Raw genomic sequence first — 57671 nt, forward strand, 5'->3', positions numbered from 1 at the left:
TAAATCTTGGATTAGAACAACCTATTCTTGGGTAAGCGAAAAAAACATTAATCGATACTTTGATGAGTTCTGCTACCGAATTAACCGCTCACAAAACAAAGACACAATATTCAATAATTTAATCAAAAGAATGGTAAAAGCAGATAATATTTGTCAAAAGGAGATCATATGTAACTAACTGCTTACCTCAATAAATAAATTTAAAAGGATTGAGTTTATTTTTAAAACTTCAATACTCTAATAGTCAAAACTACTTTAATTTTTTTATTTTACTATAATTTGATGGCTTTCAGATTTGTCATTTAGGAATAACTTCAAAATATAAATCCCTTTAATTAGTCCATTAACTGAAAACGATGCTTTGTTGTTTATTATTTCAATTTTTGATTTTGATTGTCCCATTAAATCGAAAAGTTCTCCTGAAATAGTCACTCCTTTTTCGGGTTGATTATTCTGGTCTCTCAAATCGATGTTGACAATATCCTCTGTTGGATTTGGATAGACTTTGAAAGTGATTGCTGTTGCAGTAGAATTATTTAATTCAGCAGTTGCTCCACATACATTAATCATATCTTCCATAAAGAAATCCGTTAATCCACAGCTATTAGTCCCTTTAACTTTAAATTCTAACAAACCTGTATAGTTCTTTGGGACATTAAATATAATTCTATTGTTAGCGGCAAAACTAGTTGTTATACCTGTTGTAAAAGTTTGTATTGTATAGGTTTCTGATGGCTGACTATTTCCAATCACATATTTTATATAATGATATTTTGTATCACAGGTTTCTTCTTGGGAACTAGCTCTTGAAATATTAAATGAAGGTTTTCCAATCCATATCTTTTTAGTGCTTGGATTTCCATCAATATTAGCAGTAATTGTTGCTACTCCATTATAAGTCGCATTAATGGGTTTAACCGTGATACTTGTATTATTTGAACTAACTAATAGTAGAGCGTTTGTAGATATGCTCCAATTTACGATAGAACCTGGTAGCAAGTTTGAAACGGTGTAAGTAGAATTTGTAGAAGAGCTGCATAGTACACTATCTCCGCTAATATCTACTAGTAGTGCAACACAATTATTATTGCCAACACCAACTGCATACCAAGATTGACAAGTAGTTGCTACTTCAACAGAATTTGCACCATACAAATCTTTTGCTGCTTGAATTGTCAAATCTCTTGCTTGTGAGTAATTTGTTGTAGAGGTAAAGTAAACACTTTCCGCTCTATATACTATTTTGGCTGCTTTATCTTTTCCAATTCCTGTAACACTATATGCATTTCCTATGTCATTAGTGTCGGTTTTTCCCTCAGATAAAATATAAAACCAATGATTCATTACTCCACTATTTCTATGAACACCACAATAATCGTTTAAATTATTTGGGGTGCAATTTTGGTCATACCAATATGTTCCCCCATATGTTTTAGGTTGATTATAAACATTAGGATTCGACATTGAACGTAAAGCACCACCGCCAATTTTTATTTCTTCTCCAATCAGGTAAGTTTGTTTAGTTGGGTCAGCATAATATTCAATCATTGCTCCCCAAATATCGCTTAATCCTTCATTGATCGCCCCGGATTCTTTTGAGTAAATCAAATTAGCAGTATTAGAACAAACTCCGTGACCTATTTCGTGACCAACAACATCTATAGAAGTTAATGGCGAAAAAGTATAGGTTCCGTCTCCATAAGTCATTCTTTGCCCATCCCAAAAAGCGTTATCATTTGATGGATACCCCATTGCTATTAAATTTGCATGTACATAATTTTTTAGCACAGCGCCACTATTATTGTAACTATTTCTATTGTGTTTTATGAAAAAATAATCATAAGTTTTTTCTGTACCCCAATGAGCATCCAATGCGGCATTATCTTTATTAGCATTATTATATTCCGATGATGTCCAATTATTATCATTATCTGTAAAATCAGTTGCTCCTGCATAATTTGCAGTATTATTCATATTATAAGTTTCAATTCCATTTCCTCTTGAATAGTCTCTTAATTTATATTGACTTCCATTTTGCTGTGTTTCAAAAGTTCTTTGACCACTGTATCTTGTAATTCCAGAACCTTGGATGTGTTTAATTATAGGATCTTTCAGTAACACTTCGCCATTATTTGCATCAATATAAATGTAATCTCTACTAATAGGATATGATGCGTAGATATTGAATTTATATGCTAATACAGGTATTGGATTTTCTCCAAATAAATCTTTTTCAATAATTACAAGCTCTGCTTTTGGGTAATAAGTCGCTTTTTCATTGTTCTCTTCTTTTTTAATAAAGTCTTCATTTTTTTATCTTCCCACATATAGCTTTTCGCTCCAATATTTGCCAGTGCAAAAGTTAAGGCTTGACTTTCCGACAATTTTGTAGTTGTATTAATATTTGATACATCAACGTATTTTCCAACTAATGTTTTTAAATTTCCTTTTTCAGAAACAATACTCTGAACAGCATATTCTACTTTGAGTCCTTTGTAAAATTGTTGGTATTTTTTTGATTCTAAATTGTTTTCGATTTGGGTATTTCTTGCATCCAATCTAAAATCATCATCATTTCTTGAGTCAAATTGTTTTCTTAAAAAATCTTTAACAGATTTGTCATCTGAATTAATTTTAGTTTGATTGAAATTAATATGTTCTGCTTTTCCTCTTAAATTTTTAGAAAAAACTTCACTTTCTTTCACTTGCGAGTAAGCTGAGCAAGTAACCATAAAAATAAGCGTAAGCAATAATTTGTTTTTTTTCATTTTTATAAAATTTTCACCTTTTCATTTTGCACTCGCTGGGCAGAAAAGGATTTATAGGCTTCCACTGTTGCAAAAGACTTACTTTTTAAACTGTTAAATATTCACGACTATTTTAGACGGTTCGTTCGGTAAAATCTCTTGCAACTTGTTTATATGTATCATAAAATCATACAAAGCCACCCAGATTAGGGTAGATAAGTATGACAAACTTCATATTTTTTAATTTATCAAATATACCAAAATATACTTACAAGCAATTCCATTAAATCAATTTTAGGAACGATTTATTGTGTTGATTACGAGTCTGCGTGAGGGATTGAAGTGGAAAGCCTTTTTTGTCCGCTGCGGCGGACAAAAAAGATTGTAACGTAAAGCCCGACCCGCAATCCCGACCTTTCGGGATTGCGGGTCACGCCCAAATACTTTTTATTTTACTTCTTTGATGTTGTTGCTTTGTAGCCAACCTTCGGTGCCATCTGTCAGCTGAATTTTTTTCCAGTTGGAAACGGTTTCTAAGACGTAGACTTTGGTTCCTTCGTGGAGTACGAGGGTGGTGGTGCTTGCTTTTTGTGGTTCGCTGTATACCTCCGCAATGTCGGCAAAAATGATGGCTGGTTTTTCGTTATCAAAATGACTTTTTTCGAATAATGCTGCCGCCACACTGACCACAACACAGAGTAAGAAAACAAACATTCCGTAGAAAAAGGCTCTTTTGGTAAGCGTTAATTGGGAGAAATAATAGCCCAAAAAGCACAACAAAAAGAAGAAGGCAAAGCTCACGCCCATCCATGCCCAGGTGTTGAAATGATAGATCCCTGTGAAATCACGCAGCAATTTGGCAAAACCTACTTTGGGAACGACTTTGATTTCGTCAATGGTTTTCTTTTGGGCAAATTTCAAGTTATTGGTAATATCGGCATCATCGGGATTGAGTACCAATGCTTTTTCGTAATTGTAAATTGCGGGTGCTACTTGGTTCAATTTGTAATAGCAATTTCCCAAGTTATAATACAGTTCTGCCGATTGTTGGTTGCCTTTTAAAACACTTTCATAAGCAGCAGCGGCTTCTTTGTACTTTCCTTTTTGGTACAAGTCATTGCCTTTGTCGAAATTACTTTGCGCAAAGAATAATTGACTGATGAATAAGAGGAATAGGGATAAATAATTTTTCATAGATAGAAGTTTAACCACTAAGACTACAAGGGAAGCACAAAGCTCACGACCTAGGTTCTATTCTTAGTTTTATATTTCAGTTGCTATTATTTTATAATTTGTTTAAAAACACTGTGCACTTAGTGCTTTCTTCGTGCATGTTGTGTTTAGACTTTTCTGCTCATTTGTTTTTCGAGGATTGAGATAATCATTACGGCCTTGTCAAAATCTTCCTGAATGGTAGCGCTTGATGCTGGTGCGTAGCGTGCAAACTCGCAGTTCTCGGTCAGGTTGATGAAGTCGGCTACAACGGTTGGTTCGGCACCTTTGTTCAACAACAGTTCTTGAATATTTTCTTTACTCATTTCGGAGGTTTCGATATGCAATTTGGCTTTCAAGAAATTATGCATGGCTTTTTCTAGCGCCACGTAAAATGGTTCTTTGTTTGCCAGTTGTTTTTTGGCTTCAGATAAATATTTCTTGGCTAGTTTGTTGTTGGCTTTGATTCGGTTTCCAAAAACGTCACTGTCAATGGCTTCTTTTTTCTTTTTGGCCAAGATAATGATTGGCAACAATAGGAATGGCGCAAATAAAAGACCGTAGAACAAATTAGATCCCAAGAAATTGTCTTCGTTTATTGCTGTCAACTCTGTTTTTGTTTTCACATACTTAAACTGACTTTGGGCAATTACCTTTTGTTTGTTGCCACCAATAGAATCTGCTCTAGTGTCTGTTGGACCTTCGAGGACGTCAATCATAATTTCGGGAGAACTGATTGTTTTGTAGCTTTTGGAGCCCAAATCAAAATAACTAAACTGAATGGGTTTAATTGGGTAGCTGCCTTTGTATTGTGGGACTATGCTGTAACTGTCGGACATTGATCCAGTCATTCCAGTCAATGGTGTTTCGATATTATCGGTATGAACAGCATCGTACATTTCGAGTGCATTGGGTACAACTGGTTTGGGTAGGGTGAACAATTTCATGTTTCCTTTTCCAGCTACACTAACCACCAAATCTAAGCTTTCGCCATTTTTTAAACTAGTTTTTGAAGGAGTTACAGTGAAGTTGAACTTCCCTACTGCACCTGTGAAATCTGCTGGTTTTCCTACTTCTGGTAATGCTTTTACAGTGATGGTTTTACTACCTGCAGAAACGCGTTTGTTCCCATTTGTAATTTGCATACGGCCATAGACATCACGACGATTGGATGGTAATTGTACATCCATATCTAGTGATAATGGTTCGATATCTAATTTGCCTGATTTTTGAGGATACAAAATAGTTTTTCGTAACACGACATAGCGGTATTTTTCGCCTTTGAATTGTCCTTCTTCGGCTACTAGTTGCTTGATGTCAATATTTTGACTCCAGAAATTGTTGTACTTTGGTTTGTTGAGTTCTTTCCAATTGGTGATACCAATATTATAACTAAAATATAATTTGTATACGACTGTTATGGGCTCGTTGATGTATGGATTGGTATTTGAAATGTCTGCAACGAGGTAGATGTTATTGTCTGCAGAGACGTTTACATCGTTTGGATCTCCATACTGTTGCTGTTGTTGCTGTTGCTGAACGGCATCGGTAACATTTATTTTTACGGGTGCTGTTTTATATAATTTACCATCATACTCGATTGTGGCCGATTTGATGACAATATTTCCCTTGTGGTTTGGAACCAAATAATAAGAATACATTTTTTCGAAAGAGCTTTTACCGTTGACCCACGATTGACTTACTTGTTGGCTAGGCCCTGCGATTACTTTAAAACCATCAAAATTAGGCTCGTTGAAGTTATCACCGTCAAAATTCATGTAAAAGTCAATGCGCAGTCTCTCGTTTATCCCAAGCGTGTTTTTACTCACTCTGGCTTCAAACTGAATTTGAGCCATGAGTGCTTGAGAAATTAAAAATACTACTAATACTAATCGTTTCATTATTTTATTTAATCGTTTATGCTTGTGGTATTTGATTATAGATACTGTTGAATGTATATGATCAACAAGTATTACTATTTGTTCTTGTTTTGACTATTACCAGTCTTTATCTGTGTCTACAGGTTTTCCTTTTGTTTTATTTGCATTGACTTTTCCTTGAATTTTCTTTTCTTCGTTATTTACGGCATCAAGCAAGTTCTCTAAACGCTGTTTGGAAATCCCACCAGGGTTTGGTTTAGGCTGACCATCGTCTTTTGGATTATCTCCCTTATTTGGGTCCTTTTTGTCTTTATCACCGTCTTTTTTATCCTTGTCTTTATCGCCTTTATCGTCCTTTTTATCTTTATCCTTATCTTTATCTTTATCTTTATTCTTGTCCTTATCCTTATCCTTATCCTTATCCTTATCCTTGTCTTTGTTTTTATCTTTATTATCGTTTTTAGGCGGGTTTTCTTTTAATAATTTTTTTGCCAAGGCATAGTTGTAACGGGTTTCATCATCTGATGGGTCGTTGCGTAAAGCATTTTTATATGCTTCTACTGCTTGAGTATAATCTTTCTCTTTCATGAAAACATTACCCAAATTATGAAATGCTTTGTGTTTTTGACTTCTGGTTTTGGCTTTTTCTATTGCTGCTGCGAAAGCAAATTTAGCTTCTCCAGGTTGATTTTGTTTATAGATCGCGTTTCCTAAATTGTAATTGGCTGCTGCTTTGTTATTGAATTTAGCATTCGAAATTCTATAATCTGCTTCTGCATCAACAAATTTATTGGCTGCATATTCTTCGTTTGCCTTTGGTAATACATCGTCCTTTTGTTGGGCAAAGCCCCCTAGCCCCCAAAGGGGGAACAGAACAAAGCATATTTTATAAACTATTTTCATTTTTTTAGTATTTTATTCCCCCTTTTGGGATTTATGGGGTTTCATTAAATAAATTCAACTTTTTGACCCAACTTGTTTTTCTTTCCAACAAGAAGATATCGGCAAAAAGTAGTACAAAAGCAAACCCTAAAAACCACTGAAATTGTGATTGAAAGTCGGCCATTTGTGTGGCTTCAAATTCGGTTTTCTGAATTTTGTCTAGTGTATTTTTAATATATTCAAGGACTTCTTTGGTATTTGTACCGTTTATATAGCCACCTTTCGTAGCCTTTGCAATGGTTTCAAGACTTACTGGATTTAGTTTAGTCACAACAACCTCGCCGTTTTTGTCTCTTTGGTAGCTTTCGATTACTCCATTACGTTTTAATGGTATAGGAGCTCCCTTCTCTGTTCCGACACCAATTGTGATAATGCGCATTCCTTGTTTGTTGGCTTCTTCAGCAGCAGCTAAGGCTCCATCGGAATGATCTTCACCATCTGAAATCAAGATTAACAATTTACTAGTTTTACTTTTGTCATCAAAATAAGTAGCAGATAATTTTATAGCGTCATCCAAGGATGTTCCTTTGGATGAAACCATATCGGGACTCATGCTTTGCAAAAACATCTTGGCAACACTGTAATCTGTCGTAATGGGTAACACAGGAAATGCGCTACCAGCGTAGGCTACAATTCCGATGCGGTCATTCCCTAATTGACTGATAATTTGGGAAACCAACTGCTTGCTTTTTTCCAAACGACTTGGAGCAATATCTTCGGCTAACATACTTTTGGAAACGTCCATTGCAAAAACGATATCGATTCCTTCTCGTTTTACAGTTTCCATTTTGGTTCCTATTTTTGGATTCACTAAACCCAGAATCAAACCTAGGAGTGCTAAAACCATTACAATCAGTTTCAAAATGGGTTTGAAAACTGATCGATCTGGACTCAGTTGATTAATAGCCTCAAGGGATCCAAATTCTTTCTGCTTTTTTCTTTTCCAATACATATTGAACAAGAAAAGTGCTACCAATAGTGGTAATAGGATAAGTAAGTATAAGTAGTTGCGTTCGTCTAATTCCATTTTGTTTAGTTATCAGTGTCGGTCTTAGTATTCAGTCTCAGTTAAAGTACTGGGGCAGTTAACTGAATAGTATGACTTATATAAAGCTTTTGTAAACCGTGTTTCTTAATCCAACTTCTATCAACAATAATAATCCGGCGAAGAGAACAAAAGCTCTAAATTTTTCGTCATAATCATAGAACTTAAGTTCTTCGATTTCGGTAGTTTCTAGTTTATTGATTTCATCATAGATCTCGGCAAGTTTGCTGTTGCTGGTTGCTCTAAAGTATTTCCCATCGGTCTTTTTGGCAATAGACTGCATTAATTTTTCGTCAATTTCTACCTTCATCATTTGGAATAAAATTTCGCCATTGGGTGCTTGAGCATATGGAAAATCTGCCATCCCATTGGTTCCAATTCCTATCGTGTAGACTTTGATACCGTATTGTTTGGCAATGTCTGCGGCAGTTTCCGGTTCTATAAATCCAGCATTATTGATACCATCCGTTAGCAAAATGATGACTTTACTTTTGGCTTTGCTGTCTTTCAAACGGTTAACGGCTGTTGCCAATCCCATTCCGATTCCAGTTCCGTCTTGGAGTACTTGATCGTATTTGATACTTTTAATCGCTTCGAGTACTACTGCTTTATCACTTGTTACTGGAGTTTTGGTATAGGCTTCAGAAGCATAAACGACAAGTCCTATTCGGTCGTTTGGTCTTTCGGAGGCGAAGTTGGCAGCTACTTCTTTCAAAGCTTCCATTCGGTTGGGTTTTAAATCTTTGGCTAGCATACTACCAGAAACATCGACTGCCATTACAATGTCAATTCCCTTTGTAGTTTTAGTTTTATTGCTAATGTCTACCGTTCTTGGACGTGCCAAAGCAATGATCAATGAGCACAAAGCTAAAATTCGTAATACACCCAAATAAGGTTTAAATTTCACCAACAAAGAGGTTGATCCAGTAAATCCTTTGGTAGAACTTATCTTTAAAGTTGGATTTTGGTGTTTTCTTTTCCAAAATAGCCATGCTATAGCAAATGGAATTAGAAGAAACAGCCAAAAAAATTGGGGGTTTAAAAAAGTTATCTTTTCCATTTGTTATTTGATTTGTTTTAATTCTACTGAGCTTAATACTCGGTCAACTATATCGTTGGCATAATGGTCGCCTTCTTCGTGTAAAATCATGATTTGTTGTAAGCCACCATCTTGACCAAATAAGAGTATTTCGTAAAACATTTTTTGACTTGTGTTTGTAATTCCATCTAGTTTTACAAACGTACCATAAGCTTTTACTCCTTTTACTCCTTCGGCAGTTTCAAAATCTTCTTGCTTGACAATCATATTTTGTGCACCTTGAGACTGAATGGATTCAACAGTAACTTCTACCGCTTTATCCAAATCTGTTTTGGTTTCTTCTTTGTATTTCATGGTAGAAACCATCAAATAAAAGTTATCAGCAAAACTACCATACGCAAAGGATTGCATTTCTTTTATAAGTGCTAATCCGTTTTTTGGTAATGATTTTTTCAAATCAATGCGTTTCAATACTTGAGGTGTTTCGATAAGTACAGGTGGATTTCCGTATTCACTTTTAATCCATTCTCCTTCAAGTAATTCTTTGGTTTCATGTCCAAGAATAGTGTCTTTAACATTTTCGAAACCTCTAGTAGCGATAAAGAAAGTTAGTATGGCTATAAGGATAAAAGCAACCGAAGCAATTGCAATTTGAATGCGTTTTTTGCGTTTTTTGGCAAGTTGTTGTTGAACTTGCTTTTGGCGTTGCATTTCGTTCAATAGCATTTCTTCCTCGTCAGGAACTTCTACCGGAATGGCACTATCTAATACTACAATTGCTTTTTGAATTTTATTACGGTCTTCTGTAATTTCAAACTCCATTGGTTTTGATTTGGCAAATTTCACCAAATCAGCTTGTTTTAATACTCTTTCTAAGTTGTCAATAGTTTCTTGAGACAGCTTCATTTTCTTTTTCAAAGAAGCTGCTTTCAGTCCAGAAATCAATTCAGAAGTCGTACTCTCCATTGCTGGAATATCAATAGCTTCCTCTATATAATTACGAGCGATATTTGTTAGTTCACTATAATATTCTTTGATTTCGCCCTTTTGCCAAAGTTCTTTTTGTTCCAATGAGTTCATTAAAAGTGTAGCCCTTTCAATAGGAGTTTTATAAACCTCTTCTTCGATCTTTTTCTTTTGGTATTTTTTAGTGAACCAATAAACGGCTGCACCTATGGCAGCTAATAGAATAATTCCCAAAAGCCATTTCCACCAATTTCCCATTGGACTTTTAACCGCTACAACATTTTTAATGTCATACATTTTTTGCTTTAAAGTATCGACTTGAACAGGAGCAACTTCAACAGCAATAGAATCTGTCAAGAAGGCCTTATTGTTGATTATCACTTTGATACTTGGAATTACATAGCGTCCTGAATCAAATTGTGTTAAGCCATACCTTTTGATTAACTCGTAACGGTCCTTGTTCTTTACGGTGTCAATAGGGTAGGAGCGAATAACCTCAAGAGCCCCAAAGTTCTTCAGATTTGGAAATTTTACTTTCGATAAGGTGTCAACAGAGGTTTTAAGGGTTAACTTAAACTCTGCTCCAATCTTATTTTTAGTAGTATCTATACTTGTTTCAACGCGTTTTTGTTGACCAAAAACGACGGCTGAAAAAAGGAGAAGGGATATGTAGAATGCGTTTTTCATTGTTTTTTTCAACTTTTATAAGTTTTGGCTCCTGCCTTTCGGGGTGGTTGGGAGGGGATATTACCTCGACTTAAAATATCCCAACAACTTCGTTACATAACTTTCGTCAACTCTAGTATTTACCACGCCCGAACCTGATTTTCTAAAAGTTTCTTTAAAGTAGTTTAATTGGTCACGATAGTGTTTTTCATAATTCATACGAACCATTTTTGAACTTGTGTCCACAATCATATTTTCACCTGTTTCTGCATCGGTCATTTCTACCATTCCTAGGTTTAGCATTTTTTCTTCTCGTACATCATACACACGAATTCCAGTAATATCGTGTTTTTTACCAGCTATTTTCAAGGTGTGTTCGTAGTCTGAAACCATAAAATCGGACATCAAGAAAACGATTGCTTTCTTTTTCTGTGTACTTGATAAGAATTTTAAAGCTTGTGCCAAATCTGTCTTTTGGCTTTTGGGTTGAAATTCGATTAATTCTCGAATGATGCGCAATACATGTGAACGTCCTTTTTTTGGTGGAATATATAATTCAATTTGGTCAGAGAACAATATTAATCCAATTTTATCGTTATTTTGAGTAGCAGAGAAAGCCATTGTTGCCGAAATCTCTGTGATAATATCTTTTTTGAATGCTTTAGTAGAACCAAAACCTTCCGAGCCAGATATATCGACCATCAACATCATGGTTAGTTCTCTTTCTTCTTCAAAAACTTTTACATGCGCTTCGTTGTAGCGTGCCGTAACGTTCCAGTCTATGGCTCGAATATCATCCCCATATTGGTACTGACGTACTTCACTAAAAGTCATTCCACGTCCTTTAAAAGACGTATGGTATTCGCCCGAAAAGATGTGATCACTCAATCTTCGGGTCTTTATCTCTATTTTCCGTACTTTCTTTAAAAGGTCTTTTGTATCCATCTTCTTTAGTTGTCAGTTTCAGGTTATCATTCTCAAGAACAGTAATATAAATACTGTAAACCGAGATTCTTTGCTGTAAACTAAATTTAAGGTACCTCTACTTCGTTTACAATTTTATTGATAATGTCCATTGATGATATGTTTTCTGCTTCCGCTTCATATGTAATTCCAATTCTGTGACGTAATACATCGTGTACTACGGCGCGAACATCTTCTGGAATTACATACCCACGACGTTTGATAAAAGCATAACATTTGGCTGCATTTGCCAAGTTGATACTTCCACGCGGAGAAGAACCAAAACTAATTAATGGTTTCAATTCAGCTAATTTGTATTTTTCTGGGTAACGAGTGGCGAAAACAATATCAAGAATGTATTTCTCTATTTTTTCGTCCATATAAACTTCTCGTACTGCTTCTTGTGCACGAATGATTTGTTCTACAGATACTACTGGGTTTACTTTTTCGTAAGTTCCTTTTAGATTTTGACGAATGATTAAACGCTCTTCATCCATTTTTGGATAATCAATCACTGTTTTTAACATAAAACGATCGACTTGAGCTTCAGGTAATTGGTATGTTCCTTCTTGTTCGACAGGGTTTTGAGTAGCTAAAACTAAGAAAGGTCTTTCTAGTTTGAAAGTAGTGTCACCAATGGTAACTTGTTTCTCTTGCATCGCCTCAAGCAAAGCAGATTGTACTTTGGCAGGTGCACGGTTAATCTCATCTGCAAGTACGAAATTAGCAAAAACAGGTCCTTTTTTTATAGAGAACTCATTGGACTTGATGTTGTAAATCATTGTTCCTACTACATCGGCTGGAAGTAAATCTGGAGTAAATTGGATTCTGCTAAAAGATCCTTGTATTGCTTGTGAGAGCGTATTAATTGCTAATGTTTTTGCTAATCCAGGTACTCCTTCTAGAAGGATATGTCCTTGTCCCAAAAGACCAATAAGCAAACGTTCTACCATGTGCTTTTGTCCTACAATTACTTTATTCATCTCCATTGTAAGAAGGTCTATGAAAGCACTTTCTCTTTCAATTTTTTCATTGATCGCTCTAATGTCTAAAGTCGCAGTATTTTCTTCCATTATCTTTTTATTTAAAACCTTGTGATTAATGCTTTCGTTTTGGTAGTGCAAATTGAATTTTTTTTTAGAGGAAAGATGTTAATAAATGGTTAAAACTTATAGTGAATAACTAAATTTAAGGTTCAATTGTGATACAATTTTTAAATTTTTAAGAACTTTAAATAAAATTCAAAAAAATTAATGATTCTTCCTTTTTTAAGTAACAAAATAACAAATGAATAAAACAGTTTTAATTACAGGAGCAACAAGTGGTATTGGTAAAGCAACAGCCTCATTGTTAGCGCAAAAACAGTACAATATTATTATTTGCGGCAGACGCATGGAAGCTTTGAATGAGCTATATCAAGAGTTGTCAGTGTTAACCACGGTACATATGCTTTGTTTTGACGTTAGTGACAAAGCAATGGTTTTTGAAAAAATAGAATCTTTGCCCTCTGAGTTTTCAACTATAGATGTATTAATTAATAATGCTGGCAATGCCCATGGATTAGATTCGATTCAAGATGGTAATACTGATGATTGGGATAAAATGATTGATAGTAACGTCAAAGGTTTGCTATACGTCTCCAAAGCAATTATTCCTCAAATGGTTGCAAGAAAATTGGGACATATTATACACATTGGCTCTACTGCAGGCAAAGAGGTATATCCTAATGGTAACGTGTATTGTGCGACAAAACATGCGGTTGACGCACTCAATCAAGCCATGCGAATGGATTTGAACCCATTCAATATTCGCGTAGGGGCAATTCACCCTGGCATGGTCGAAACCACCTTTAGCGCTGTGCGTTTTAAAGGAGATGAAGAAAGAGCAGCCAATGTTTATAAAGGGTTTGATGCCTTGCAAGCTGAAGATATTGCAGACATTATTCAATTTGTAATTTCAAGACCCTACCATGTGAACATTGCTGACTTGGTAGTAATGAGTACTGCACAAGCTAGTGCTACCATAGTCAATAGAGAATAATAATTTTAGATGTACAATTAACAACTTTTGTTTTGTTGAAGCGGTACAATCAAAAAACATATCATTTTCATATTGTTGAGTGGATTTGATACATAATTTATTTACGTAAATTTATCAGCATTAACTCGGATTGCAAATGATTAATAAAAGACTCTTGGTGAAAAATTTGCTGGCTCATAATGATGAGAGCAGTTTCTATGATAAAAAACGACAGTTGAATCTTCATACACGAGAGGGGAAGGCAAAGTTCTTAAAGCATATATGCGCACTTTCTAATTCTAATCCAGCCAATAATTCTTACATCGTGGTCGGAGTAGAAGATCAGGATAATGAAATTGTAGGTGATGATTTTTTTGATGACAGTAGAATTCAGAATTTGGTGAATGCTTACCTGGAGAATCCTCCTAAAATACAGTATGAGAATGTGCCTTTCCCTAATTTACCTAAAGACAAAGTAGTGGGTTTGGTTACTATCAAATCCAAAAAAAAGGTTTCCTCCTTCAAGAAAGGAATTTATACAATCGCAGTCGGCAGTGTTTTTATTCGTGTTGGGAGCAACACTACCCCAACAACAGATCCCGTGGAGAAAAATTTTCAAAATACGGAAACAGTTATCGGAATCGAAAATCAATCTCGAAATAATATTCAGCATACCTTAGATAGTGTATTCGATTTTATGGATTTTAGGCACAAGGACATTACACCCAAATACAAAGTATTCAAAGAGTTATTTGTTATCTGTTGGGCCGGAATTCCAAAAGTAGTCCGCAATGCCACCTATTTGTCACGCGTAGATATTGAGTTGATTAATGAGCAAGTCAAGCTTTTTTATTCTGCTCAGGATGTTGTAACAATTACTTACGATGAGGATTCTTTTACTATTATCGAATATGTTCCGTTGGGGTTGAACGATCAAACGAGTTATTATCCCTTAGAACAACAAAAAATCTATTTTTACGAAAATGGGTATTATAAAATCGAAAGTGAATTGTTGTTCCATCCTCCAGAATTCAATAAAAGAATGCTCTATCATATTTATAATTCGAATATCGCCCTGTTAAAAAAATTAGGCAAAAACACTTCGCTATCCAACAGAGAAGAAAAAGATTTAGAAAATATACCCTCTACTTTTATGATTTGTTATCTCAATGGATTTGAAGAGGCTAAAGATCGATTGATAGACGCTAAAGCTTTACTAAAACCTTTCCCTAAAATATACCTATCCTTTAAAGAAGCTTTGCGGGTTTTACGAAAAATGAAGTATAATGTGAAGTAGCTTTCTAAACTTACTACTGTATAGATTACTAGAAAGTACTATAGAAATAATTTTATATAGGTTGTAGTACTTTATGATGATGGTACATTTTGGGTGGTATTATTTTTGATTTTAATAGTTAAATTCAAAGCTCATTGACGTTTCGGAAAATGCATTAAGCAAAATAAAAGAGGAGTTCAATGGTGAAATTTGGTTTTAATCAATCACCATCTCTAGGATATCGCCTTCAATAATCAAAGTTGCTTCTGTAGAACCGATAATATGTTTAACTGAAACTCCTGGAGCTCGTTCTAATAATTTTATTCCGTTTGGAGTGATTTCCATTACGGCGAGTTCGGTTATTATTTTTTTGACACAGTTTACGCCAGTGAGCGGTAAGCTGCATTTTTTTAAAATTTTCGATTCCCCTTTTTTGTTTACGTGCATCATGGCAACGATAATATTTTCTGCCGAAGCCACTAAATCCATTGCTCCCCCCATGCCTTTGACCATTTTTCCTGGGATTTTCCAATTGGCAATATCGCCATTTTCGGACACTTCCATGGCGCCTAGTATAGTTAAGTCAACGTGTTTACCTCGTATCATAGAAAAACTCATGGCCGAATCAAAAAATGAGGCACCCGCTAAGGTAGTTATAGTTTGTTTTCCGGCATTGATGAGGTCTGCATCTTCCTCTCCTTCATATGGGAAAGGCCCCATTCCAAGAACGCCATTTTCACTTTGTATCTCGACGTTTATTCCTTTGGGTATATAATTTGCTACAAGAGTTGGTATCCCGATTCCTAAATTTACAAAATAACCGTCTTTGAGTTCTTGTGCTATTCTTTTTGCTATTCCTATTTTATCTAACATATACTTTTTTTTTAAACGCTATAAGGCAAATAAGTTTTTTTAATTTGAATGTTTATATTTTAAGTTAAAATATAAGCTGCTATCTACTGAATACTATTTGTTTCTTACAGTACGTTGTTCAATGCGTTTTTCATAGTGTTTTCCTTGAAAGATTCGTTGTATAAATATTCCTGGAATATGAATTTGATTAGGGTCTAATGTTCCTGCTTCTACAAGTTCTTCGACTTCAGCAATAGTGATTTTGGCAGCTCCAGCCATACATGGATTAAAATTACGTGCGGTTCCTTTGAATATAAGGTTTCCAGCTGTATCGCCTTTCCAAGCTTTTATAATTGAAAAATCGGCTTCAAAAGCATGTTCTAAAACGTGCATTTTTCCGTTAAAATCTCGAGTTTCTTTGCCTTCGGCGACTTCGGTTCCGTAACCTGCGGGAGTATAAAAAGCGGGAATTCCTGCTTGTGCGGCACGACAACGTTCGGCCAAGGTACCTTGTGGAATTAGTTCTACGTCGAGTTCTCCCGAAAGCATCTGACGCTCAAATTCGGCATTTTCGCCTACGTAAGATGAAATCATTTTTTTGATTTGTCTTTTTTGTAAGAGCAGGCCTAGTCCAAAATCATCGACACCAGCATTGTTGGAAACACAAGTGAGTTGACTAGTTTCTTTTTTAACTAATTCGGCAATAGAATTTTCTGGAATACCGCAAAGACCGAATCCTCCAAGGAGTAGGGTCATGCCATTTTCGATTCCTGCTAGTGCTTCTTGAACAGTATTTACTTTTTTGATAATCATAACGATTGAATTTCTTTGACTTCTTAAAATTAAGGCTTTATTTTTAGAAAGAAAAACAAAATATGTTTTCTTAGGGAAAACAGTTTTAAATAAAAATAGCCTCCTATAAAGTAGGAGGCTATTGAGTAATTTGAATCTTTGTTTTAAAATGAAAACTCGTCTGTATCTTGTATAGTTGCAGTAGAATCTTTTACTTTTTTGGGTACATAGCAATCTATCTTAATAGATAAATTTGGCGGACGATCAAAGTCTGATTTTGAAACTTTTAGTTCGGGATCATTGTAACATAATTTCATAAAATAACCCCATACAGGTAAGGCTGCAGTTGCTCCTTGCCCGTAGGTAATACTTTTGAAACGTGCGGAACGATCCTCGCAGCCTACCCAAACACCGGTTACAAGGTTGGGTACCATTCCCATAAACCAACCATCAGATTGGTTTTGAGTTGTTCCAGTCTTCCCAGCTATTGGATTTGTAAATGAATATGGATATCCTGTCCAACGGTTGGATCCGCCACCACCATATGTAGTTCTTAATCGAGAACCAGAACCCCCTTCGGTAACTCCTTCTAATAATTTAATTACAGCAAATGCAATGTCTTTGTTTAATACATCGTGAGATTCTGGAATTGGCTCATAGATGACAACCCCACTTTTATCTTCGATTCGACTTAAGAATTGTGGTTTATTGTACACCCCTTGGTTGGCGAAGGTACTATAGGCTGCTACCATATCTTCTACAGTAATCTCTACAGCTCCTAAAGCAATTGAAGGTTGTAATGGAATTTGAGATTTTACTCCCAATTTATGCGTTAATTCAACAACAGCCTCAGGACCTACTTTATCCATTAACTTAGCCGAAATGGTATTAATCGAGTTGGCCAACGCTTTTTTAAGCGTTATCATTCCTCTATATTTATTGTCTGAGTTTCTAGGTGTCCAAGATGCCGTCACATGATGGCGACCTACTGGAATAGTGAATGGGGCATCGATAATGGAGTCACAAGGAGACATATTCAACTGCTCGATCGCAGTAGCGTAAACAAAAGGTTTGAAAGTGGATCCTACTTGTCTTGCACCTTGTGCTACGTGATCGTATTGAAAGTACTTGTAGTTAATTCCACCAACCCATGCTTTAATGTTTCCAGTTTGTGGTTCCATTGCCATCAAGCCTGCTTGTAAAAAGTGTTTGTAGTAACGAATGGAATCGATAGGTTTCATGATAGTATCTCTTTCACCTTTCCAAGTGAAAATAGTCATTTTTGCATCTTGGTGAAATGAAGCTTCAATTTCTTCGTCTGTTTTGTCTAGCCCTTTCATTACACTCCAACGGTTGGAAGTCTTCATGGCTTGTTTCAAAATACGGTTAGTTTCAGCTTCAGTTATATTGACAAAAGGGGCATTTTTATTCTTTTTTGACTGAATAAAAAACTCTTCTTGAAGATTTGCCATGTGTGAGTTTACGGCTTCTTCTGCATGTTGTTGCATTCTAGAGTCAATAGTGGTATAGATTTTCAATCCATCTTTGTAGATGTCATAATCTGTTCCATCGGGTTTTTTGTTGTCTGCAACCCATTTCTTCATGTAATCACGAAGGTACTCTCTAAAATAGGTAGCCATACCTTCACGGTGACTTTCCAGTTTAAATTTTAATGTTATTGGAAGTGCTTGATATTTTATTTTTTGTTCTGTGGTAATCATTTTTGCTTTTTCCATCTGAGCCAAAACGACATTACGACGGTTTTTTACTCCTTGTGGATTGCGTACAGGGTTGTATAAGCCAGAATTTTTGAACATCCCTACCAAAATAGCAGATTCGTCTACGGTCAATTGTTTTGGAGACTTGGAGAAATAAGTTTGAGCTGCAGAACTTACACCAACAGAGTAATTTCCAAAATCATATACATTACAGTACATTGCAAGAATTTCATTCTTGGTGTATTGTCTTTCCAAACGGATAGCGATTATCCATTCTTTTGCTTTTTGAACAATTCTAAATGGTAAGAATTTTGATCCTTCTCCATGAAATAATTGTTTTGCCAATTGTTGTGTTAATGTACTTGCACCACCACTAGTACCTAGGCTAGCAATAGCTCTCAAGGTTCCCCTACCATCAATCCCTGAATGTTCATAAAAACGTTCATCTTCTGTAGCAACCAAAGCATCTACAAGATTTTTGGGTAAGTCAGAATATTTTAATTGAGATCTATTTTTTTGAAAATATTTCCCGAGAACAACTCCGTCTGAGGAGATGACCTCCGTTGCTAGGTTGGAATCTGGATTCTCTAAGTCTTCAAAAGAAGGCATTGAACCAAAAATTCCCCATGATGCAAACAGGAAAAATACGGCAATACTACCTAGTCCATAGAAGAAAATTTTCCAAAAAGTTTGAGTGTACTTTTTGAAATCTGTATTGGTGGAATTCTTTTTTTTTGTAGCCATAAATGTTACGATCTATTCTTTTTTTTCTATTCTTAAACCGATATCTGTGACGCCTTCTAGTTGGGTTACTCCTGGTACTTTTCCAGATTCTCTCACAGCTTGTTTAATATTAACTTTGTATTTTCCACGAAAGCGTACGCCTTCTTTGTAAAATAATTTACTCTCTTTGATATCTGTAAACCCATCTCCTAGTAAGCTTCCGTCTGGTGCTGCCATTTCATATTCCAAAGTATCTACTTTGGTATAACCATTCGGTTTTTCTAAGGTGACAATCAAAAATAAATTATTGTAAGGGTAACTATTGTTATCTCTTATATTTATAAATACATCATACTTTTTGGTTGAATCTAGTTCTGGTAAATCAAACGACACAATACTGTCTTTGTTCCATGCACTCCCTACCGATTTGTATTCGTCAAAAACTCTTTTTTTATCACAAGAAAAAAGAAGTATAGCCATTAGAAGCAATAAAAAACTATTTCTTATTCTCATTTTTGGTAATAATTATTGGTTTTCTAGGTTGTGGGTTAGCTTCCGCCTTAGGAGCCGGTTTGTTTGCGTTTGCATTTTTATTATTGTTAGGCTTTTTGTTATTATTTGGCCTAGCTTGTTTTTTCTCTGTTGCTTTAGCGCTTATAATCTTGCTTTCACTAGCTGGTCTTATGATATTTTCAGCAGCTACTTTTTCTCCTGCAGGTTTTGGTTTTCTGCTTGGTTTTTTCTTTTTCTTAGGTTGATCAAAACGAGTAAGACTCTCTTGCCCCATAGCATTGTTGAAGTTTTTTTCTATTTCTTCTACAATTTCGATAGCATAATCTTCCAAAGAAGAAACCTTGATTTTTTGCTTGTTATCTGCAATGATTTCACGCACTTTGTCAATTTTCAATACATGCCAGTTGGCATAATTGCTAGTGTAAGCAAACCACATTAACCCTTTGAAAATATCTTGTTTTTGACAAACAGCATCTCCTTTTTCAGTAACCAAACGGGTATCAAAGTCAGGAAAACCTTTTAAGGCATCCATGTAAGTGTCTAATTCGTAGTTTAAACAACATTTTAATTTACCGCATTGACCAGCCAACTTTTGTGGATTCAATGAAAGTTGTTGGTAACGCGCTGCCGAAGTATTGACACTTCTAAAGTCGGTCAACCAAGTAGAACAACATAATTCTCTTCCACAAGAACCAATTCCACCCAAACGAGCCGCTTCTTGACGGAAACCAACTTGCTTCATTTCGACTCTCGTACTAAATTCTTTTGCAAAATCCTTGATTAGTAATCTAAAGTCGACACGATCATTGGCAGTATAGTAAAAAGTAGCTTTTGATCCATCTCCTTGAAATTCAATATCAGAAATTTTCATTTCTAACTTATGAGAGATCGCTAGTTCACGAGCGCGAACCTTCATTGGCTCTTCTTTGTCTCTAGCGACAGACCAAATATCGATGTCTTTTTGAGATGCTTTTCTGTAAATCTTTGGAACCTCGTTACTAGTAGGACTCACACCTTTTTTCTTCATTTGAACACGAACCAATTCTCCGGTTAAAGTTACAATTCCAATGTCATGACCGGGTGAAGCAACTGTAGCGACAATATCACCAATGCTTAAAGTAAGCTTTTCAGTATTGCGATAAAATTCTTTTCGACCATTTTTAAAACGCACTTCAACACAATCAAACGGAGCTTCACCAGAAGGTAAACTCATGTTTGAAAGCCAATCAAATACCGTTAATTTATTGCAGCTGTCGGTGCCGCAAGTCCCATTATTTTTACAACCCTTTGGTGCACCACCATCAGAAGTTGAACAACTTGTACATGCCATAATTTTATATGTAGTGTTGTGAAAGACACAACTTAAGTTCTTAAAACGTTTAATTCGTAAAGATAGTATTTTTTAAGTGTAAGTTGCAATTGTTAGAATCAGCAATAATTCTTAATTTTTAGGTAAAATGATAAATAATTGCTATTTGATGGGTAAGATCCAAAACAATAAGAAGTTCCTTCCTCAGTAAACGGGAAAGAACTTCTTTTCTAAGTAATATGAAATTGGTTTTTAACCCTCCAAAACCTTATATAATTTATCCGATAAGCGAATTCTAAACGGTAATTGAAAAGTACAAATGTCTCCCGCAACCGCTTTATCAGCCTTCACATCGTTTACTTGCATTTCGGTAATCACTAGTTGTTGTTCTCCAGTCGTCATTCCTTTAATCAAAATGGTGTCACCCACTTTGATTTCGTTTTCTTCGATAGAAAACTGTCCAATACTTGGTTTTGGATAAAAATGCGTTCCGTTACCAATGTATTGTTTCTTAATTTTTGGTTGCTTTTTGGCCAACGCTTTCGATTTTGTTAAATCAGCCAAATTAGGAACTGCAGCCAAAGGATCATGATTTGCATCTCTATTTTTGAAAGTCAACACATCTGATTTTCCTTTTTTGAAAATCTTATTTCCGTTTTTCACCCCACGACGAATCGCTTTTTGCTCCTCTTCTGGCAAATGAATCACATCTACGCAGTCTTGTGAACAACAACCTTGCATGGCTTGCGCACATTCCTCACACTGAATAAATAACAAATGACAACCTTCGTTGATGCAATTGGTATGCACATCACAAGGTTTTCCGCATTGGTGGCATTGCGATACAATGTCATCTGTAATTCTTTCACCTAAACGGTGGTCAAACACAAAGTTTTTTCCAATGAATTTGCTTTCTAGGTTTTCTTCTTTTATTTGCTTGGCGTAATTGATAATTCCACCTTCAAGTTGGTATACATTTTTAAAACCTTGGTGCTTAAAGTAAGCCGAAGCTTTCTCACAACGAATTCCTCCGGTGCAATACATCACCAAGTTTTTGTCTTCCTTAAAATCTTGTAATTGCTCATTTATAATTGGCAACGATTCGCGGAAAGTATCAACATCTGGCGTAATTGCTCCTTTGAAATAGCCAATTTCACTCTCGTAATGATTCCTGAAATCAACTACAATCGTATTTGGATTATCCAATATTTCGTTGAATTCCTTCGCTTTCAAGTGAATTCCAATGTTGGTCACATCAAAAGTTTCGTCATTCAAACCATCGGCAACAATTTTGTCACGTACTTTAACTGTCAATTTCAAAAACGAGTGATCGTCCTGTTCCACCGCAACATTCAAACGCATTCCTTGCATAAAATCATACGCATCAAGAGTATCCTTGAAAGCATAAAAATTATCCGCAGGGAGCGATAACTGGGCATTTATTCCCTCTTTGGCCACATAAATACGACCAAGAACCACTAGCGGGTCCCAAGCACGGAATAAATCGTTACGAAATTGTGTTGGATCTTGAATTTGCGCATAAGCATAGAAAGACAAAGTAAGTCTTTGTTTTCCGGCATCATCAATCATGATGGCTCTTTCTTCTGCGCTTAAAGTGTTATACAGTTGCATGCTATAAACGGTTTAAGTGTGAAAAATTATTTGTGCAAAAGTATAAAAAAGTGACTAAGTGGCAAAGTTTCTAAGAGACTAAGTTTTTGATTTTTTTGGAGCTATTACCAGCTTTTCGCTATATCTCCTGTGTCCGCTATCGCTACCACAAGAGGATGCCGCTGCAATCTGGGCTATGGGATTTGGTATTTAACGAGGATTTGTTTAAAAATACAAAAGCTAGAATACAGTTCTCAGCTCTTGATGAAATCTATGTTTTAATTTACTTATTTATGATTGTTCACCACGTTTTCAGTCAATATGTTAGAGAGCTTTTTTAGTTTTTCTTGCTCGTACAAAGAGGACAAATCTTTTAAATCAGTTCCTACAGGAGCCTCATAATTAATGTAATCCTGAAAAGTGATGCCATCAATTACTCGAGTATTAAAAGCAGCTCTAAATCGGACTCCACCTTCGTTGACATGGTAATTATAAGCTAAATAATCAATTTTATGAGTGTTCTTGTTTATCCAGTACATGTATTCATCATCAAAATCTTTTCCGCCACCTTCTTGACCAAAAGTAACTTGGATTACATCGTATTTCTTGCTTTTGATGGTCTTTTGTTCAATATATTTTTTGTGCACTGATGCATCTTGCAATTTATAAGGTAGCGTAGCAAAATAAATAACCGAATTCAATGCTTCTGAATATCTATCAGCTTCTTCTTTACTTAAAGTTTGTAATTTGTTGTTTATTGTTCGATCAAATTTTCCTGAAGTCATTATGTCTTTAACCAAAGAATCTCCTTTTTGACTTTCAGACGAATAGGAGTACTGAGTTCCGTCATTTTCAAAGCGATATATTTTTTCTCTAAAATTAAAAGAAAAGTCAGCCTTATCAAACAATTTGCCGCCATGCGCCATTATGGCGCTGTTTACAATTGAGTCACCTTTTGAAAGTGGTTTTTCAATTGTAACGTTATCATTTAAGACTGTTGTTTCCTTAGTATTCTTTTTTTTATTGCAAGACAAGATAAATAATGCAGTAATACATAATAATATTATATTTTTTTTCATTCCTTAAAAATATCACTTTTTAAAATCAAGGAAGAATCTAGTACGTGTTTTATAACAATTTTAACTTAATCTTACTTCCAATCTTTCAATTACTGTTGCTTTTTTATGCTTTTTATCTATAAAAAGGGGTGTTGTTGTAAAGTTTATTAGTATCGAAAGGTGATTTAAAATGTCGAAAATAGCAAACGTAAGCTAGCATTAAGTTTATTTATCACTATAGCTTGTAACCTTAATTTGAATAAATTTAAGGTTACTTTGATTCGTCAACGATTAGTTTTAAAGAATTGATATAATCGGTGTCAAATTCAATTACCCTTATTTTATTAAGTTTTAAACTCATTTCTCCTTCAAATTCTCCTTCAGTACCCAAGAAATCAAGGAACAATTCGTGTTCATTCATTTCTATAAGTTTACCCAAATAGACTGCTTTTTCAGACTTTGTTGCTATTTGAAAAATCTTATATCTATTTGCTAAGAAATTAATGATTGTTGGTAAATCATTTAACGGAATTATTTCTGTAGCACTAGTTTTTAAGCCTTTTAACTTAATAACTCTTTCCGTAAATTCATGGTCTTTGTCTTGAATGATTGCTTTTACATTTTTATTTTTCAATATCGTAAAACCGTCAATGATAAAATCTACAGGATTGTTTTTGAGTAAAATCCAATTCTCAGTCCAATCAATTAGAAAACCACTAAAAACATCTTTTTTATCGTCAAATTCTAAGGTGATTAATTGTCTTAAATATTTATCCATTGTCTTGATTTAGTTTTAAAAGTAATATACTATCATAGCACTTCAAAGATAATACGTATCATTGTTTAGTTTGCCAAGTTTAATTTTTTTTAACAAAGTAGAATAGTATCATTCTACTTATTATTTTTAGGTCTGCTACTAAAGGTATAACAAAAACAATCACTTTCTTGTTATTCAAAGAAGAATCTTATCTTTTAAAAGGGTTTTTTACTACTATATCAAAAGCGAGATAATGTACTGGACTGGATGAAAATTTACCAATGATATTGTGCATATATCCTAGGTTTAATGTAACTTTTTGCACTGGCAATATTACGGAGTAATACAAGCAAAAGCGTGCTTCTTTATATTCAAATTTACTCCAATCATTTGTTCTACTAGTCGAGAATAATGCTTCTGCTGTAGCAATTATTTTATGTGTTTTTAAGGAATTAATGTTCACAGTTGTTTTGCCTCGAAAACGAGATCGAAACTGTGTATTTTCTGTGCTGGAACTAAAATTTGGATTGTAGAAAAATCGTAATTCAGGACGATAACTTATCGAATAATTTATTTTTTTGAATGTATTTATATAATCAAAACGGGTATATAGTCTAACCTCTTGACGGTACTTTGGGACATCCAATTCGTAAGGGCTGGTGGATTGATATTTACTTTGTGATCGATAACTTACTGCAACAGAATATTGCCAATTTTTTTTGAAATGATGAGAAACCTCTTCATTTAATACATAGAGGGATTGTTTTTGAACTAAATTGTATGTGTCAGGGTTACTGATGCGCCCTAAGCCAAAATAGGTTTCAGAATGAATAGTTCTTTCGTTATTAAGATCTTGTTGCACGCCAATTGCAAACCATGAGGCGGTATTTGCCTTACCCATTCCTGGAGGTGTGATTTGAGCATGACAATTGAAATAAAATACAGTTGTAAAAACACAGGTTATAATAATTCGTAACATAATTTTAAGGATTTCAATTAACGGTTATACTACCATTTTCTATTTCAATATTATTTAAAGTATTGTCCATTTTACATTGTAAATGAGTGGATTCAGGAATATTAAATCTATTAACGATTATTGAAGGAATTATACGTTGTGGTAGGTCTTGTGCTTGCGTTGTAGTAGTTATAGTAAACAGTGCAGTTGCCAATAAAATTTGTTTTCTCATTTTGTATTTTTTATTTACAAGACAAAGTAACTACCTGATTTGGGAAAGATTTGGGAAAAGATATTATTTTGTCGGAAACGAAATTTGAAAACTGTGTTCTGAATTCTCAAATGAATAGGAAACTCTAAAACCATACAGGTCCGAAATGGCTTTTACAATAGCTAATCCTAATCCAGTTCCAGTAGTTTGGTTATTTGGTTTATAAAAGCGAGTAAAAATTAATTTTTCATTCAGTTTTTGATCGCTGGCTGTATTGACAATTGTAATAGATTTTTCATCAATTTTCACTTTTACATTCCCATTGGAACGGGTATGAAAAATGGCATTTCGTAATAAATTAGAAAGGATTACATTGGCAAGCGCTGGGTCCATCCGAACCGATAATTCAGCAGTTGCATTTGTAATTGTTTTTACCTCTTTGAAAGTGGCTATTTCATCCAAATCACAAAGACTTTTACAAATTATTCCATTGATTGAAACCATTTGATTGTCTAGAAATTGTTTGCTTTCGATTTTAGTTAAAAGTAGTAAGGATTTGTTAAGTCGAACTAAACGTTCTAAAATCTGTAAAATTTTTGCAATAGAGTCTGCTTGTTCCTCCTGTAAATTTCCTTTTTCGATTAGTAACTCTAATTTGTTAATTGTAATTGCTAAAGGGGTTTGTAATTCGTGAGAGGCATTCCCTGTAAATTCTTTTTGTTGTTTGTAGGTTACTGTAGTATGGAGTAATAAAACATTAACGGCATTTTGCAGGTCCGCGAACTCCTTTGTTTTGGTTTTTACTTCTGGAAGTGCTTGGTTGTTGTCTAATCGGAATTTTTTTAATTTGTCTAAAAAATCATAAAAAGGTTCCCACAGTTTTTTTAGAACTAAATTATTAATTAAAACAATTCCAATAATTAGACTTATGTATAACCAAATGGAATCACTAAGAAGCTCTTTGATAAGATCATCTTCTTCTACCATTGAATTGGCAATTTTGAGTTCATAGTAATTGCCATCTAACTCAAAAACAGTGATAAGCATTCTTACTGGCTCAGGCTCAGGTGCTTCATCATCGGCATCTTGCATGTACAATATAGTGTCAATATAGCTGTCTTTTGCAGTAAGAGCACGCTTTTTATTGATCTTACGAATAGTAAAGAAATTCTCGTCAAACGATTCTTTGGTTAAAACAATAGAATCTTTTTCTGCATTACGTATAATTAAACGTTTGTGATTTTCTAATCCTTCGTCAACGCTACTTTTTATTTCATGAAGCATATTCATATAAAAAATCACTGCCCAAAAGGTAACGATAGCTAAGATTGAAAAGGATAAATATTTTATACTTTGATTGAGTAATTTCATGTTTCAATGAGTTTATACCCAATTCCATAAACAGATTCTATTTCTACTTCTGCGGCAGATAACGATAGTTTTTTTCGTAAGTTTTTTATTTGATAGTAAACAAAATCAAAGTTATCTGCATTGTCTGCATTATCTCCCCAAACGTGTTCTGCTAAGCCCGACTTTGTTATTAATCTGTTTTTATTGAGTAAAAAATAATTTAAGATGTCAAATTCTTTCCTGTTAAGCGGGACATCTATAGTATTTGACTTGAAGGTACGCTCTTTTAAATCTAAGATGATATTGGCAATTTCAATAGTATTTTTTCCTTCTAATATTTGTCGTCTTAGAACGGCTTTCACTCGCGCAGTAAGTTCTGCCAAATGAAAAGGTTTTGTAAGATAATCGTCTGCGCCAAGTTCTAAACCTTTTAATTTATCGTCTAATGATTCTTTTGCTGAAATGATTATTACATTTTCGCTTTTTCCTTCTTTTTTAAGTTTTTCCAAAATTGTAAGTCCATTTCCATCTGGCAACATGATATCTAATAAAATACAATCATAGTCATAAATAAACAATTTAGCTATAGCACAAGAATAATCTGAGGCAGTCTCTATCAAAAACTTTTCCTTTTCCAGAGATTCTTTAATGTTGCTAAGCAACTGAGGTTCGTCTTCGATTACTAAAATTTTCACAACACAAATATAATTTAAGATTTTGGAAAGAAATGGGAACTTTAGACTTCTACTTTTGTTTTAAGATAATGCTGCAAAATTTTTAGGCGTATATGTACGAAATTTATTGGCTAGGTTTTAATTAGTAGCTTGATGTATTTAATGTGTTTCTCTCGCAATACAAGAAGATTTCTTCCCATCTGGATTCTCAAAACTGGAGCAATAAAAAGTTTATATATCCAATATAGTGATTTCTGTCCCTTCTAGATCGGAGGTAATAAATAATTGACATGAAAGCCGAATATTTTTCTCATCATACCCCAGTTGTTCTAGCGTATTGGGTTCATTTCGCTCTTTGTTAGCAGAAATTCCTTTTATACCTATGGCGCGCACTACGCAAGTTGCACATCGACCCACGCCACCACATTCGCCAAAAGAATCCAATCCCATTTCTTCTTTCAATAAAAACATTAAATTAGGGTAACAACCACGCCTAACCTTGATTGGAAACCGTTGGTCATTATCAATAACAGTAAAGGAAATTAAGTGAGGTTCCTGATTCAAAATAGAGGTTTTATATAATGCTTTTTATAAATAGCAACAAGGTTCAAATTTAGGATACTTTGTAGCATTAGTAAACAAAATAGCTTTTAAACACAAAACGTACCACTAGTGCGGTACGTTTTGTATAGAATAAGAGAGGATTAACAGTACTCGTTGTAAGCATCTTGTAGGTTCTCAGCAATCATTTCAGCTGGACGACCTTCAATATGGTGACGCTCTAACATGTGTACCAATTCTCCGTTTTTGAATAATGCCATTGCTGGTGATGATGGAGGAAAAGGAAACATATGTTCTCTTACTGCATCAACTGCATCTTTATCAACTCCTGCAAAAACAGTGATTAAGTGGTCTGGTTTTTTAGCACCATCTAAACTCATTTTTGCTCCTGGACGTGCGTTTCTTGCTGCACAACCACAAACCGAATTTACAACTACAAGTGTTGTTCCTTCTGCTTTGATAGCATCATTTACTGCTGCTGCACTATGTAAATCTTGAAAACCTGCTACTGTTAATTCAGCTTGCATTGGTTTTACCATTTCTTCTGGATACATATCGTTATATTTTAAATATTAGTTTTGAATAGGCAAAGTTACGAAGTTTAAAAAGAACTCTATTGTTTGGTTTATAAAGTTTTGTTATAGTTCGATAGATTCTTTAATTAGTGAGGTGAAATAGCTGATTTATAAAGTAATGGTCATGGTTTAATACCTTTTTATATCCATTTCATGTCTTAAAATGAGTACTTTGTGTCATTGATTTGTAAAGAGTACTCTATTTTTCCGATTTTTGAGTTATAGAATGTTTTCTTTTACCAATCTTAAAAAAACAACAATATCATGAACATTGATTCAAATTATTATTACCACTTACAAACTATTTTGGGGAGTCAAAAAATGGTTGTAGATGTTTTTAATCGTGGTAGGTTTACTTATATGCCACATCTCGTTTTAGAATCTGAATTTTCAGGTCATGAATGGTTATTCGAAAAAATTGATAGCGATAACTATAAAATAAGTGCTCAAGTATTGGGTGTAAAAATGTGGTTGGATGTCATCGAAGGGGGCATATTTGAAGGTCTTTTGATTTATGCACCTGCAGTAAGTTATTCGAATCGTAGCTGGGCCATTGTCCCAAAAACAATCGAACAAAAGCAAGGTTATGCCTTGAGTACTTCAGTTCTCGGAGTTTCAAAATATTTGGATATTCATCAGGGTGGTGACTTTAATAACATGCCATTCATGGTTGATGAACAGAAATTTGTAGGGACTATTTGGAATTTCGAAAAAAGCCAACAAGTTGTTTTAAGTCATTAAAATATAATTCTTTCTAGTTTGCTTTCTTAGTTTGCAACAGAATATTATGTACTGTTTTGGCATTCAAGTAGGAACTTTTTTGAAATAGTATTGTTGCTTCATCTTCTAGAACAACAAGAGTCGGATAGGTAATTTGTCCGTCAATGGTGGCGATTGCAGCTGCAAGCTCATGTGTGCCTGTGTTGCGACCGCGCGGGACATACTTATACACATGATGGTTGATGGTGATGTTCTCTTTTGTCTCGCCATCAAATTTCACAAAATAAAAATCCTTATTCAAGGTTGCAATCAGTTCGGTATTCTTAAAGGTGCTGTTGTCCATCATCTTGCAATACTTACACCAATTGGTATGGACGAAAACCACTATCGGCTTCGGATTTTCTTTCGATGCTTCAAATGCTTCTTCAAAAGTATAGGTTTTCAATTGAGCAAAACTAGATGGAATAGTCCCCAAAAGCAGTAGCAATAAAATGGTGATCTTTTTCATCAGTTCAAAAATTGTAATTGTTAGTCAATGCTTTAGTTGTATTTTTCAGCTTATCGCATGGTGTATCGAAGACCAAAAAAAGTTCTTATTCCTTGATTGGGGCCATAAACATAGGTGGGGTCAAAAGTTAATGCATACGGATTATCTGCTGTGGCTTGCACATTGCCGCTTGCATCAAACTGTACATTTTTATCGAATGGGTCATTGGCTCTAGCTATAATAAACGGATTCCCTTTGTTAGGCGTCCAATTTAATAAATTTTTGACACCCGCATAGATTTCGATGTTTTTGATTTTATCGAATGTGAACTGGATGTTTTGTATGCTCCAAGTGGGTGAATATTCTTTTCTAGGGTCCAAAGCGCCCAAGAGCGGCAAACGCATAGGTCCATATACGTTTCCGGTATAATCAACGTCTAGAGATAATTTGTTTATTCGATACGAAATTGCCCAAGTCGCTGAGAATTTCTCCGTCAATATTTGTTGCGTTTTCTTTTGGTTCTCCGTTTTCGAAACATCCATGTACGTACCTCCCAAAATTACTTTCAAACCATTGGTGAAAACCATATCTACATTGGTACTAAAACCTTGTGTTACGGCATATCCATCAAGGTTTTTGTAAATAATTTGGTTTGGATTGGTGTCATAATCCGGAATTATAGAATTGCTAAAGCGAGTATACCAAGCCGATGCTTCGATTCCGATGAAGGTACCATTATTCGTGTAGATTTTTTTCAAGTAATTTAAATTGGCATTGATAGAACGTTCTGGTTTTAATGCCTCGGTTACAATTACCTCACGTGCACCTGTAAGCGCGGCATGCTCCTCTGTGAACAAATTCACGATTCTAAAACCTGTTCCGGTATTGAAACGGACGATATTGTTGTCGTTGATTTTCCATTTGTAAGCAAATCTCGGGGTAAAAATATTTCCGTGGTTGCTGTTATAATCGTAACGCGCTCCCAATAATATCTTGTGGTTGTCATTGAAGGCAATTTCGTCTTGAGCAAACAAACTCGGAATATAATTGACATCGGGTGCTACAGTTGCGGTGGTGTTGTCATTGTAATATTGATAGCGCAAGGCGGTACCAAAAAGCATGTCGTGTTTGTTGATTTTTTTGTCCCAAGTCAATTGTCCAAAACCAATACGTTGCTGCGCTAGGTAAGGGGTGTCTCCGTAAACCGAATTTTGGTCGTGGTTGGTCAACGAAAAAGTAAAGAGCATTTTTTCTTTAAAAGGCAATTCATAGGCTCCCAATAATTCCCGTCTTTTGGTATAAATGCTTTCGCCATACACTTGATCTCCGCCACGGAAGGACTTGTTCCATTGTAATTCGCCGCCCCAACGATCTTCGTAAAAATAACGTCCCGCTAAGGATAATAATTTATTGCTCTTTCGATTAAAATTCCATTTTTGAAAGATCGAAATACGGCTTTGTAATGTTACGTCAGTAAAATTATCGTTGTTGTTGTCAATTGGATTGCTGTAATTAAAGTAGTTAACGCCCGTCAAAACTGAGGCTGTTTTTCCAACATTGGCTTTGATACCCAAATCCAAATTCAGCTCACCCCAATCTGTCACAAAAGCATCTGCTGAAAACACAGGAGCATTCTTTGGGTTTTTGGTAATAATATTGATCAGTCCACCTACGGCTTCGCTCCCGTACAAAGAGGAGGCAGGTCCTTTAACAATTTCGATTCGTTCCAACAATGAATTCGGAATACCCGATAATCCATAAACGGTAGACAGTCCACTCACGATAGGCATACCGTCAATCAACACCAAAGTATACGGTCCTTCGAGCCCGTTGATGTGAATATCTCCAGTATTACAAATGTTACAATTCAATTGTGGTCGTACCCCGTTAACATTTTGCAAAGCATCAAAAACATTGGCTGTTGGGTTTTTTTTGAAGAATGTTGGCTTGTACACTTCTACAGGTACCGCACTTTCCATTCGGGTGACAGGTTTCAACGTTCCCGTAACCACCACTTCATCCAGCGAGTTGTTTTCTCTCAAATTAAAATCTTGCGTACTTTCGAGACTATCCTTCACCACAATTTTTTTCTTTTCGAATTGAAAGCCAGTGTAAGAGGCGAGTAGTACATAGTTGCCAGAAGGTACGCTTGCGAACACATAATTCCCGTCCTGATCGGTTACGGTAGTTTGTTTTGTTGGCGATAAAACAAGGTTGGCAAAGGGCAACGGACTATTTCCGCCCTTAACTACGCCAGAAATTTTTGATTGACCCAATGCCAGCAAACTGAAAAGTAGCGAATAGGTAATAAATAGGTTCTTCACAATTATATTTTAGGTTTGTTATCTAATTAATTTTAGACAAAACTAAAAAATATATTTGACTAACCAAATAAAAAAGCAAAAATCCTTATAAATAAACAACTTAGGTTTACTTATAAGGATTAATTGTGTAAAAAATAAAGCGTAGAAAGGTTTTAATAGGCCTTGTGAAGCTTCAAAATATTAATGACTTGCACTACTTTCATAACCAGATAAAAATAAGAGTTTGTGGAATTTATGTTTCATTTTTTTAGTTATAAAATTGGTGATTGATTATTGAACAGTGATAGCAAAAGTAACTTCGGCATCTGTAGAACCTCCTGCATTGGTAATATCACCTGTAGCAACGTTGGTTGCGCTTTTGTTTGGTTCATGTCTCAAAGTAATTGTCAAGTTTCCAGTTGCATCATTGGTAGTTGTAAAAACAGATTGCAATCCTACGGGTTTTCCGTTTGCATCAAAATTGCTAGTTGCAGTTCCGTAAGTAAATGCATTTAACGTTCCAGTTTTTTGATAAAACAATTGGTGATCAACACCTTCTTCAATAATTTCTAGCGTAATATCATCAACTGGATTGGCCAATTCATTTTTGAAAGTTACCGCTCCGTTATAGGTTGTGTTTTTTGCAAAAGGACCAGATACTGTAACTACAGGAGCATTAGCACCTTCACCATCAAGATCTTTGTATTGCAATGTAACTGCTGTTCCGCCACCAACTGGAGTGTAGGTTGCTATAACAGTCGTGATTAATTCTTCTTCGTTTACAGGAACCGGTTCATCATCGTTGCTACAAGACGAAATGGTTAGGGTTGCTATAACAGCTAGCGCTAGCGTTTTGAAATTTTTCATTGTCGATTTTTGAGAATTTTTCATTGTCGTTGTCATTGTTTGAGTGTTTAAATTGATTTTCATGGTATAATTGATTTAATAATTGAATTTGAGTTGTAATTGAATGCTTCGACCTACTTCATCGGCAAAAAAGCGCTGACGGTTTAAGTAATCACGATAGCTAGCATTAAACATGTTTTGTATCGAAAATGCCACTGTGGTCGTAGCTTTTTTAAAGGTCTTAAACTTCATTTCGGAATAAAAATGAAATAATTGATAACCTGTAGGAGGCGTACTTGTGTCTACTAAAACAGAAACAAGCTCATTGTCCTTTATAATTTGAGTATAAAAATTGTTGTCTGGAAATTGTGTTTGTCTAAAAACTAGTTCACTTTGAAGTTCTAGTCTCAGGGAATTCCATTCTTTTTTTGAAAAAGTAATTTTATTGTTAACCTGCAACGGAGGCATGTCGATCAACGGTTCGTTTGCTTGCTTGTCGCGCCCGCTTACGTAGGAGAGTCGCAAACTATGTGCCCATTGATTGTTGATTTCCCAAACAGTTTGAAGATCAACTCCTGCTAGTACAGCATTGGTTTGTTGGTATTCATAAACCGGAAATGCACCTCTTATGGTGGTTTCAAAACCAGTTGGTTTCAAAAATATGTAGTCTTTAATGCTATTGAGGTAAGGATTTAATTCGAAAGAGAATCGATTAAATTGTTTCTTTACGGTTACAGATAATTTGGTGGCTTGTTCTTTCTTTAAATTCAAATCACCCAATTCAATCACTCCAGTGGAATGATGTAAGCCATCGCTAAAGAATTCTGACGGATTTGGATTTCTAGAAGCAAAACTCAAGTTCGAGAACAATTCCCATTTTGCTGCTGTTGCTATATGTGTGCCTACGTTGGCAGAAACAGAATTAAAGGTAAACGATGGTTTGGTAAGCCACTGTGTACCAAAATCACCTGCTATAAAGTTATAAAATTGTGCGTCATACCCTCTTTCTTCCCAACGCGATTTGAGGTAAAATTTGGAAGCATCAATTTTGGTGTAGTCGTTTCGAACACCTCCATCGATACTAAAACGATCCGAAAACCGATAGCTTGCTATTCCATAAATTCCCAGATCCAATTTGTCATAATTTGGAATTAAAGGTCGAATACCGGTTGCAGGATTGGCATAATTGTTTTGAACTGCAGTTCTTACTCCTGTTTTTAGCTCCCAATCGTGGGTGTTTTTGGTGTAATCAATCGCTAGTGTATGGGTTTTTAGTTCCAAATCGAGTGCCGCAATGTCGTTGAAATCAGCACGGCGCACATCATACTCTAATCGATTATTCGATTGAAAATCATATTGCAAAGAAAGAAAAGAAGCATTATCGAAATAATAATTCGAATTAAATTTTATGATTTGATGTTTTACTTTTTGTTTAGGATTATTGATGTTATACGTAAAATCATTTATTACAGAAGGTATTTTGTTTGTAATCGAATTGTACAAATCATTCACATTACCTGTATGTGATGCGCTCAAGATCCCAATCGTAGCATTGTAGTAACTGTACAATAGCGAGCTGTAAAACTTTGCAGCACTATATTTTAAATCTCCCGAAAAATGGGCGTTGCGCGTACCTGTGTTGGATAAATTATAGTCTGGCGCCTGCTTGTCACCCAAGTACTTGTAGGTGCCTGTAGCATTCCAACTCAGTCCCAAATCATTCCCTTGGTGCAGACTCGTGGTTACAGATCCTCCTTTACCATTGCTATCATAATTGATAATGGTTCTTCCAAACAAAGTATCTTTTTTTACGGTCAAGGGTTCAATAATTATAAGTCCACCAATGGCATCACCACCATATTGTAAACCTGATGAACCTTTGATTACTGTAATTTTGTTTGCTGTATTGATGTCAATATTTGGATCGTGTTCCATTCCCCATTGTTGGTCCTCGAGTCTTACATTGTTATAAATCACAGGAACTCTACTGCCATATAGGCCGTTGATGATGGGTTTTACAATAGAATTACCGCTTTTGAGTGTTGCTACTCCTGCAATTTCTTTCAATGCATCGCCCAAGGTTTGGTTGCTGTATTTTTCAATAGTTGCCAACTTTAGCTGTTGTGCGACAACCGATGTAGTGGTATTTTTATTTTTTTGCTGAATCACCACTTCATCAAGCAAAGTAGTATTTGGCTTTAATTTAAAATCAATTTTCAGGTTAGATTCTAGCGCAATCACCGTGTCTATTGGCTGGTAGCCAGCATGAGATACAAAGATTTTTGTTGTGCCACTAGGTAAATCATTCGCTTGGAACTGACCAGACGAATTGCTACTTATGACTTTGTTATTAATATGAATGTGCGTGTTGGCGGAGTTAATTCGCTTTTCGGAAATGATTTTTCCGCTGATGTTATTTTGCGAATAGATGCTACTGCAAAACAAAATAAGGCAGAAAAAAACATAGATTTTCTTGGACATTATGGTTTTTTAAATGGTAAAATGAAGGAAAGCCAGCTAAATACAACAGTTATTTTAGGCCACGAATTACACATTCCGAAGCGTCGGGAGCACAAATTACTAAGAAGCTAAAAAAAATAATTACACCTATTTTTAGCAACTTGACGCTTCGAAATTGTGAAATTGCTTCGCCCTTTCGCTTTCGCTTTCGCTCGATTCGTGGTTGTAGTTTTTGTTTTCAAAACTCATGCGCTTAGCCTGATGCTAAAGAATTAGCATGCTTAGTTTGAATTTAATTTTTTAAAAAGAAGGAGGTGCTCGAAGCGAAAAAAAGCTTCCATTGAATACAGAAGGGAATAACTGATGATAAAAAGCTACTGAATAAACCGTTGTTGTAGCGGTAAAATATTCGATAGCACTAAAGTTGATCGCTGTAAAAGTGCTAAAGTGAAAATCGCAAAGACTACATTTTTCGACAAAATCATGACTATCGTTTATCGTTGACTTGCTGGTTGAAGTATTACTTTTTATTAATTGTACTGTGTTTTTCTGAAAATGATGCTCATAGGCATGTACGTTCTGAAGCACTATTGCGAACAATACTGCTAGAGATAAAAATACATGGATTATGGATGCTTTTTTTTTCATTTTCGAAAACGAAGATTATTTATGTTTGATTAACAAAGAAGAATTGATTTGCTTTCCGCTTTAATGCAATTATGTTGCGAATATACAAAACAATTCCTAATTACAACATTGTTGCGTTTGTGATTGATGATAAATTTTTGCATTTACGCTTAAATCTGGTGCTATTATGTTTAAATATAGTGACTTAATTAATTCTTTTCAATAGTTAAGTACTAGTTGTTTTCGACAAAAATCATTTTTGAAAATATAATTTCATTGACGGTACACAAATGTTTATTTATCATTTCAAAAATCTAGGTCGTTGAGTCAGTGATTTTTTACGTATTCCTATGTGCTTTGAAGTTTAAAAAATGACCAATGATCATTCCAAATCCACCGATAAAAAGTAGGGCCGAATGAATATTAAAGACTGCTTCAAGTACGACATTGGTAACAACGAGTAACATAGAGCCAGCTAAAATTATTTTGATCTGCTTGCTAGCATTACTCATCACTATTTTTGAAACAATTACTAATCCAATCATCGCGAATAGGACATCGATGATACAATTGTCTGACAATCCAATTGGGAGTATTGTAAGCAAAGGGAAAATCATGCAATGGATTAAACATAAAGTGGCTGTTGAGATACCTAAAATATCATAAGAGACGGTTGATTTTTTTGTAGCTGGATTTTTCATTTGTAAATTAGTGTTGAAGAAATAATAATTGTCTTTAGGGTAAATGGTGTTACTTTATTTAAAGGAAATCTTTAAAGCATTTTAAAAAAATCATTTCTTATGTGGTCGTCATTGAATTTTCCAGCATACTCCAAAGTGGTTGTTTTACTTGATTTGTCATTGACGCCACGGCTTGAGACACACAAATGTTCCGCTTCTACAACTACAATCACATCATCGGTTTGTAGCGCAGCTTTTAGTTCGTTAAAAATCTGAATAGTCATGCGCTCCTGTACCTGAGGACGCCTTCCGTAATATTCTACAATGCGATTCATTTTCGAAAGTCCAATAACTTTTCCGGATGAGATATACCCAATATGCGCCACGCCCACGATGGGTAAAAAATGATGCTCACAAGAAGAATTGAAAGTGATTTGACTTTCGACCAACATCTTGTTGTATTGGTATTTATTGTCAAATACCGAGATTTTGGGTTTATTTTTTGGATCCAATCCAGAAAATAATTCTTTTACATACATTTTACCTACTCGATAGGGTGTTCCGCTCAAACTATCATCGGTTAAATCGAGCCCTAATATCTCCATTATTTTATGGTAATGCTCGGCTATGGCTTCTATTTTTTGGGTATCGGGCATCAAGAAAGCATCGGCTCTTAATGGTGTTTCTGCTGAGGTACCGATATGATGATCGCCTAATTGTTCTTGATGTTGTTTGTTTAAATCTTCCATAATTGGTGTATAAATTTTGAGTGTTGCGGTATAGTGTAGTCTGATTATTTTATTAAAATTGGTTTAACTGAAACCTCATTGGTTTTTTAAAAATTGCAGTACGTACTAATCACTACATTTTTTTCGGCAGAAAATTGCTGTAACAAATGGTTTAAAAGCGTGGTTCTTCCGCAGCCTAGAAATCCGGTAATGATAAAAACGTTTATTTTACTAGACTTTGGCATTACTGTTTTTGTTTCGGTTGTATAAGATGTAGTTTCAGATTAGAATCTTGGTCAATTCTTTGTTTTCTTGTATATTTGTCTATTGCAATTTTGTTGCAAATATACTGGGTATTTATTTAAACGCAACAATGTTGCGTTATTATTTTTATAATTATGAAAACAACTCGTAATACAGCCTCAAAAACTGCTATTTTAGACTTATTAACGCAATCAAAAGTGGCGTTGTCACATAGTGAAATTCAAAAATTGACGGTCGATTTATGTGATAGAGTTACCATTTATAGAATTCTGGATCGTTTGGTCAATGAAGATGTGATTCATAAAATTGCTACCCCAGATGGTACGGTTAAGTACGCGAGTTGTCATCACACGCATGACCATCAGCATCACACACACAACCATGTTCACTTTAATTGTGAGAAATGCCAATCGGTTACTTGTTTGGATTCGGTGGAACCAAAATTTACAATACCCGAAAAATATTTGGTTAAGGAGGTTAATTTTACACTTACTGGCCTGTGTCCTAATTGCTCCTAAAAAAGCCATGCCTTTGCATAAATCAAAACAAAAAACCCGAAATCGATTGGTCGATTTCGGGTTTTCTATAAAAAGCGATAAGCTAAAGAACCTTTTTTAATATCCTTTTAAAAGGTTGAGTCTCATTTGAGCTTTTTCTCCATCAGTTTTTCTTTGATAATCATACAACGCATTTTCCCATTCACCATAATTACAGTTCGGTAGTACGATAAATTTGTCACCCCATTGCTTGCGGTCCAAATCGGTTTTGTCAAATCGGTCTTGAATGCTATTTTTTTCGAAAGCAGTACTGAAGTCGGTTAGGTTGTCACCCATTAACATCACGATTTTATAGTCTTTCTCAACTACATTTCTACGAACTTCTTTTGATGAGGTAGTCGATTTAAACAAACAATGTGCTTCATCTGCGTTAGGTAATCCTAGACGTTTCAGGTCTATCAAAGTGCTTTGTACAGCACTAGTTTCTCTGTTTGAAATATAAAAAATGGTTATTCCTTTTTTTGCTGCTTCTTTCAAAAACTCAACTGCTCCTGGTAGCGCCGTTGCTTTTGATGCTGCTGTCCATCGGTCCCATTCGGCACCGCTCATTTGCTTATTTTCTTTGATTAATTGAGCGCCAACATAACTATTGTCTAGAATGGTTTCGTCAAGATCGGTTACAATAGCAAGATTGCCTTTGCGCAATTGTCTTCTCGGAATATCATTTATTCTTAAACTAGCCAAATTAAAGGCTTGGTAACACAAAGCTCTATATTCTGCGGCTGTTTGTTGCCATAAGATAGAGTAGACTTTTACTTGGCTTTCGTCATTTTTTGGCGCAACCTCTTGTGCCATTACATTGGGGATACTAGCTGCTAAGAGCAATAGGCAAATTGATTTGCGTAGACAAAGTTTCATTTTCATAGGGAGTTGTATTTGTTTTTTCTAGCCTACTTCACTGTTTTGAGGCAGGTCGTATTGCTTTTTTTATTCGAGCAAAATTATTGTTTGATTTGTGTTTGCGCTGTCGATTACTAGTTTGTGTACTTTTACATACTTTTCAAAAGCAATTAAATTCGGTTGAGATGCATTCGAATACAGATTAATTTCTGCAAATATAGGATTGTTCTTTTGCTTATTGAAGCTAAGAATTGTTAATCTTGGGTCAATTTTTTTCTGTTAGCTCATTTATATTCTTCTTAGACTGCCGTTAATTTTTTAGCTTAGTCTAAATATATTTTTTGGCTGTAATACTTTATTGCATATATTTGTTGCAAACAGTTAGTAATGAGCAAGTCCTTAGAAGAAGTAAACGAATCGGTTTCGACAGAGAATAAAAAATCGGTTTTTAAAAAAATATTGGCCTTTTTTGGTCCCGCTTACCTGATTAGTGTGGGTTATATGGACCCCGGAAATTGGGCCACAGATATTGCCGGAGGTAGCCAATTTGGTTATTCGTTATTATGGGTACTATTAATGAGTAATATGATGGCTTTGTTGTTGCAAAGTCTTAGCGCTCGTTTGGGTATCGTTACGCAACGCGATCTTGCGCAGGCCTCACGTGAGACTTATTCGCCTTTCATCAATTATATTTTATACTTTTTGGCCGAAATTGCCATAGCAGCTTGTGATTTGGCCGAAGTGCTCGGAATGGCAATTGGTATCAATTTGTTATTTGATATTCCGTTGATTCAAGGGGTGATGATCACTGTTTTGGATACTTTTTTACTATTATTTTTGATTAACAAAGGGATTCGAAAAATGGAAGCCTTCATTATCGCTTTGGTAACTGTAATTGGGGTTTCGTTTATTTTCGAAATGATTTTTGCTCAACCCGAAATGGACAAAGTAATTTTAGGATTGATCCCGACCATGCCTAACGAAACTGCTTTGTACATCGCCATTGGTATTATTGGAGCTACCGTGATGCCTCACAATCTATATTTGCACTCCTCATTGGTGCAAACCCGAAAATTTGACCGATCGAAAGCAGGAATCAAGCAGGCTTTAAAATATAATTTTATTGATTCGACCATTGCTTTGAACCTTGCTTTTTTTGTCAATGCAGCCATTTTGATTTTGGCCGCCGCTACATTTTATAAAGTTGGTATGCATAACGTTGCCGAAATTCAAGATGCACACAAATTTTTACAACCGCTTTTGGGTACCAAATGGGCGCCAATTTTGTTCGCCGTTGCATTGATTGCCGCTGGACAAAGTTCGACCATTACCGGAACATTAGCGGGACAGATAATCATGGAAGGCTATCTGAATTTACGAATTCAGCCTTGGGTACGACGCATCATTACACGTTTGATTGCCATTGTTCCTGCTGTTGTAGTGATCACTATTTTTGGTGAAGGAGTAACGGGTAAATTGTTGATTTTTAGTCAAGTGGTTTTGAGTTTACAATTAGGATTTGCTATTATTCCGTTAATTCATTTTGTGAGTGATAAAACAAAAATGAAAGGTTTTCATATTAGCAGAGTAACACAAATTGCCTCTTGGATTGTGGCGAGCATTATTGTGATCTTGAATGGTAAATTGGTTTTTGACGAAATTAATGGTTGGCTTGAATCTGCTGAAAATCCTTTGATACTTTGGCTTACAGTCGTGCCTTTGGCATTTGCTTTTTTAATTTTACTGCTATATATCGTTTTTAAACCTTTTTTCGATAAATCAAATAGAACGATTCATAATCATTCTCCGCACCACTTGAAATTGCAATTTCCTAAAGGTCAAACCTATTCGAAAAAGAACATTGCCGTTACAGTTGATTTTACTACTGCTGATGAAGTGGCACTAAATAATGCCTTTGAGTTGGGTGGAAAAGAGGCCGAATATACCTTAATCCACGTGGTTGAAACGGTAGGCGCTCACATGTTTGGTGATGATGCCGATGATCACGAAACTACGGTAGACGAAAAATTGCTGTTGGAGTATGAAGCTATTCTAAAAGAGAAAGGATTTAAAGTCACCACCAAATTAGGTTTTGGACTGCCAGACAAAGTGATTCCGGTACTAATAAATCAAGGGAAATTTGATGTTTTGGTTATGGGTACGCACGGCCATACAGGATTGAAAGATTTGCTCTTTGGCACAACTGTGGATCATATTCGACATAAAATTTCGATTCCGTTATTTATTGTAAAGCAATAATTCCGTTTTCGTATTAAAGTAATAAACCCTCAAATTCCCCGCATGACGCATTCAGAAGAAAATTATCTCAAAGCCATTTACCATTTAACCACAGTTTCAAGCAGTGATGTGAGCACCAATGCCATTGCTGAAATGATGGAGACCAAGGCGTCTTCGGTCACCGATATGATTAAAAAATTGGCAGAAAAAGGTTTGGTAAATTACAAAAAATACCAAGGAGTTTCTTTGACCGATCCAGGGAGTTTGGCAGCAAAAATGATTGTGCGCAAACACCGACTTTGGGAGGTATTTTTGGTCGAAAAACTTGACTTTTCTTGGGATGAAGTACATGATATCGCCGAACAATTGGAACATATTAAGTCAGAGAAATTGATTAACAAATTGGATGATTTTTTAGGTAACCCAACCGAAGATCCTCATGGTGATGCTATTCCAGATAAAAATGGTGAAATACAAAAAGTAGATAAACAGTTATTATCCGATTTAAATATTGGTCAAAAAGGAATTTGCGTTGGGGTGAAAGACACTTCATCTGAGTTTTTGAAATACCTCGATAAACAAGAAATATCTTTAGGTTCACTAATTGAATTTATTGATAAGGAAGAATTTGATTTGTCTCTGAAAATTAAGGTTGATGACAAGTTTTTAAATATTTCCAATAAGATTGCGAGTAATATATTCATGAAAGTTAATTAGTTTTTTTGCTTGTTTTTTCGTACCTTGTTAGTATAACAATTTAAAATTATTTGATATGAAATACAGATTTGTATTGGTGGCGCTATTTGCGTATAGCTTAGGGTTTTCGCAAAATTTAACACCAACTGCAGTAATACAAAACATGACAAAAGGGACTCAACCTGGAATTAGTGTTTTTATACCCAACGTTTCCGATGATAATGTAGAGGACGCTATAAAAGAGATAACAAAACCATATAAAGGCAAAATTAGAAAGATCAAGCGAAGCGATGAAAATTTTATTGATAATGCATTAATCACAGAAATTAGTCCTAATACGATTGATATTCATCAATTGGTTGAAAAAATCGATAATGGATACCGATATACAGCTTTCTTTAATTTGGGAGGTGTTTTTTTAGATAAAGCGTATAGTGCAGACAAATATGCTTTTGCAACTGATATTGTGAAAAAAATTGCCATGAAAGCCTCCGAATTAGGAATGGGTGAAATCATAAAAGGCGAAAACAAAGTACTAGAAAAATTAGAAGACAGTAAGAAGGATTTAGTCAAGGATAATGATAGAGCGTCAAAAGACATCGAAAAAGCTAAGGATCTGGTAACAAAGAAAGAAGAATCTATTCAAGACAACTTAAAAAAGATTGAAAGTAAAACTAGTGAAATCGAAAAGCAACGTCAAAAAGTAATTGAATTGCAAAATAAGCAATCTCTTTTAATGAAATAAGATTTTAATATGTAATGAAAAAAACCGCAAAGAGAAATAGTCTTCTTGCGGTTTTTTGGTTTGTTATAAAAATAGTTTTAATGGCATCCGCAATCGTCGTCTGTGCCGCATCCTTTTTTAGATTTTTTCTTCTTCCAAAAGAATTTCTTGATGATAAAAGCAACTGCAAATCCTAAGGCTATAAACGCTAATATTTCTTGCATGAATTTTTATTTTAAGAGTTGAAAGGCAATTAATGCTACTACATAAGCAAATCCACTCATGAAAATCAATTGACCCAATGGCCACTTCCAAGAGTTGGTTTCTTTGCGGGTGATTGCAATTGTACTTGCACATTGCATCGCAAAAGCGTAGAACAAAAGCAGTGAGATCCCAGAAGCAAAATTAAATACCTTCTGACCTGTTATAGGATTAATTTCGGCACCCATTTTATTTTTGATAGTATCTTCATTGTCGGATCCACCTACGCTGTAAATCGTTGCCAATGTACCAACAAATACTTCTCTTGCAGCAAACGAGCTTATGATGGCTATACCAATCTTCCAGTCATATCCTAAGGGGGAGATGGCAGGTTCTATCGCTTTACCCATGATTCCGATATAGGAATTTTCCAGTTTGTAGGCTGATATTTTATTGTTTAATTCTGTTGCATTAGTATGACTATTTTCTACTTTAGCACGTAGGATTGTATCTGCATTTTTAAAATTCTTTCCAGGTCCGTATGAGGCCAAAAACCACAATATAATCGAAATTGCTAGTATAATTTTACCGGCACCAAAAACAAAAGCTTTCGTTTTTTCGATCACATTAATTGCTACATTCTTGAACATCGGTAATTTGTAGTTCGGCATTTCGACCACAAAAAAGGTTTTACCCTTGATTTTCATGATTTTATTCAGCACGTAAGCAGAGAATATTGCCATTCCAAATCCCAATAAGTACAATAACATCAAGGTTAATCCTTGCAAATTCAAGAACCCAAATACATATTCATCTGGAATGACTAAGGCGATGATGATTGCATACACAGGCAATCGAGCCGAACAAGTTGTAAAAGGTGTTACTAGAATGGTGATCAAACGTTCTTTCCAGTTTTCAATATTTCGAGTTGCCATAATAGCCGGTATTGCGCAGGCAGTACCAGAAATTAAGGGTACCACACTCTTACCTGATAATCCAAATTTACGCATAATTTTGTCCATCAAAAAGACAACGCGGCTCATATATCCGCTTTCTTCTAGTATCGAAATAAACAAAAATAAAAAGGCAATTTGAGGGATAAAGATCAAGATTCCTCCAATTCCCGGAATAATTCCCTCGGATAGTAAGCTGGTGAACACACCTTCTGGTAAATGTTTGGCTGCTGCAGAACTCAATGAGGCAAATGAGGAGTCAATAAAATCCATCGGAATTTTGGACCATTCAAAAATTGATTGAAATATGATAAACAAAATCGCAAAAAAGATGGCATAACCCCATACTTTGTGCGTTAAAACGCGGTCAATCTTACTGCGTAAATCTTTTGCAATGGAGATATCGACTTTGAGTGCGACCTTGAGTACGTCATTGATAAATTGGTATCTTTTGATGGTTTCCTTTTGCTGTAAACGTTTTAGGTCCGTATGTGATTTGGTGAATGAACTCTGAATCTCTTTTCTTTCCAAATTCAAAAAGTTCACGTCTTGTGTAATTACGAGCCACAATTTGTATAGCAATTGGCTAGGGAAAGCTTTTCGTAAACTATCAAAATACTCAGGATCTATGACTGAGGCATTTAAACAGGGTTCGCTAGAAATTGTTTTATAGGTGGTAATCATTTTTTTTAACGCTTCTATACCAAACCCTTTTCGAGAACTAACTAAAGCAATTTTAGTTTTCAAATGCTCTTCTAGGTAGGGGATATCAAGCGTTATTCCTTTTTGCTCCATACGATCAGCCATATTGATGACTAATATTGTCGGAATTTCAAGGTCTTTGATTTGAGTAAAAAGAAGTAAATTTCTTTTTAGATTCTCTACATCTGTTACTACAAGGGCAACATCTGGATATAATTTGTCATTTTTATTTAAAAGTAATTCAATAACTACATTTTCGTCAATCGAACTAGCGTTAAGGCTATAGGTTCCTGGTAAATCAAGAATGTTAGCCTTAACGTTGTTGGGTAATTTACAAAAACCAATCTTTTTTTCAACAGTAATTCCGGGGTAGTTCCCGACTTGTTGGTTCAAACCTGTCAATTGGTTAAAAACCGAAGTTTTTCCCACGTTCGGATTTCCTATTAAGGCAACATTGATATTTTCGTTAATCATTTTTTACCAATTATATTTTTTAGCACTCAATCGTTACACCTGCTATAAATTCTTTTCTAGGTTTTAGAAAAGCACATAATTTCGAGGAATTTGTTTTTTTTGAGTATTTAAATTTGTGTCCGCTTTTTTGCGTTAGACCATCTTCTATTTTGAAATTGTATTATTTGGATATTAAAGCTTAATTTGGACCAATTCAACTTCAATTTCAGCAGCTGTTTCCACACGAATAGCAAGATGAGAGCCATTTATGTCCAAATACAATGGATCTCCAAAAGGAGCAATTTGCAATAACTTGACCATGTTGCCTGGTAAACATCCCATTTCTAATAATTTTAATGGAATTACATCAATATCAAAGTCTTTGATAATGGCTGTTTCGCCTTTTTTGAGGGAATTGATTGTGGTACGCAAGGCTTATTTAGATTGAATTAAGATTGCAAAAATACATATTATAAAACGAATACAAATGATATTTGTCATTTTTTAGCTTTTGAAGCCTTCTAAATAATGGCGATCTGATTTGCAGCTATACCTTGTTCAAAAATATATTTATGTAACTACAGTTTCTATTCTTCTTCCTGACCGCTCAAAAAGTTGATGTCTTTAATCAGTCTTTGAATATCTTCTTGTTTTGTACCATCATAAAATCCTCGAATGCGTCTTTTTTCATCCACTAAGACAAAGTTTTCGGTATGGACCATGTCTAGTAATTCACTAGGTTTACCCATTTTTACGGCGAGATAGGATTTGCGTGCCATAGTATAAATATCTTTTTTTGCTCCAGTAACGAGATTCCATTTGTTATCTTTTACACCATATTTTATAGCATATTTTTTCAAAACGGGTACACTATCTGTTTCTGGGAATACGGTATGTGATAACAGCATAACTTTTGGATTGTCTAAAATAGCTTTTTGGACTTCAGTCATATTTGTTGACATTTTAGGACAAATAGAGGTGCATGTGGTAAAGAAAAAATCGGCAACATAAATTTTGCCTTCATAGTTTTTTTGCGTGATTGTATCTCCATTTTGATTGATGAACGAAAAGTCAGCAATGGTGTGGTACTTACTTACGTATTGAACTGTACTATCTACCAATTCTGGGTTTACATCTGCAGGGTTGTAAATGGGTAGTACTTTTTTTGGTTTTAATGCGCCATAAAATAAAAACAACGTTATTGCGGAGAAAACAACAAAGATTCCTATAAAAACACGGTATTTACGAAATGATGAAGGCATGATTTATTTTTTTACAAAAATACAAAAGCAGTTCTGATTATGATGTTATACATATTATAATTTATTCACCGTGTTTTATATTGAATAATAGAACGCATATTTACTCACCATTACTTATTTCTGTTGATAAGTATTACAAGAAGTAGATTAAGGTAGTAATGTCAACTAAGACCCCATAACCATTCAGTATATAAATAGCCAAGCAAGTAATTGAGGTAATGTAACTAGGTTCCCAAACGTTCATGTGACACCATGGGGAATTAATAATATCAGGCTCTAGATAGACATTTGAAAACCCAAACTGAAATATGGGCTGTAAGAACTTGCTTTTTTCTTAGGATATAAAGTTCCAAAAGACCCAGTTATGGTGGCTATGATCGAAAGTGAAATTCCGAGTCTGAAATCTGGAATTAAGAATTCAGCCAAATGTTCATAAAATATAATGGAGATTTCTCCAAAAATAATAACTAATCCTGTTATTGCAAATTTTGTATTTATTAATTGAATCTAAGAAATAATAACAATCCAAATAGGGAAATTGTATAAATAATAGTTCCAATCTACTACTATATTTAACAGCAATAGTACTTAATACGCTGCTAAAAGTGAAGTTTGCCAGTACCAGAATAATAACAATTTTCTATTGTTTGCTTTTCGGCCTAGAATTTTTTGCAGTCAGATAATAAACAATATAAATCAAATACACCAAAAATTGATGTATAGGGAACATTTGAATCACTAGAATGTAACGCACTACTTCTTTGGGTGAAATCCAAATGGTTCCTCATAATAATTAGAAACAAAATAGGTAAACTTATAGCAGTAATTTTAGACGAAACCAATTTTTTATATTTCGTAATCGCTATAAATCAAGTTGAGTAAAAGTATAGTTAAGTTGCTGTATCAATTTATCTGATGCTATTGTTTTACCAATAGATGCAATTTTATCATTAAAAGTTGGAGGTATTAGATGTTGCTCCAAAGCCTTCCTTGTGTAGTATTCCTTCCTTGTAGGGTGATTTGGAGCAACAGCATTAAAACGTTCATTCCAAATGTCACATTCGATAATTTTTTTTATAATTCCAATACAATCCTCCCTATCAATCAAGTTTATTGGTGCATCTGGATTTGTAGCATTTTCTTTACCTGCCAAAAAGCGGGCAGGATTTCGATCACGTCCAATCAGTCCACCAAATCGCAAAATTGTCGTTTGGACAGCATTGTTTGCCATTAACAAATCTTCAATTTCAAGGAGCTGTTTACCACTTTCAGTAACAGGTTTAGGAATTGAATCTTCGGTTATGGTGGCATTTACTTCGCCATAAACAGCTGTAGAACTTATAAAGAGGAGTTTTTCTACAGTAGATTTTTCGATAAAAGGTAAAAGGTTTTGAATTTTTTTTATAAAAGAATTTTTGTTTGCATCCGAATAATCTTTGTTTTTTCCTCTCAATTTGGGTGGTATTGCGATAATAAGAATATCGCTTCCCTCCAGAAAATCGGGAATTAAATTTGATACGAATTCAGTTTGTAGCGCAATGGAATAATGCTTAATTCCTGCTTTTTCTAGAGTAGCTTTTTTATCAATTGATGTAGTAGAACCTTTAATTTTAAAATCTTGTTTTACTAAGGTTTCCGCCAAAGGAAATCCCAACCATCCGCAACCTAAAATGCTTATTTGTTTCATTTGTAATGCTTGTTTAGTGGTGCAAAAGTAAGAAAACTAAAGCCACATCAGTAATGTTTCTATAAGTTTGGATATTTCTTAATCAAAACTATTTTTTTTTATTGATAAGGTAGTAATCTATTAGTATTGGTTGATGTTATTTGGTACTACTTTATTTATTTTAAAAGCTTCTCTAGGTTTTAAGCCTAGAATAGCAAACATCTCCATATCTTCTGATAAGGAAGGGTTTGGAGTGGTTAGTAATTTGTCACCTGCAAAGATAGAATTGGCTCCTGCCATGAAACAGAAGGCTTGATCGGTCACACTCATCTCTGTTCGTCCTGCTGATAATCTTACTACTGTTTGTGGCATTAATATTCTGGTAGTCGCTATCATACGTACCATGTCCCATACAGAAACTTTCGGTTGGTTCTCTAGTGGTGTACCTTTTACAGGTACAAGTGCATTTATAGGAACCGATTCTGGATGTATTTCCATATTCGATAAGATTTTCAACATAGAAATACGATCACCTATCGTTTCTCCTAGTCCTATAATACCGCCGCTACAAACCGTCAAATTTGCTTTTCGAGCGTGATTAATAGTTTGCAAGCGATCATCATATGTACGTGTTGTGATGATGTTTTTGTAATTTTCTTCAGAGGTATCTAGATTGTGATTGTATGCATAAAGACCAGCATCTGCAAGTCGTTGTGCTTGATTTTCAGTAAGCATTCCCAGTGTGGCACATACTTCTATATCTAAATTATTTACTGCCTTAACCATTTCGATTATACGATCAAAGTCGCGATTGTCTCTCACTTCTCGCCAAGCAGCACCCATACACACGCGTGAAGCACCTGCAGCTTTAGCTTTTTGGGCTTTGTCAAGGACGTTGTCCAGGGACATTAACGACTGCGTTTCTATATTGGTATGGTATCTTGCGGCTTGTGGACAATAGGAGCAATCTTCTTTGCATCCACCTGTTTTGATCGAAATTAAACTACTGATTTGTACTTCAGCATAATTTTTGTTTTCTCGATGTATCGTGGCTGCTTGGTATATTAAATCTAATAGTGGCTGTTGGTAAATAGCGTTAATTTCTTTATTTGTCCAATTATGTCTTAGTGAGGTCATGATTTATTTAGAATTAAATTAAAAAATATGCTTAAAATAAAGAGATTTATCGTTTATGTGGAAGCTCCTTATTTTTATTTTAGGAGGTGTTAACTTATAATGTATTCAGGAGCTGCAACTGAAATGGTTATCAAAAGGTCGCCAGCATCTACTTGATTTCCTTGAGTACATCGAATTTCGGAAATGACACCATCGAATTCAGAGTTAATTGTAAATTCCATTTTCATGGCTTCCAAAATGAAAAGAGGGTCTTCTTTTTTAACCTCTTGTCCTGATGTCACTAGAATTTTCCAAACACTTCCGTTTATTAAAGAATAGACACCTTCTAGGTCTTCTGGAATTGTATATTCTTCTGTTTTGACAGGTTTTACGTCATCCTCAGTCAGTTTGTTAAATCCTTCTTGTTTCCAATATTCTACTTCTTGGTCAAAAGCAATTTTCTGTTTTGCTTTAAATGCATTGATACTTTCTTCATTCTCTTTCAGCCATTTGTCATATGCACCAAGGTCAAAAGTAGTTTCTTCAATACGAACAACTGTTTTGCCTTGTTGAAAACCTTTCCGCATTTCTAATAGTTCGTCCTCTGTAACAGGATAATATCTTATTTGGTCGAAAAAACGTAATAACCATGGTTTTTCGTCTTTGAAAGATTTATTTTGTAAAAACCTATTCCAAACTGGCAAAGTTCGTCCAACAATTTGATAACCTCCGGGTGAGCCTTGCATAGGATAAATACACATATACACGCCACCAATACCTACAGTTCCTTCGACAGTAAATGTTCTAGCTGGATTATATTTAGAAGTTATTAATCGATGACGAGGATCTACAGGGACACCACAAGGAGCACCAAGATATACATCACCTAATCCTAGGATGATATAACTTGTGTCAAAAACCACATCTCGTACATCGTTTTTACTCTTTAGTCCGTTCATTCTTCGAATAAATTCGATATTACTTGGTAGCCAAGGTGCTTTATCTCGTACCGATTGTCTGTAATGATCTACGGATTCTAATGTTGCTTTATCCTCGTAGGCTAGTGGCATGTGCACGATTCTGCTTGGTACCACCATTTGTTCAACAGGAGGTAATCCTGCCTCTATAGTTACTAATGTTTTTACTAATTGGGTTTGCGTAATCTGCCTACCATCAAAATGAATTTGCAAAGAGCGCACTCCAGGAGAAAGTTCTATAATTCCTTCAATAGGATCTTTTGCTAAAGCTTCCATCAAGGCATGTACTCTAAAACGGAGTTTGAAATCTAGTACATTAGGACCATATTCGATTAAAATATACTTATCTCCAGCTTGTCTATAGGCTACTTCTGGATTATTTTCATTGGCTTCAGAACTAAATAATACACATTCTGAAACGGTATTCCCTATTACTTTGATTGGAGTTTCTATAACTTTTGCTATTGGTTTAAGCTTTTCGATTGTCTCATCCAAAGCTAGTTCTAGATCCAAAGCTGTTTCAAAACTTATTCTTTTAAATCGAATAGTATCTCCAGGTTTTAATTGTCCTATTTTCCAAATTTCTGCTTTAACAATTGTTGCTGGACATACAAATCCACCTAGACTTGGACCATCTTGCGCTAAAATTACGGGCATATCACCTGTAAAATTAATCGTCCCAATAGCATACTCTGAATCATGAATATTGGAAGGATGTAATCCAGCTTCTCCACCATTTGTTCTAGTCCACAATGGTTTTGGTCCCACAAGACGCACTCCTAAGCGGTTGGAATTGTAATGTACTTCCCAGTCAGCAGAGAAAAATGTATCGATATATTCTTCTTGAAAGAAGTCTGGTGCTCCATGTGGGCCATACAACACGCCTATTTCCCATACTTTTCCATAGGTAGGAATTATTTCTGGGCTTGCCGCAGTAGGTTCATGTATCGGTGCGGGAGTTGTGCATGCTTCAATTTCGGGCTGACTTATAGGTAAAATATCTGCAACTTTTAACGGTCTTCCACCATGTCCTCCAAATTGTCCCATTGCAAAAGTAGAACGACTACCTAGGTATACAGGAACATCAATACCATTGCGAACGGCTAGGTAGGTGCGGCATCCTGTTTCTGATTTTCCTATGTCTAATGTTTGTCCTGCTTTAATCGAAATAGGTTTATAAAAAGATACCGACTCACCATCTAATTTTGCATTGGAGGTTGCTCCCGTCAAAGCTACTATTGTATCGGTGTGAAATTTAAGTTTAGGGCCTATAATGGTGCATTCTAATCCTGCTGCCGTTGGGTGGTTTCCAACAATCCTGTTGGCTAATCTGAATCCAAAATGATCCATAGGTCCAGACGGTGGTACTCCAATATCCCAATATCCAATACGTCCTGGATAATCTTGGACAGTCGAATACGTTCCTGGTTGCAAAACTTCAATCACCGGCGGAACATATTTAAAAGTAGCTAGCTTCCCTGTTGAAACTTCTGCTTTTTCAAAAAAATCTGATGTTATAATTTTACGTAAATAATCGAGATTGGTTGCAATTCCGGCTAGACTAGTAGCCTCCAATGCTTGTTTTAATTTTAAGATGGCATCTTCACGATTTTCTCCAAAAACAATCAGTTTGGCAATCATCGGATCATAATAGGGCGACACCTCTGTTCCAGTTTCTACCCAAGTATCCACACGAACATTGTCAGGAAAATTCACTTCGGTCAAAACTCCAGGTGAAGGTTGAAAATCACGTATAGGATCCTCAGCATAAACACGTACCTCGATTGAAGCCCCTTTTGGTTCAATGGTTTTAGTTGGAATTTCCCATTGGTTACAAGCTGCTAGAATCATCCACTGTACCAAATCTACTCCTGTTACCATTTCGGTAATTGGATGTTCTACCTGCAAACGTGTATTTACTTCCAAAAAGTAAAATTCATCATGTGCTGGATCATAAATATATTCGACTGTACCGGCAGATAAGTAATTTACTTTTTTCCCTAGTTTGATGGCCGATTCTAATAATTTGGTTCTAGTCGCCTCTGGAAGATTGGGTGCTGGAGTTTCTTCGACCACTTTTTGGTTGCGACGTTGTAGCGAACAATCTCTTTCTCCCAGTGCCAAAACATTACCTTTTCCATCTCCAAATATTTGTACTTCTACATGGCGAGCGTTGTCAACAAATCTTTCTATAAAAACCCCACTATCGCTAAAGAAATTTTCACCCAATCTTCTTACAGATTCAAAAGCTTTTATTAATTCCACTTCATTATTACAACGTATTAAACCAATTCCGCCCCCGCCAGCGGTGCTTTTTAGCATGATAGGGTACCCTATTGTTAGGGCTGCTACAACAGCTTCTTCCAAATCTTTTAACAGTCCTGTCCCTGGAGTAAGAGGTACCCCAGCTTTAGCAGCAATTTCTCTGGAAGTATGTTTTAATCCAAAATCTCTAATTTGATCGGGAGTGGGGCCTACAAATGCAATTCCTTCGTTTTTACATTTTTCTGCAAAAACTAGATTTTCAGATAAAAATCCGTAACCCGGAATGATGGCTTGAGCACCACTTTGTTTGGCGGCTTCAATTATTTTATCACCAAGCAAATAGCTTTCAGAAGCGGAGTTGCCACCAATGCAAATAGCTTCATCGGCTGCTGTTACATGATTACTAAAACTATCTGCCTCAGAATATACGGCCACACTCTTTATGCCCATTTTTTTTAGCGTCTGAGCAATTCGCACTGCGATTTCACCACGGTTTGCGATAAGTACGGTATGAAATTGGGGGAATGTTACTTGATTTAACATGATTTTGTATTTTTATAATGAAAAAATATTTTTATAATAATTTTTGAGATTTGATGAAATTTTCCCAACAATAAAAGGCTGAAATATCATCGGAAAATGCGGTGATATACTCTTCACAAATGAAGCTCTGGATCCATTCACCACTTAGGATTTCTATTTTTCCTAATCCCAAAGGATGAGGTATTTGAACGAGAAATTTTCCTAAGTTTTCGACTGGTATTTTCCAGATTTCCACTTCGATTTTATCTCCTTTAGAGTCCTTGGATACTCTGATCAAACCCGGTTTTTGTTTGCCATTTGGATCCACTAAATACATTTTGTAATTGGGACTTGTAGTAGTGGTGTAGCTGTAGTGTGCATTAAGTTCTGTAAGCTGAAAAACTAGCGGTTGGTTGCGCTTATGCAAACCAGCTACAGCTAAATCAATATAGCCTTTGTTTGCTGTTGGAGGTATTTCTAGTGCTTTTTGAATTTGCTTTGCCCATTGTCCTAGTGCTTTGTCTTTTCCGTTTTTAGTAATTAATGTAATCCCAAAAGGAATTCCTTCTGGAGTAAAGCCTACTGGAATAGCTAATGCACATAAACCTAAAAGATTTACAAAATTGGTGTAATGACCTAGTGTTGAATTAAGTGTAATAGGATTATTTTCTACTTCATCAATTTTATAAATCCCTGGAGCAGTAGGTACAATCATAAAATCGATACTATCAAATAATGTATTTGATGCGACTTTTAAATCTTCGAGTTTATATATGGCTTTAAATGTAGCTACCGCACTATAATTATCTGCTTTTTGGATAATTTCTCTTACCACAGGATGTATAGATGCGCTATTTTCGATATAAAAATCTTCTATTGCCGCCATTCTTTCAGCAATCCAAGGACCATGATATAATAATTTTGCAGTTTCAGTAAAGGTGCTCATTGAAACAGGGGTAACTTTAAAATGCTCAGCAATACAATCAGTAACGTTTGTAAATAACGGTTCATACCCTGTTTTTTCTTCGAAGTGACGTGAATCCGTATTTGGAATTGCTATCTTAAGTGGAGAACCCTTTTGGACTATCTTTGATGTTGGTAAGCTGTTGACTTCATCAAAAACTAAATGTGCATCATCAATAGTGTTAGCGAATATAGAAATACAATCTAAACTTTTACAGGCAGGTACAAGTCCTTCTGTATTTATTGATCCATAGCTTGGTTTTAGTCCTACTAAGTTATTTAGTCCTGCTGGAATACGTCCAGAACCTGCAGTGTCTGTTCCTAAAGAAAAAGCAGCCATGCCTAAAGCTACTGCTACAGCCGAACCAGAACTTGATCCTCCACTTATATATGCTGGATTGTATGCATTTTTTACTGCACCGTAGGGGCTTCTTGTTCCTACCAATCCAGTAGCAAATTGATCCATATTTGTTTTGCCAATAAGTATTGCTCCTGCATCTAATAATTGCTGTACAACAACTGCATTTTTTGTAGGCATATAAGTAAATGCTTCGCAAGCTGCAGTAGTTGGTAGATTAGCAACATCAATATTGTCTTTTACTACAAATGGTATTCCATATAAAGGAAGTTTCTTCCCGTTATTAAGTTTAGTTTTGGCCTCTTCAAGTTGGCTCAAAACAGATTCTTTTGTTAGAACAGTTATCCAAATGTTGTATGATTGATAGTTTTCTATCTTTTCAAAAATAGTAGATATCACATCCTCAGGTAAAAGGTTTCCTGTTATATAGCCATTCAATAATACTTGAATTTCTAGGTTGTTTTTTTTCTGCATCGCTTCAATTATTGGTTCCAGATTAATACTTCGATTGGAGTTGGGTTGTAAGCATTGCAAGGGTTGTTCAATTGCGGACAGTTACTTATAAGTACAGTCGTGCGGCATAGTGAAATCAGTTCTACATATTTTCCTGGCGCAGATAGACCATCTTCAAATTTTAATCCACCATCTTTAGTAACTGGTACATTCATGAAGAAATTAATGTTGGGAGCTAAGTCTTTTTTAGAATAGTTTTTTCCAAATAGAGCCAATTGTAACATAAAAGTGTCGCGACAATTGTGCATAACTACCTTTTCATGAGCATAACGAACTGAGTTACTTTGTGCAGAGCAAGATCCACCTACGGTGTCGTGACGACCACAAGTATCTGCAATTATTTTTAATAATGATTTACCAGATTCTGCTTTTAATACCGATCCTGCCGTTAAGTAAATGTTAGACTGTGTATTTATTGTTGCTACAGCACTGTAATGATCTTCAGGATTATCAGAATCAAAAAATATAGTATCTGCGGCTTGATTTCCTTCAAGGTCGACTATTCTTAATACTTGTCCTGGCTCCAATTCGTACATCCAACCATCTCCAGCGAGTATTTTTTTTAAGAAAATGGCTTCGTTTATATTTTTAGTACTTGCTATTTGAGTTAAAGTTTCCATGATATTTTTTATTAAAACAGTGAATAATATTGATATGTATTTTCAAAAGCTCTTTTGTTTTCCTCTCTGAAATTGGCACAATAGTCAGTTTGTAGGTCCGCAAGTTCCGTATCGATTATTTCCATTTTTACAGGAACTGATGAATATACATTTGATGTATCGTTTGGATTTGGAGTATTTGAGAGAATAACTAGAACATCCATATCTAGTCGCAAGGTTACCGTGTCATTTTCTTTACAATGCTCTGGGTGGTATTTCATTGCGCCTTTTTCATTACAGGATACTTTCGAAAATAAATTGATATTTGGTGCGAAATCTCTATTTGTTAGTCCATTTCTAATCATTTCGATCATAAAATTTTCTTGACCGCTTCGTAGCCATTCATTTTGTTGGTCTTGATAGGATGTCTTACCATATTTTGTATCTGTTAATTCTCTAGTGGTATATCCCGAGATGGTATCATGCCACCCTAGAGAATCCTCAGTAATACTTGCAAGGACTCTTCCGTTGTCACTCATTAATACATTCCCTTTTTTTAAGCAAGAAGTATATTGGGCCTTTAAGGTGTCAGGCATGTTATACTTTTCATTGAAGTCAAATGCGTTAAAAAGCATCATGGCCAAATTGGCTCCTTTTGCAGTTGCAGTTAATTTTATTGATTTTCCTTTTTTTATTGTGGCAGACCATTTTACTCCTGGCTGCAAAATAAAGCTTTTTGACTGTTCCATATTATTGTTCTTTTATTTAACTAACATTAAACATCACTTAAGTAATGTTTTTATAATTACTTAGGTAAAGATAGTTTTTTTTTTGAATTAGATTTATAAATCTAAAAATAATTAAGTATTTTTTTTAAGTTCAAGTTTATAGATAGTTATTCTTTGCTATAACAGCACATAGGAATTGAATTCTATATGGTATGTTAAGTATATGTTTTTGAGTTGTTTGCATTTAATTTTGTTTAAATTTATATTTATGTTTATATATTTAAGTCTCTTTTTGATTAATATATTTATTAAAAATGCTATTTTTACCTAAGTAATAGCATAAAAATTCTTATTTTTAAGAAGAGTTTGAATGATTCAATACAATAGCGGATGGAAAAAAAAGTAAGCCAAGAACGATATAATAAAACCTTCAAGACGTTTACAAAATTTTATATAATTGCCTTGTCTGTCATTGCATTAATATCAATTTTAAGTCAAGGTTTAATACAAGCGTACCTAAGCAATCAGGCAAATGATTCGCATATTATTAATTATACCGCAAAATTGCGGACCTATAGTCAGTCATTGGCTAAGCTGGCTCTTTTGATAGAGAAAGGGAAAGATGTAGAAAACGATCAACGGGAATTTAATAATACCTTGAAGCAGTGGCAAGCATTGCAGGAAGGATTGCTCAAGGGCAGTGAATTTTTGAATATTGAAAAAAATGATCGTGTAGAACTCGAAACAATGTATGAAATAATTGAAGAGCCTTATCAAGAAATTTTAAAAAGCGGTAATCAACTTATTTTTGAAATTAAAAATAATAAGAATCCGTCGCAAGAAAAAATTGGTGCGTTAGTAGACCGCATATTGGTTTATGAGAAATCATATCTACTCACTATGGATTTGATTGTATTTGATTATGATCGTTTTTCGCGTCAAAATTTGTTTAAATTAAAAAATATCGAATTCTGGCTTCTAGGTTTTTTACTTGTTGTACTACTTCTCGAAATCATCTTTATTTTTTACCCACTTTCCACTAGAATTCGACAAGTGATTACTGGGTTAACTATATCCGAGAATAAAGCCCATAACTTAGCCAACGAGTTGAAAATTGCAAACAAATCTTTTGAAGCGTCAAATAAGGAATTAAGCGAAACTACTTTTGCTTTAGAACGTGCTACTTATATGGTACGCACAGATGATAGAGGGATTATTTTGTATGCTAATGACCGATATTGTCATGTTACACGCTACAATATGAGTGAACTAGTGGGTAAACCACTTTTTTATAATAGTTTTGGAAAAGAGGAGAGTGTTATTTATGAGCACATAAGAGATCCAGAGCGGAAAAAAGAAGTATGGCAAGGAGATGTATTTGACCATGCTTCAGATGGAACTGGTTTTTGGTTGGATGCTACCCTCATTCCTATAATTGATAAAAAAGGTTGTGTTTATCAATATTTAATGGTTTCTAATGATATAACCAAACGTAAATTTACTGAAGAGGAACTAAAACGTGTTAATGAATTACAACTAAGAGCTAAGCAAATAGAACAAAAGATAAAATCCTATTCAATTCTAGCAGGGCAAGAAAAAGAACGTACGCGTGTGGCCGCAGAAATTCATGATGGAATTGGGCAAATGTTGACTAGTATGCGTATGCGTATGGAGATGCTTGTAACAAAGCATCCTAATATACAACAAGATATGGATCGTGTCAATTCATTATTAAAATCAATAATTGACGAAACTAGACGTATTTGCTCTGATTTGTTGCCGAGTGTTCTTGGTGACTTTGGTTTG

Annotated in this window: 51 protein-coding genes and 1 pseudogene (1 of these 52 running past the window's edge); 9 read left to right on the forward strand and 43 right to left on the reverse strand. The window is 35.0% G+C overall.

Features of this window, described 5'->3' with window-relative positions; translation table 11 throughout:
- A pseudogene (locus M2326_RS07750) lies at positions 1-178 on the forward strand (IS1595 family transposase); the annotation flags it as partial.
- Positions 179-264: 86 nt separating this feature from the next.
- On the opposite strand, the gene M2326_RS07755 reads toward M2326_RS07750, so the two are convergent.
- From M2326_RS07755 to M2326_RS07800, 10 genes are all read right to left on the reverse strand, one after another.
- On the reverse strand, positions 265-2121 hold the full coding sequence (locus M2326_RS07755) for a M4 family metallopeptidase (protein WP_264618993.1): 1857 nt from the start codon (positions 2119-2121) through the stop codon (positions 265-267).
- A 119-nt stretch (positions 2122-2240) separates the two neighbouring features.
- Positions 2241-2768, reverse strand: coding sequence for a hypothetical protein (locus M2326_RS07760; protein WP_264618994.1), 528 nt, complete (start codon positions 2766-2768; stop codon positions 2241-2243).
- A gap of 426 nt (positions 2769-3194) precedes the next feature.
- Entirely contained in the window at positions 3195-3941 is a 747-nt protein-coding gene (locus tag M2326_RS07765) for a tetratricopeptide repeat protein (RefSeq protein WP_264618995.1), read from the reverse strand.
- Between the two features lie 146 nt (positions 3942-4087).
- Positions 4088-5860, reverse strand: a complete 1773-nt coding sequence (locus tag M2326_RS07770; RefSeq protein WP_264618996.1) for a BatD family protein — start codon at positions 5858-5860, stop codon at positions 4088-4090.
- Between the two features lie 96 nt (positions 5861-5956).
- The gene (locus M2326_RS07775) at positions 5957-6742 is read right to left on the reverse strand and encodes a tetratricopeptide repeat protein (protein ID WP_264618997.1); all 786 of its coding nucleotides are present in this window, start codon (positions 6740-6742) and stop codon (positions 5957-5959) included.
- A 31-nt stretch (positions 6743-6773) separates the two neighbouring features.
- Positions 6774-7808: a VWA domain-containing protein gene (locus M2326_RS07780; protein WP_264618998.1), complete on the reverse strand. Its 1035-nt coding sequence runs from the start codon at positions 7806-7808 to the stop codon at positions 6774-6776.
- A gap of 76 nt (positions 7809-7884) precedes the next feature.
- Positions 7885-8886: a vWA domain-containing protein gene (locus M2326_RS07785; RefSeq protein ID WP_264618999.1), complete on the reverse strand. Its 1002-nt coding sequence runs from the start codon at positions 8884-8886 to the stop codon at positions 7885-7887.
- 3 nt (positions 8887-8889) lie between these two features.
- Positions 8890-10518, reverse strand: coding sequence for a BatD family protein (locus M2326_RS07790; protein ID WP_264619000.1), 1629 nt, complete (start codon positions 10516-10518; stop codon positions 8890-8892).
- A 60-nt stretch (positions 10519-10578) separates the two neighbouring features.
- Positions 10579-11442: a DUF58 domain-containing protein gene (locus M2326_RS07795; RefSeq protein WP_264619001.1), complete on the reverse strand. Its 864-nt coding sequence runs from the start codon at positions 11440-11442 to the stop codon at positions 10579-10581.
- Positions 11443-11528: 86 nt separating this feature from the next.
- Positions 11529-12533: an AAA family ATPase gene (locus M2326_RS07800; protein WP_264619002.1), complete on the reverse strand. Its 1005-nt coding sequence runs from the start codon at positions 12531-12533 to the stop codon at positions 11529-11531.
- Between the two features lie 214 nt (positions 12534-12747).
- Between M2326_RS07800 and M2326_RS07805 the strand changes: the two genes are divergently transcribed.
- Together M2326_RS07805 and M2326_RS07810 are read left to right on the forward strand one after the other, a co-directional pair.
- Positions 12748-13500, forward strand: a complete 753-nt coding sequence (locus M2326_RS07805) for an SDR family NAD(P)-dependent oxidoreductase (protein WP_264619003.1) — start codon at positions 12748-12750, stop codon at positions 13498-13500.
- 136 nt (positions 13501-13636) lie between these two features.
- Positions 13637-14776, forward strand: a complete 1140-nt coding sequence (locus M2326_RS07810) for an ATP-binding protein (protein WP_264619004.1) — start codon at positions 13637-13639, stop codon at positions 14774-14776.
- 195 nt (positions 14777-14971) lie between these two features.
- Here M2326_RS07810 and M2326_RS07815 read toward each other — a convergent pair whose 3' ends face one another.
- From M2326_RS07815 to M2326_RS07880, 14 genes are all read right to left on the reverse strand, one after another.
- On the reverse strand, positions 14972-15628 hold the full coding sequence (locus M2326_RS07815) for a 3-oxoacid CoA-transferase subunit B (RefSeq protein WP_264619005.1): 657 nt from the start codon (positions 15626-15628) through the stop codon (positions 14972-14974).
- A 93-nt stretch (positions 15629-15721) separates the two neighbouring features.
- Positions 15722-16420: a CoA transferase subunit A gene (locus M2326_RS07820; RefSeq protein ID WP_264619006.1), complete on the reverse strand. Its 699-nt coding sequence runs from the start codon at positions 16418-16420 to the stop codon at positions 15722-15724.
- A 143-nt stretch (positions 16421-16563) separates the two neighbouring features.
- On the reverse strand, positions 16564-18861 hold the full coding sequence (locus tag M2326_RS07825; RefSeq protein ID WP_264619007.1) for a penicillin-binding protein 1A: 2298 nt from the start codon (positions 18859-18861) through the stop codon (positions 16564-16566).
- A gap of 12 nt (positions 18862-18873) precedes the next feature.
- Complete coding sequence (locus M2326_RS07830) at positions 18874-19353, reverse strand: gliding motility lipoprotein GldH (RefSeq protein ID WP_264619008.1); 480 nt, start codon at positions 19351-19353, stop codon at positions 18874-18876.
- Positions 19337-20683, reverse strand: coding sequence for a PSP1 domain-containing protein (locus M2326_RS07835; protein ID WP_264619009.1), 1347 nt, complete (start codon positions 20681-20683; stop codon positions 19337-19339). Before M2326_RS07835 ends, M2326_RS07830 begins: the two co-directional genes overlap by 17 nt.
- 231 nt (positions 20684-20914) lie before the next feature.
- On the reverse strand, positions 20915-22294 hold the full coding sequence (gene trhO / locus M2326_RS07840; protein WP_264619010.1) for an oxygen-dependent tRNA uridine(34) hydroxylase TrhO: 1380 nt from the start codon (positions 22292-22294) through the stop codon (positions 20915-20917).
- 266 nt (positions 22295-22560) lie between these two features.
- Positions 22561-23352, reverse strand: a complete 792-nt coding sequence (locus M2326_RS07845) for a DUF6503 family protein (protein ID WP_264619011.1) — start codon at positions 23350-23352, stop codon at positions 22561-22563.
- A gap of 250 nt (positions 23353-23602) precedes the next feature.
- The gene (locus M2326_RS07850; RefSeq protein ID WP_264619012.1) at positions 23603-24109 is read right to left on the reverse strand and encodes a hypothetical protein; all 507 of its coding nucleotides are present in this window, start codon (positions 24107-24109) and stop codon (positions 23603-23605) included.
- A gap of 187 nt (positions 24110-24296) precedes the next feature.
- On the reverse strand, positions 24297-25067 hold the full coding sequence (locus M2326_RS07855; protein ID WP_264619013.1) for a DUF2490 domain-containing protein: 771 nt from the start codon (positions 25065-25067) through the stop codon (positions 24297-24299).
- A gap of 13 nt (positions 25068-25080) precedes the next feature.
- Positions 25081-25278: a hypothetical protein gene (locus M2326_RS07860; RefSeq protein WP_264619014.1), complete on the reverse strand. Its 198-nt coding sequence runs from the start codon at positions 25276-25278 to the stop codon at positions 25081-25083.
- A 63-nt stretch (positions 25279-25341) separates the two neighbouring features.
- Complete coding sequence (locus M2326_RS07865; RefSeq protein WP_264619015.1) at positions 25342-26628, reverse strand: sensor histidine kinase; 1287 nt, start codon at positions 26626-26628, stop codon at positions 25342-25344.
- Positions 26625-27302 (reverse strand): response regulator transcription factor, encoded by a 678-nt coding sequence (locus M2326_RS07870; protein ID WP_264619016.1) that lies wholly within the window; start codon positions 27300-27302, stop codon positions 26625-26627. The genes M2326_RS07865 and M2326_RS07870 overlap by 4 nt, the downstream gene beginning before the upstream one ends.
- A 210-nt stretch (positions 27303-27512) precedes the next feature.
- Positions 27513-27845, reverse strand: a complete 333-nt coding sequence (locus M2326_RS07875; protein ID WP_264619017.1) for a 2Fe-2S iron-sulfur cluster-binding family protein — start codon at positions 27843-27845, stop codon at positions 27513-27515.
- Between the two features lie 140 nt (positions 27846-27985).
- On the reverse strand, positions 27986-28396 hold the full coding sequence (locus M2326_RS07880) for a BrxA/BrxB family bacilliredoxin (RefSeq protein WP_264619018.1): 411 nt from the start codon (positions 28394-28396) through the stop codon (positions 27986-27988).
- Between the two features lie 285 nt (positions 28397-28681).
- On the opposite strand from M2326_RS07880, the gene M2326_RS07885 reads away from it, so the two are divergent.
- The gene (locus tag M2326_RS07885) at positions 28682-29158 is read left to right on the forward strand and encodes a hypothetical protein (RefSeq protein ID WP_264619019.1); all 477 of its coding nucleotides are present in this window, start codon (positions 28682-28684) and stop codon (positions 29156-29158) included.
- Between the two features lie 13 nt (positions 29159-29171).
- Here the strand turns inward: M2326_RS07885 and M2326_RS07890 are convergent, their stop codons facing one another.
- The 8 genes from M2326_RS07890 to M2326_RS17585 all read right to left on the reverse strand — a co-directional run bounded on the left by M2326_RS07890 (position 29172) and on the right by M2326_RS17585 (position 37513).
- Complete coding sequence (locus tag M2326_RS07890; protein ID WP_264619020.1) at positions 29172-29645, reverse strand: thioredoxin family protein; 474 nt, start codon at positions 29643-29645, stop codon at positions 29172-29174.
- Between the two features lie 50 nt (positions 29646-29695).
- Positions 29696-31948 carry a TonB-dependent receptor gene (locus M2326_RS07895; RefSeq protein ID WP_264619021.1) on the reverse strand — a complete coding sequence of 751 codons (2253 nt, stop codon included), beginning with the start codon at positions 31946-31948 and terminating at the stop codon, positions 29696-29698.
- 270 nt (positions 31949-32218) lie between these two features.
- On the reverse strand, positions 32219-32857 hold the full coding sequence (locus M2326_RS07900; RefSeq protein ID WP_319800828.1) for a type 1 periplasmic binding fold superfamily protein: 639 nt from the start codon (positions 32855-32857) through the stop codon (positions 32219-32221).
- A 12-nt stretch (positions 32858-32869) separates the two neighbouring features.
- Entirely contained in the window at positions 32870-35254 is a 2385-nt protein-coding gene (locus M2326_RS07905; protein ID WP_264619022.1) for a TonB-dependent receptor, read from the reverse strand.
- Positions 35255-35533: 279 nt separating this feature from the next.
- Positions 35534-35881, reverse strand: coding sequence for a hypothetical protein (locus M2326_RS07910; RefSeq protein WP_264619023.1), 348 nt, complete (start codon positions 35879-35881; stop codon positions 35534-35536).
- Positions 35882-36198: 317 nt separating this feature from the next.
- Positions 36199-36561 (reverse strand): MerC domain-containing protein, encoded by a 363-nt coding sequence (locus M2326_RS07915; RefSeq protein ID WP_264619024.1) that lies wholly within the window; start codon positions 36559-36561, stop codon positions 36199-36201.
- Positions 36562-36632: 71 nt separating this feature from the next.
- Positions 36633-37289 (reverse strand): GTP cyclohydrolase I FolE, encoded by a 657-nt coding sequence (gene folE, locus M2326_RS07920; protein WP_264619025.1) that lies wholly within the window; start codon positions 37287-37289, stop codon positions 36633-36635.
- Between the two features lie 86 nt (positions 37290-37375).
- Positions 37376-37513 carry a GTP-binding protein gene (locus tag M2326_RS17585; protein WP_413603264.1) on the reverse strand — a complete coding sequence of 46 codons (138 nt, stop codon included), beginning with the start codon at positions 37511-37513 and terminating at the stop codon, positions 37376-37378.
- Between the two features lie 153 nt (positions 37514-37666).
- Between M2326_RS17585 and M2326_RS07925 the strand changes: the two genes are divergently transcribed.
- Complete coding sequence (locus M2326_RS07925) at positions 37667-38050, forward strand: Fur family transcriptional regulator (RefSeq protein WP_264619026.1); 384 nt, start codon at positions 37667-37669, stop codon at positions 38048-38050.
- A 96-nt stretch (positions 38051-38146) separates the two neighbouring features.
- On the opposite strand, the gene M2326_RS07930 is transcribed toward M2326_RS07925, so the two are convergent.
- On the reverse strand, positions 38147-38953 hold the full coding sequence (locus tag M2326_RS07930) for a 5'-nucleotidase, lipoprotein e(P4) family (RefSeq protein ID WP_264619027.1): 807 nt from the start codon (positions 38951-38953) through the stop codon (positions 38147-38149).
- Positions 38954-39316: 363 nt separating this feature from the next.
- Here M2326_RS07930 and M2326_RS07935 point away from each other — a divergent pair, with 363 nt between their 5' ends.
- Genes M2326_RS07935 through M2326_RS07945 form a run of 3 tightly spaced genes read left to right on the forward strand, consistent with a single transcriptional unit; the run spans position 39317 to position 42608 of the window.
- Positions 39317-41188, forward strand: coding sequence for an Nramp family divalent metal transporter (locus M2326_RS07935; RefSeq protein WP_264619028.1), 1872 nt, complete (start codon positions 39317-39319; stop codon positions 41186-41188).
- 42 nt (positions 41189-41230) lie between these two features.
- Positions 41231-41884 carry a metal-dependent transcriptional regulator gene (locus tag M2326_RS07940; RefSeq protein WP_264619029.1) on the forward strand — a complete coding sequence of 218 codons (654 nt, stop codon included), beginning with the start codon at positions 41231-41233 and terminating at the stop codon, positions 41882-41884.
- 55 nt (positions 41885-41939) lie between these two features.
- A complete protein-coding gene (locus tag M2326_RS07945) occupies positions 41940-42608 on the forward strand; it encodes a hypothetical protein (protein ID WP_264619030.1) in 669 nt (222 codons plus the stop codon).
- Positions 42609-42685: 77 nt separating this feature from the next.
- On the opposite strand, the gene M2326_RS07950 is transcribed toward M2326_RS07945, so the two are convergent.
- The 10 genes from M2326_RS07950 to M2326_RS07995 form a co-directional block, all read right to left on the reverse strand.
- Entirely contained in the window at positions 42686-42811 is a 126-nt protein-coding gene (locus tag M2326_RS07950; protein WP_264619031.1) for a FeoB-associated Cys-rich membrane protein, read from the reverse strand.
- 6 nt (positions 42812-42817) lie between these two features.
- A complete protein-coding gene (feoB, locus tag M2326_RS07955) occupies positions 42818-44917 on the reverse strand; it encodes a ferrous iron transport protein B (protein WP_264619032.1) in 2100 nt (699 codons plus the stop codon).
- A 171-nt stretch (positions 44918-45088) separates the two neighbouring features.
- Positions 45089-45328, reverse strand: coding sequence for a FeoA family protein (locus M2326_RS07960; protein ID WP_264619033.1), 240 nt, complete (start codon positions 45326-45328; stop codon positions 45089-45091).
- 155 nt (positions 45329-45483) lie between these two features.
- Positions 45484-46158 (reverse strand): SCO family protein, encoded by a 675-nt coding sequence (locus M2326_RS07965; RefSeq protein ID WP_264619034.1) that lies wholly within the window; start codon positions 46156-46158, stop codon positions 45484-45486.
- A gap of 862 nt (positions 46159-47020) precedes the next feature.
- Positions 47021-47845 (reverse strand): Rossmann-fold NAD(P)-binding domain-containing protein, encoded by an 825-nt coding sequence (locus tag M2326_RS07970; protein WP_264619035.1) that lies wholly within the window; start codon positions 47843-47845, stop codon positions 47021-47023.
- Positions 47846-47965: 120 nt separating this feature from the next.
- Complete coding sequence (gene bioB, locus M2326_RS07975) at positions 47966-48961, reverse strand: biotin synthase BioB (RefSeq protein WP_264619036.1); 996 nt, start codon at positions 48959-48961, stop codon at positions 47966-47968.
- 89 nt (positions 48962-49050) lie between these two features.
- On the reverse strand, positions 49051-52725 hold the full coding sequence (uca, locus tag M2326_RS07980; RefSeq protein ID WP_264619037.1) for an urea carboxylase: 3675 nt from the start codon (positions 52723-52725) through the stop codon (positions 49051-49053).
- Between the two features lie 31 nt (positions 52726-52756).
- Positions 52757-54499: an allophanate hydrolase gene (gene atzF, locus M2326_RS07985; protein ID WP_264619038.1), complete on the reverse strand. Its 1743-nt coding sequence runs from the start codon at positions 54497-54499 to the stop codon at positions 52757-52759.
- A gap of 8 nt (positions 54500-54507) precedes the next feature.
- Positions 54508-55158, reverse strand: coding sequence for an urea amidolyase associated protein UAAP2 (locus M2326_RS07990; RefSeq protein WP_264619039.1), 651 nt, complete (start codon positions 55156-55158; stop codon positions 54508-54510).
- 11 nt (positions 55159-55169) lie between these two features.
- Positions 55170-55886 (reverse strand): urea amidolyase associated protein UAAP1, encoded by a 717-nt coding sequence (locus M2326_RS07995; RefSeq protein WP_264619040.1) that lies wholly within the window; start codon positions 55884-55886, stop codon positions 55170-55172.
- A gap of 369 nt (positions 55887-56255) precedes the next feature.
- Between M2326_RS07995 and M2326_RS08000 the strand changes: the two genes are divergently transcribed.
- Positions 56256-57671 carry the 5' portion of a PAS domain-containing sensor histidine kinase gene (locus tag M2326_RS08000; RefSeq protein WP_264619041.1) on the forward strand. It continues 399 nt past the right edge of the window, so only the first 1416 of its 1815 coding nucleotides appear in the window; its start codon is at positions 56256-56258; its stop codon lies off the right edge, out of view.

The sequence above is a fragment of the Flavobacterium psychraerolatum genome, from assembly GCF_025960985.1.
Taxonomy (GTDB): Bacteria; Bacteroidota; Bacteroidia; order Flavobacteriales; family Flavobacteriaceae; genus Flavobacterium.

What these genes read in the sequence shown, in the direction of transcription:
- M2326_RS07835 (WP_264619009.1), bottom strand. Translation starts at nt 20,683, where the DNA reads ATGGCATGTACAAGTTGTTCAACTTCTGATGGTGGTGCACCAAAGGGT.
- M2326_RS07795 (WP_264619001.1), bottom strand. Translation starts at nt 11,442, where the DNA reads ATGGATACAAAAGACCTTTTAAAGAAAGTACGGAAAATAGAGATAAAG.
- M2326_RS07765 (WP_264618995.1), bottom strand. Translation starts at nt 3,941, where the DNA reads ATGAAAAATTATTTATCCCTATTCCTCTTATTCATCAGTCAATTATTC.
- M2326_RS07925 (WP_264619026.1), top strand. Translation starts at nt 37,667, where the DNA reads ATGAAAACAACTCGTAATACAGCCTCAAAAACTGCTATTTTAGACTTA.
- M2326_RS07950 (WP_264619031.1), bottom strand. Translation starts at nt 42,811, where the DNA reads ATGCAAGAAATATTAGCGTTTATAGCCTTAGGATTTGCAGTTGCTTTT.
- atzF (WP_264619038.1), bottom strand. Translation starts at nt 54,499, where the DNA reads ATGCAGAAAAAAAACAACCTAGAAATTCAAGTATTATTGAATGGCTAT.
- M2326_RS07910 (WP_264619023.1), bottom strand. Translation starts at nt 35,881, where the DNA reads ATGAAAAAAAAAGCATCCATAATCCATGTATTTTTATCTCTAGCAGTA.
- M2326_RS07825 (WP_264619007.1), bottom strand. Translation starts at nt 18,861, where the DNA reads ATGGCTACAAAAAAAAAGAATTCCACCAATACAGATTTCAAAAAGTAC.
- M2326_RS07915 (WP_264619024.1), bottom strand. Translation starts at nt 36,561, where the DNA reads ATGAAAAATCCAGCTACAAAAAAATCAACCGTCTCTTATGATATTTTA.
- M2326_RS07965 (WP_264619034.1), bottom strand. Translation starts at nt 46,158, where the DNA reads ATGCCTTCATCATTTCGTAAATACCGTGTTTTTATAGGAATCTTTGTT.
- M2326_RS07770 (WP_264618996.1), bottom strand. Translation starts at nt 5,860, where the DNA reads ATGAAACGATTAGTATTAGTAGTATTTTTAATTTCTCAAGCACTCATG.
- M2326_RS07830 (WP_264619008.1), bottom strand. Translation starts at nt 19,353, where the DNA reads ATGAGAATAAGAAATAGTTTTTTATTGCTTCTAATGGCTATACTTCTT.
- M2326_RS07780 (WP_264618998.1), bottom strand. Translation starts at nt 7,808, where the DNA reads ATGGAATTAGACGAACGCAACTACTTATACTTACTTATCCTATTACCA.
- M2326_RS07810 (WP_264619004.1), top strand. Translation starts at nt 13,637, where the DNA reads ATGATTAATAAAAGACTCTTGGTGAAAAATTTGCTGGCTCATAATGAT.
- M2326_RS07880 (WP_264619018.1), bottom strand. Translation starts at nt 28,396, where the DNA reads ATGTATCCAGAAGAAATGGTAAAACCAATGCAAGCTGAATTAACAGTA.
- M2326_RS07800 (WP_264619002.1), bottom strand. Translation starts at nt 12,533, where the DNA reads ATGGAAGAAAATACTGCGACTTTAGACATTAGAGCGATCAATGAAAAA.
- bioB (WP_264619036.1), bottom strand. Translation starts at nt 48,961, where the DNA reads ATGACCTCACTAAGACATAATTGGACAAATAAAGAAATTAACGCTATT.
- M2326_RS07945 (WP_264619030.1), top strand. Translation starts at nt 41,940, where the DNA reads ATGAAATACAGATTTGTATTGGTGGCGCTATTTGCGTATAGCTTAGGG.
- M2326_RS07995 (WP_264619040.1), bottom strand. Translation starts at nt 55,886, where the DNA reads ATGGAACAGTCAAAAAGCTTTATTTTGCAGCCAGGAGTAAAATGGTCT.
- M2326_RS07940 (WP_264619029.1), top strand. Translation starts at nt 41,231, where the DNA reads ATGACGCATTCAGAAGAAAATTATCTCAAAGCCATTTACCATTTAACC.
- M2326_RS07890 (WP_264619020.1), bottom strand. Translation starts at nt 29,645, where the DNA reads ATGAAAAAGATCACCATTTTATTGCTACTGCTTTTGGGGACTATTCCA.
- M2326_RS07850 (WP_264619012.1), bottom strand. Translation starts at nt 24,109, where the DNA reads ATGGATAAATATTTAAGACAATTAATCACCTTAGAATTTGACGATAAA.
- M2326_RS07760 (WP_264618994.1), bottom strand. Translation starts at nt 2,768, where the DNA reads ATGAAAAAAAACAAATTATTGCTTACGCTTATTTTTATGGTTACTTGC.
- trhO (WP_264619010.1), bottom strand. Translation starts at nt 22,294, where the DNA reads ATGCAACTGTATAACACTTTAAGCGCAGAAGAAAGAGCCATCATGATT.
- M2326_RS07865 (WP_264619015.1), bottom strand. Translation starts at nt 26,628, where the DNA reads ATGAAATTACTCAATCAAAGTATAAAATATTTATCCTTTTCAATCTTA.
- M2326_RS07775 (WP_264618997.1), bottom strand. Translation starts at nt 6,742, where the DNA reads ATGAAAATAGTTTATAAAATATGCTTTGTTCTGTTCCCCCTTTGGGGG.
- M2326_RS07900 (WP_319800828.1), bottom strand. Translation starts at nt 32,857, where the DNA reads ATGAAAATCAATTTAAACACTCAAACAATGACAACGACAATGAAAAAT.
- folE (WP_264619025.1), bottom strand. Translation starts at nt 37,289, where the DNA reads ATGGAAGATTTAAACAAACAACATCAAGAACAATTAGGCGATCATCAT.
- M2326_RS07935 (WP_264619028.1), top strand. Translation starts at nt 39,317, where the DNA reads ATGAGCAAGTCCTTAGAAGAAGTAAACGAATCGGTTTCGACAGAGAAT.
- M2326_RS07930 (WP_264619027.1), bottom strand. Translation starts at nt 38,953, where the DNA reads ATGAAAATGAAACTTTGTCTACGCAAATCAATTTGCCTATTGCTCTTA.
- M2326_RS07990 (WP_264619039.1), bottom strand. Translation starts at nt 55,158, where the DNA reads ATGGAAACTTTAACTCAAATAGCAAGTACTAAAAATATAAACGAAGCC.
- M2326_RS07855 (WP_264619013.1), bottom strand. Translation starts at nt 25,067, where the DNA reads ATGTTACGAATTATTATAACCTGTGTTTTTACAACTGTATTTTATTTC.
- M2326_RS07815 (WP_264619005.1), bottom strand. Translation starts at nt 15,628, where the DNA reads ATGTTAGATAAAATAGGAATAGCAAAAAGAATAGCACAAGAACTCAAA.
- M2326_RS07860 (WP_264619014.1), bottom strand. Translation starts at nt 25,278, where the DNA reads ATGAGAAAACAAATTTTATTGGCAACTGCACTGTTTACTATAACTACT.
- M2326_RS07805 (WP_264619003.1), top strand. Translation starts at nt 12,748, where the DNA reads ATGAATAAAACAGTTTTAATTACAGGAGCAACAAGTGGTATTGGTAAA.
- M2326_RS07845 (WP_264619011.1), bottom strand. Translation starts at nt 23,352, where the DNA reads ATGAAAAAAAATATAATATTATTATGTATTACTGCATTATTTATCTTG.
- M2326_RS07820 (WP_264619006.1), bottom strand. Translation starts at nt 16,420, where the DNA reads ATGATTATCAAAAAAGTAAATACTGTTCAAGAAGCACTAGCAGGAATC.
- uca (WP_264619037.1), bottom strand. Translation starts at nt 52,725, where the DNA reads ATGTTAAATCAAGTAACATTCCCCCAATTTCATACCGTACTTATCGCA.
- M2326_RS07785 (WP_264618999.1), bottom strand. Translation starts at nt 8,886, where the DNA reads ATGGAAAAGATAACTTTTTTAAACCCCCAATTTTTTTGGCTGTTTCTT.
- feoB (WP_264619032.1), bottom strand. Translation starts at nt 44,917, where the DNA reads ATGATTAACGAAAATATCAATGTTGCCTTAATAGGAAATCCGAACGTG.
- M2326_RS07970 (WP_264619035.1), bottom strand. Translation starts at nt 47,845, where the DNA reads ATGAAACAAATAAGCATTTTAGGTTGCGGATGGTTGGGATTTCCTTTG.
- M2326_RS17585 (WP_413603264.1), bottom strand. Translation starts at nt 37,513, where the DNA reads ATGCCAAAGTCTAGTAAAATAAACGTTTTTATCATTACCGGATTTCTA.
- M2326_RS07905 (WP_264619022.1), bottom strand. Translation starts at nt 35,254, where the DNA reads ATGTCCAAGAAAATCTATGTTTTTTTCTGCCTTATTTTGTTTTGCAGT.
- M2326_RS07790 (WP_264619000.1), bottom strand. Translation starts at nt 10,518, where the DNA reads ATGAAAAACGCATTCTACATATCCCTTCTCCTTTTTTCAGCCGTCGTT.
- M2326_RS07885 (WP_264619019.1), top strand. Translation starts at nt 28,682, where the DNA reads ATGAACATTGATTCAAATTATTATTACCACTTACAAACTATTTTGGGG.